The 55,654-nt window shown below is 68.9% G+C and carries 56 protein-coding genes and 2 tRNA genes (2 of these 58 running past the window's edge); 29 read left to right on the forward strand and 29 right to left on the reverse strand.

The window, feature by feature from the left end; all coding sequences use genetic code 11:
- From AC2DFQ_RS12050 to AC2DFQ_RS12085, 8 genes are all read right to left on the reverse strand, one after another.
- On the reverse strand, positions 1–733 hold the 5' portion of the coding sequence (locus AC2DFQ_RS12050; protein ID WP_484534062.1) for an NtaA/DmoA family FMN-dependent monooxygenase. It extends 629 nt beyond the left edge of the window; only the first 733 of its 1,362 coding nucleotides appear in the window; it begins with the start codon at positions 731–733; its stop codon lies off the left edge, out of view.
- A 106-nt stretch (positions 734–839) separates the two neighbouring features.
- Positions 840–1,436, reverse strand: coding sequence for a TetR/AcrR family transcriptional regulator (locus tag AC2DFQ_RS12055; protein WP_484534063.1), 597 nt, complete (start codon positions 1,434–1,436; stop codon positions 840–842).
- A gap of 36 nt (positions 1,437–1,472) precedes the next feature.
- Positions 1,473–2,858, reverse strand: a complete 1,386-nt coding sequence (locus AC2DFQ_RS12060) for an NtaA/DmoA family FMN-dependent monooxygenase (RefSeq protein ID WP_484534064.1) — start codon at positions 2,856–2,858, stop codon at positions 1,473–1,475.
- Positions 2,855–3,868 (reverse strand): adenosine deaminase, encoded by a 1,014-nt coding sequence (gene add / locus AC2DFQ_RS12065; RefSeq protein WP_484534065.1) that lies wholly within the window; start codon positions 3,866–3,868, stop codon positions 2,855–2,857. Before add ends, AC2DFQ_RS12060 begins: the two co-directional genes overlap by 4 nt.
- Before the next feature lie 89 nt (positions 3,869–3,957).
- Positions 3,958–5,013 (reverse strand): ABC transporter substrate-binding protein, encoded by a 1,056-nt coding sequence (locus AC2DFQ_RS12070; protein ID WP_484510679.1) that lies wholly within the window; start codon positions 5,011–5,013, stop codon positions 3,958–3,960.
- 92 nt (positions 5,014–5,105) lie between these two features.
- On the reverse strand, positions 5,106–5,861 hold the full coding sequence (locus AC2DFQ_RS12075) for an ABC transporter permease (protein WP_484510678.1): 756 nt from the start codon (positions 5,859–5,861) through the stop codon (positions 5,106–5,108).
- Positions 5,858–6,616, reverse strand: a complete 759-nt coding sequence (locus tag AC2DFQ_RS12080) for an ABC transporter permease (RefSeq protein ID WP_484510677.1) — start codon at positions 6,614–6,616, stop codon at positions 5,858–5,860. Before AC2DFQ_RS12080 ends, AC2DFQ_RS12075 begins: the two co-directional genes overlap by 4 nt.
- Positions 6,613–7,440: an ABC transporter ATP-binding protein gene (locus AC2DFQ_RS12085; RefSeq protein ID WP_484510676.1), complete on the reverse strand. Its 828-nt coding sequence runs from the start codon at positions 7,438–7,440 to the stop codon at positions 6,613–6,615. Before AC2DFQ_RS12085 ends, AC2DFQ_RS12080 begins: the two co-directional genes overlap by 4 nt.
- Positions 7,441–7,635: 195 nt before the next feature.
- Here AC2DFQ_RS12085 and AC2DFQ_RS12090 point away from each other — a divergent pair, with 195 nt between their 5' ends.
- Positions 7,636–8,880 (forward strand): MFS transporter, encoded by a 1,245-nt coding sequence (locus AC2DFQ_RS12090; protein WP_484534066.1) that lies wholly within the window; start codon positions 7,636–7,638, stop codon positions 8,878–8,880.
- A 5-nt stretch (positions 8,881–8,885) separates the two neighbouring features.
- Here the strand turns inward: AC2DFQ_RS12090 and AC2DFQ_RS12095 are convergent.
- From AC2DFQ_RS12095 to dnaA, 9 genes are all read right to left on the reverse strand, one after another.
- A tRNA-Ala gene (locus AC2DFQ_RS12095) sits at positions 8,886–8,958 on the reverse strand.
- Between the two features lie 11 nt (positions 8,959–8,969).
- Positions 8,970–9,043, reverse strand: a tRNA-Ile gene (locus AC2DFQ_RS12100).
- 69 nt (positions 9,044–9,112) lie between these two features.
- Positions 9,113–9,517: a DUF3566 domain-containing protein gene (locus AC2DFQ_RS12105; protein WP_484510674.1), complete on the reverse strand. Its 405-nt coding sequence runs from the start codon at positions 9,515–9,517 to the stop codon at positions 9,113–9,115.
- Positions 9,514–12,084: a DNA gyrase subunit A gene (gyrA, locus tag AC2DFQ_RS12110; protein WP_484510673.1), complete on the reverse strand. Its 2,571-nt coding sequence runs from the start codon at positions 12,082–12,084 to the stop codon at positions 9,514–9,516. The genes AC2DFQ_RS12105 and gyrA overlap by 4 nt, the downstream gene beginning before the upstream one ends.
- 34 nt (positions 12,085–12,118) lie before the next feature.
- Positions 12,119–14,155, reverse strand: a complete 2,037-nt coding sequence (gyrB, locus tag AC2DFQ_RS12115) for a DNA topoisomerase (ATP-hydrolyzing) subunit B (protein WP_484534067.1) — start codon at positions 14,153–14,155, stop codon at positions 12,119–12,121.
- A 124-nt stretch (positions 14,156–14,279) separates the two neighbouring features.
- Entirely contained in the window at positions 14,280–14,771 is a 492-nt protein-coding gene (locus AC2DFQ_RS12120; RefSeq protein WP_484510671.1) for a DciA family protein, read from the reverse strand.
- The gene (gene recF, locus AC2DFQ_RS12125; protein ID WP_484510670.1) at positions 14,764–15,921 is read right to left on the reverse strand and encodes a DNA replication/repair protein RecF; all 1,158 of its coding nucleotides are present in this window, start codon (positions 15,919–15,921) and stop codon (positions 14,764–14,766) included. The genes AC2DFQ_RS12120 and recF overlap by 8 nt, the downstream gene beginning before the upstream one ends.
- Before the next feature lie 336 nt (positions 15,922–16,257).
- Positions 16,258–17,409 (reverse strand): DNA polymerase III subunit beta, encoded by a 1,152-nt coding sequence (gene dnaN / locus AC2DFQ_RS12130; protein ID WP_484534068.1) that lies wholly within the window; start codon positions 17,407–17,409, stop codon positions 16,258–16,260.
- Between the two features lie 407 nt (positions 17,410–17,816).
- A complete protein-coding gene (gene dnaA / locus AC2DFQ_RS12135) occupies positions 17,817–19,232 on the reverse strand; it encodes a chromosomal replication initiator protein DnaA (RefSeq protein ID WP_484510668.1) in 1,416 nt (471 codons plus the stop codon).
- A gap of 300 nt (positions 19,233–19,532) precedes the next feature.
- Between dnaA and rpmH the strand changes: the two genes are divergently transcribed.
- From rpmH to AC2DFQ_RS12180, 9 genes are all read left to right on the forward strand, one after another.
- Positions 19,533–19,670: a 50S ribosomal protein L34 gene (gene rpmH / locus AC2DFQ_RS12140; protein ID WP_484510667.1), complete on the forward strand. Its 138-nt coding sequence runs from the start codon at positions 19,533–19,535 to the stop codon at positions 19,668–19,670.
- 9 nt (positions 19,671–19,679) lie between these two features.
- On the forward strand, positions 19,680–20,018 hold the full coding sequence (gene rnpA / locus AC2DFQ_RS12145) for a ribonuclease P protein component (protein ID WP_484510666.1): 339 nt from the start codon (positions 19,680–19,682) through the stop codon (positions 20,016–20,018).
- The gene (gene yidD, locus AC2DFQ_RS12150; protein ID WP_484510665.1) at positions 20,015–20,371 is read left to right on the forward strand and encodes a membrane protein insertion efficiency factor YidD; all 357 of its coding nucleotides are present in this window, start codon (positions 20,015–20,017) and stop codon (positions 20,369–20,371) included. Before rnpA ends, yidD begins: the two co-directional genes overlap by 4 nt.
- 4 nt (positions 20,372–20,375) lie before the next feature.
- Entirely contained in the window at positions 20,376–21,491 is a 1,116-nt protein-coding gene (gene yidC, locus AC2DFQ_RS12155) for a membrane protein insertase YidC (protein ID WP_484534069.1), read from the forward strand.
- 16 nt (positions 21,492–21,507) lie between these two features.
- The gene (locus tag AC2DFQ_RS12160) at positions 21,508–22,017 is read left to right on the forward strand and encodes a Jag family protein (protein ID WP_484510663.1); all 510 of its coding nucleotides are present in this window, start codon (positions 21,508–21,510) and stop codon (positions 22,015–22,017) included.
- A gap of 19 nt (positions 22,018–22,036) precedes the next feature.
- Positions 22,037–22,663 (forward strand): 16S rRNA (guanine(527)-N(7))-methyltransferase RsmG, encoded by a 627-nt coding sequence (gene rsmG / locus AC2DFQ_RS12165; RefSeq protein ID WP_484534070.1) that lies wholly within the window; start codon positions 22,037–22,039, stop codon positions 22,661–22,663.
- A gap of 1,726 nt (positions 22,664–24,389) precedes the next feature.
- Positions 24,390–25,304: a ParA family protein gene (locus tag AC2DFQ_RS12170; protein WP_484510661.1), complete on the forward strand. Its 915-nt coding sequence runs from the start codon at positions 24,390–24,392 to the stop codon at positions 25,302–25,304.
- Entirely contained in the window at positions 25,304–26,263 is a 960-nt protein-coding gene (locus tag AC2DFQ_RS12175) for a ParB/RepB/Spo0J family partition protein (RefSeq protein ID WP_484510660.1), read from the forward strand. The genes AC2DFQ_RS12170 and AC2DFQ_RS12175 overlap by 1 nt, the downstream gene beginning before the upstream one ends.
- 98 nt (positions 26,264–26,361) lie before the next feature.
- Positions 26,362–26,709, forward strand: a complete 348-nt coding sequence (locus tag AC2DFQ_RS12180; protein ID WP_484510659.1) for a tryptophan synthase subunit alpha — start codon at positions 26,362–26,364, stop codon at positions 26,707–26,709.
- 78 nt (positions 26,710–26,787) lie between these two features.
- Here the strand turns inward: AC2DFQ_RS12180 and trxA are convergent, their stop codons facing one another.
- The 4 genes from trxA to AC2DFQ_RS12200 form a co-directional block, all read right to left on the reverse strand.
- On the reverse strand, positions 26,788–27,111 hold the full coding sequence (gene trxA / locus AC2DFQ_RS12185) for a thioredoxin (protein ID WP_484510658.1): 324 nt from the start codon (positions 27,109–27,111) through the stop codon (positions 26,788–26,790).
- 64 nt (positions 27,112–27,175) lie between these two features.
- Positions 27,176–28,162 carry a thioredoxin-disulfide reductase gene (gene trxB, locus AC2DFQ_RS12190; protein WP_484534071.1) on the reverse strand — a complete coding sequence of 329 codons (987 nt, stop codon included), beginning with the start codon at positions 28,160–28,162 and terminating at the stop codon, positions 27,176–27,178.
- 73 nt (positions 28,163–28,235) lie between these two features.
- Positions 28,236–28,544 carry a hypothetical protein gene (locus AC2DFQ_RS12195; protein WP_484534072.1) on the reverse strand — a complete coding sequence of 103 codons (309 nt, stop codon included), beginning with the start codon at positions 28,542–28,544 and terminating at the stop codon, positions 28,236–28,238.
- Positions 28,541–30,706: a DUF6049 family protein gene (locus tag AC2DFQ_RS12200; protein WP_484534073.1), complete on the reverse strand. Its 2,166-nt coding sequence runs from the start codon at positions 30,704–30,706 to the stop codon at positions 28,541–28,543. Before AC2DFQ_RS12200 ends, AC2DFQ_RS12195 begins: the two co-directional genes overlap by 4 nt.
- A gap of 99 nt (positions 30,707–30,805) precedes the next feature.
- Between AC2DFQ_RS12200 and AC2DFQ_RS12205 the strand changes: the two genes are divergently transcribed.
- The 3 genes from AC2DFQ_RS12205 to AC2DFQ_RS12215 all read left to right on the forward strand — a co-directional run bounded on the left by AC2DFQ_RS12205 (position 30,806) and on the right by AC2DFQ_RS12215 (position 34,891).
- Complete coding sequence (locus tag AC2DFQ_RS12205; protein ID WP_484534074.1) at positions 30,806–32,326, forward strand: DUF7059 domain-containing protein; 1,521 nt, start codon at positions 30,806–30,808, stop codon at positions 32,324–32,326.
- Between the two features lie 33 nt (positions 32,327–32,359).
- Positions 32,360–33,787, forward strand: a complete 1,428-nt coding sequence (locus tag AC2DFQ_RS12210) for a CCA tRNA nucleotidyltransferase (protein ID WP_484534075.1) — start codon at positions 32,360–32,362, stop codon at positions 33,785–33,787.
- 432 nt (positions 33,788–34,219) lie between these two features.
- Positions 34,220–34,891, forward strand: a complete 672-nt coding sequence (locus tag AC2DFQ_RS12215) for an enoyl-CoA hydratase/isomerase family protein (protein WP_484534076.1) — start codon at positions 34,220–34,222, stop codon at positions 34,889–34,891.
- A gap of 22 nt (positions 34,892–34,913) precedes the next feature.
- On the opposite strand, the gene AC2DFQ_RS12220 is transcribed toward AC2DFQ_RS12215, so the two are convergent.
- Both AC2DFQ_RS12220 and AC2DFQ_RS12225 read right to left on the reverse strand, forming a co-directional pair.
- On the reverse strand, positions 34,914–36,047 hold the full coding sequence (locus AC2DFQ_RS12220) for a hypothetical protein (protein ID WP_484534077.1): 1,134 nt from the start codon (positions 36,045–36,047) through the stop codon (positions 34,914–34,916).
- Positions 36,044–36,808: a hypothetical protein gene (locus AC2DFQ_RS12225; RefSeq protein WP_484534078.1), complete on the reverse strand. Its 765-nt coding sequence runs from the start codon at positions 36,806–36,808 to the stop codon at positions 36,044–36,046. The genes AC2DFQ_RS12220 and AC2DFQ_RS12225 overlap by 4 nt, the downstream gene beginning before the upstream one ends.
- A 170-nt stretch (positions 36,809–36,978) precedes the next feature.
- Between AC2DFQ_RS12225 and AC2DFQ_RS12230 the strand changes: the two genes are divergently transcribed.
- The 6 genes from AC2DFQ_RS12230 (at position 36,979) to dnaB (ending at position 42,065) form a co-directional block, all read left to right on the forward strand.
- Positions 36,979–38,277 (forward strand): glycosyltransferase, encoded by a 1,299-nt coding sequence (locus AC2DFQ_RS12230; protein WP_484534079.1) that lies wholly within the window; start codon positions 36,979–36,981, stop codon positions 38,275–38,277.
- Between the two features lie 104 nt (positions 38,278–38,381).
- Complete coding sequence (gene rpsF / locus AC2DFQ_RS12235; protein WP_484510648.1) at positions 38,382–38,768, forward strand: 30S ribosomal protein S6; 387 nt, start codon at positions 38,382–38,384, stop codon at positions 38,766–38,768.
- Positions 38,768–39,301 (forward strand): single-stranded DNA-binding protein, encoded by a 534-nt coding sequence (locus AC2DFQ_RS12240; RefSeq protein ID WP_484510647.1) that lies wholly within the window; start codon positions 38,768–38,770, stop codon positions 39,299–39,301. The genes rpsF and AC2DFQ_RS12240 overlap by 1 nt, the downstream gene beginning before the upstream one ends.
- Positions 39,302–39,363: 62 nt before the next feature.
- Positions 39,364–39,618 (forward strand): 30S ribosomal protein S18, encoded by a 255-nt coding sequence (gene rpsR, locus AC2DFQ_RS12245; RefSeq protein WP_484510646.1) that lies wholly within the window; start codon positions 39,364–39,366, stop codon positions 39,616–39,618.
- 11 nt (positions 39,619–39,629) lie between these two features.
- On the forward strand, positions 39,630–40,082 hold the full coding sequence (gene rplI, locus AC2DFQ_RS12250; RefSeq protein WP_484534080.1) for a 50S ribosomal protein L9: 453 nt from the start codon (positions 39,630–39,632) through the stop codon (positions 40,080–40,082).
- 615 nt (positions 40,083–40,697) lie between these two features.
- Entirely contained in the window at positions 40,698–42,065 is a 1,368-nt protein-coding gene (dnaB, locus tag AC2DFQ_RS12255) for a replicative DNA helicase (protein ID WP_484510644.1), read from the forward strand.
- 176 nt (positions 42,066–42,241) lie between these two features.
- On the opposite strand, the gene AC2DFQ_RS12260 is transcribed toward dnaB, so the two are convergent.
- Together AC2DFQ_RS12260 and AC2DFQ_RS12265 are read right to left on the reverse strand one after the other, a co-directional pair.
- Positions 42,242–42,967: a response regulator gene (locus AC2DFQ_RS12260; protein WP_484510643.1), complete on the reverse strand. Its 726-nt coding sequence runs from the start codon at positions 42,965–42,967 to the stop codon at positions 42,242–42,244.
- Positions 42,964–44,217: a sensor histidine kinase gene (locus AC2DFQ_RS12265; protein WP_484510642.1), complete on the reverse strand. Its 1,254-nt coding sequence runs from the start codon at positions 44,215–44,217 to the stop codon at positions 42,964–42,966. Before AC2DFQ_RS12265 ends, AC2DFQ_RS12260 begins: the two co-directional genes overlap by 4 nt.
- Positions 44,218–44,342: 125 nt before the next feature.
- Here AC2DFQ_RS12265 and AC2DFQ_RS12270 point away from each other — a divergent pair, with 125 nt between their 5' ends.
- From AC2DFQ_RS12270 to AC2DFQ_RS12285, 4 genes are all read left to right on the forward strand, one after another.
- Entirely contained in the window at positions 44,343–45,326 is a 984-nt protein-coding gene (locus AC2DFQ_RS12270; protein WP_484510641.1) for a Bug family tripartite tricarboxylate transporter substrate binding protein, read from the forward strand.
- The gene (locus AC2DFQ_RS12275) at positions 45,323–45,976 is read left to right on the forward strand and encodes a tripartite tricarboxylate transporter TctB family protein (RefSeq protein ID WP_484534081.1); all 654 of its coding nucleotides are present in this window, start codon (positions 45,323–45,325) and stop codon (positions 45,974–45,976) included. The genes AC2DFQ_RS12270 and AC2DFQ_RS12275 overlap by 4 nt, the downstream gene beginning before the upstream one ends.
- Complete coding sequence (locus AC2DFQ_RS12280) at positions 45,976–47,523, forward strand: tripartite tricarboxylate transporter permease (RefSeq protein WP_484510639.1); 1,548 nt, start codon at positions 45,976–45,978, stop codon at positions 47,521–47,523. The genes AC2DFQ_RS12275 and AC2DFQ_RS12280 overlap by 1 nt, the downstream gene beginning before the upstream one ends.
- Before the next feature lie 127 nt (positions 47,524–47,650).
- Positions 47,651–48,211 carry a dihydrofolate reductase family protein gene (locus tag AC2DFQ_RS12285; RefSeq protein ID WP_484534082.1) on the forward strand — a complete coding sequence of 187 codons (561 nt, stop codon included), beginning with the start codon at positions 47,651–47,653 and terminating at the stop codon, positions 48,209–48,211.
- A gap of 14 nt (positions 48,212–48,225) precedes the next feature.
- On the opposite strand, the gene AC2DFQ_RS12290 is transcribed toward AC2DFQ_RS12285, so the two are convergent.
- Together AC2DFQ_RS12290 and AC2DFQ_RS12295 are read right to left on the reverse strand one after the other, a co-directional pair.
- Complete coding sequence (locus tag AC2DFQ_RS12290) at positions 48,226–49,155, reverse strand: SDR family oxidoreductase (protein ID WP_484534083.1); 930 nt, start codon at positions 49,153–49,155, stop codon at positions 48,226–48,228.
- A gap of 21 nt (positions 49,156–49,176) precedes the next feature.
- A complete protein-coding gene (locus AC2DFQ_RS12295; protein ID WP_484510636.1) occupies positions 49,177–49,938 on the reverse strand; it encodes an SDR family oxidoreductase in 762 nt (253 codons plus the stop codon).
- Between the two features lie 115 nt (positions 49,939–50,053).
- On the opposite strand from AC2DFQ_RS12295, the gene AC2DFQ_RS12300 reads away from it, so the two are divergent.
- On the forward strand, positions 50,054–50,962 hold the full coding sequence (locus tag AC2DFQ_RS12300; RefSeq protein WP_484534084.1) for a LysR family transcriptional regulator: 909 nt from the start codon (positions 50,054–50,056) through the stop codon (positions 50,960–50,962).
- Between the two features lie 24 nt (positions 50,963–50,986).
- On the opposite strand, the gene AC2DFQ_RS12305 is transcribed toward AC2DFQ_RS12300, so the two are convergent.
- Entirely contained in the window at positions 50,987–51,379 is a 393-nt protein-coding gene (locus AC2DFQ_RS12305; protein WP_484534085.1) for an ester cyclase, read from the reverse strand.
- A gap of 277 nt (positions 51,380–51,656) precedes the next feature.
- Positions 51,657–52,610, reverse strand: coding sequence for a GlxA family transcriptional regulator (locus tag AC2DFQ_RS12310; protein WP_484534086.1), 954 nt, complete (start codon positions 52,608–52,610; stop codon positions 51,657–51,659).
- Between the two features lie 117 nt (positions 52,611–52,727).
- On the opposite strand from AC2DFQ_RS12310, the gene AC2DFQ_RS12315 reads away from it, so the two are divergent.
- From AC2DFQ_RS12315 to AC2DFQ_RS12335, 5 genes are all read left to right on the forward strand, one after another.
- A complete protein-coding gene (locus AC2DFQ_RS12315) occupies positions 52,728–53,396 on the forward strand; it encodes a DJ-1/PfpI family protein (protein ID WP_484510632.1) in 669 nt (222 codons plus the stop codon).
- An 8-nt stretch (positions 53,397–53,404) separates the two neighbouring features.
- Positions 53,405–53,728 carry a hypothetical protein gene (locus tag AC2DFQ_RS12320; RefSeq protein WP_484534087.1) on the forward strand — a complete coding sequence of 108 codons (324 nt, stop codon included), beginning with the start codon at positions 53,405–53,407 and terminating at the stop codon, positions 53,726–53,728.
- Positions 53,729–53,793: 65 nt separating this feature from the next.
- Positions 53,794–54,420, forward strand: coding sequence for an acyl-CoA synthetase (locus AC2DFQ_RS12325; RefSeq protein WP_484534088.1), 627 nt, complete (start codon positions 53,794–53,796; stop codon positions 54,418–54,420).
- Positions 54,417–54,770 carry an amino acid transporter gene (locus AC2DFQ_RS12330; protein WP_484534089.1) on the forward strand — a complete coding sequence of 118 codons (354 nt, stop codon included), beginning with the start codon at positions 54,417–54,419 and terminating at the stop codon, positions 54,768–54,770. Before AC2DFQ_RS12325 ends, AC2DFQ_RS12330 begins: the two co-directional genes overlap by 4 nt.
- 247 nt (positions 54,771–55,017) lie before the next feature.
- Positions 55,018–55,654: the 5' portion of a glycoside hydrolase family 76 protein gene (locus AC2DFQ_RS12335; RefSeq protein WP_484534090.1), read on the forward strand. It continues 1,925 nt past the right edge of the window; the window shows 637 of its 2,562 coding nt (coding positions 1–637); it begins with the start codon at positions 55,018–55,020; the stop codon falls past the right edge of the window.

Genomic DNA, 55,654 nt, shown 5'->3' on the forward strand with positions numbered 1-55,654 from the left:
CTGCCGCCAGGAACACCCCTTCGGCATACCGGGCCGCCAGGTCGCGACCGGGTTCTGATGCTCCGGCCTGGAAGAGGGTGGGCGTGCGCTGCGGCCCGGGCGGCACGTTCAAGATCCCCTGGGCGGAGAAGTGCGGCCCGGAATGCTCGATCTCGCGGACCTTCGACGGGTCGGCATAGATGCCCGCCGCCCGGTCCAGGACCACGGCGTCATCGTCCCAGCATCCCTCCCACAGCCGCAGCGACAGTTCGACGTGGTCGGCGGCGATCTCGTACCGCAGGTCGTGATCGGTGAGCGGAATGCCGAACAGGCGCGCCGATGCGTTCTGTCCTGCCCCGGTGACGACGTTCCATCCGATCCGGCCGCGGGTGAGGTGGTCCAGGGTCGCCATCTTCCGGGCGACCATCGGCGGCATCTCCACGGTGGTGGACAGCGTCGTGACGAAACCCAGACGCTCGGTGACCGCGGCCATCGCGGGCAGGATGACGGTGGGGTCGGCCTTGGGGATCTGCACGCCGCTGCGAATGGCGGCGGCCGGGATCGCGTCGTTGACCACGGGATACCCGTAGTCGTCGGCGAAGAAGATGAAGTCCACTCCTGCCTCTTCCAGGCGGCGCGCCATCGTCAACCAGTGGTTCATGTCGAGGAAATCCGGCGAGGTGTTCTCCGGCAGCTTCCACCCGCCCATCAGTGCCGCGCACTGGAACATTCCGATCTTCCACGGCTCCGACATGAGCGCTCCCAAAAGTAGGTGAACCAACGATGAACTGAACAGTTCACACCCTAGGGAGGGTTTGTTTCCCCCGTGTCACACGCAGAAGAAAGAGCGGTGACCGCGGTCAGCCGCGCTGGCTCGCGACCGCGACGACCTGGAGGCGGTCGATCATGCCGCGCACCGCGAAGGAGTACGTCGCCGTCAGCTCCTCGGGGTCGGCCCCGGACAGGAGGAGGAGCTGGAGCCCGCGCCACAGCGCGACGACCTCAAGTCCGGCCAGTCTGCTCGCATCCGCGTCGTAGCCTTCCGACCGCATGATCGCGGAGACCTGATCCGACCACATGGAGCCTTGACGACCGAGGAAGACATCCCATTTTCCGGTCTCCCGCATCGCGATGCCGAAGCGTTGGAAGTAGAGGCGGAGCCACGGGTGGTTCGCCGGATCCGAGAGGTCGCGCCAGGCCTGCACGAGTCGTGCCTCGAGGTCCCCGGGCCGCGCCAGGCGGTCGAAGAGAGCGTGCAGCCGCGGGAACTGCTCGAAGGCACACGTCGACGCCTCATCCAGCAGCTCCTGCTTCGAGCCGAAGTAGTAGAGGAGCATCCGGTTGTTCGAACCGATCTTGCGGGCCAGCGCGCTGAGACTGAGGTCGATGAGCCCCTCGCGGAGGATGAGGTCGACGGTCAGCCCCAACAGTCGGTCTCGTTCCGAGGGCGCGTCCACGCGCCCCATCCTAAGGTGCGCCTCTCCGGGTGGGCCTCAGGTGCGGACCCGGCCGAGGACCGGGTGATCGACACCGAGCCGGTCGCCCGGGCGCCCGGTGAGCCGCTCCCGGAGGGAGTTGCCGGGGCGCCCCTCCCGAACGCGTCCTCGCTCGGCAAGGATCGGAATGACGAGTCGCCCGAAGTCCGCCAGATCGTGCGGGGGGAAGACCGGCTCGATGAGGAACCCGTCCAGGCCGGTCTGCGCGGCCAGCGCCTCGATGCCGTCGGCGACCTGCGTCGGGTCGCCGGTGAGGCGGAACCCACGGGTACCACGCCCGCGCAGTTCGTCGAGGATCTCCCGGACGGTGGGCGCATCCTCGCCGAGGAACCGCTCGATGTTGCTCGTGCCCATCTGCCCGACCAGCCCGCCCTCGTCGAGCACCTGCTGCAACGTCCGGTCGGGGTCGAGCGCGAGAAGGTCGATGCCGGTGTTCCCGGCGTAGAGGGTCGCCACCACGTCGTCACTCTGCATTCCGTCGAACTGCGTCTCGAGCGCGCGGGCCTCCTCCTCCGTCTCGGCGACGAAGACCGTGAGCCCGGCCATGAGGATGATCGACTCGGGCTCCCGCCCCGCCTCTGCCGTGAGACGACGGATGTCGGCGACGGCGGCAGCGGTCCGCGCCGGAGTGGTGCCCTGCACGAACACGCACTCCGCGTGGCCGGCGGCGAAGGCGCGTCCCGCCGGAGAGGTGCCGGCCTGGAAGAGCACGGGCGTCCGCTGCGGCGACGGCGGCGCGGCGAAATACCCGCGGGTGCGGTAGTGCGCGCCCTCGAAGACGATGCGGTGCACGCCGTCCCGGCGGGCGAACAAGCCGCTCTCACGATCGGCGACGAGAGCGTCGTCGTCCCAGCCCTCCTCCCAGAGGCGCGAGGCGAGCTCGACGTACTCCGCCGCCATCGCGTACCGGGTGTCGTGCGGAACGATCGCGTCGTGGCCGAACACCTCGGCGACGGCGTTCTGCGAGGCACCCGTGACGATGTTCCAGCCGATGCGCCCGCCGGTGAGGTGGTCGAGTGTGGTGAACCGCCGGGCGAGGGCGGCGGGGTGGTCTACGCCCGTCGTCTGGGTGACGACGAAGCCCAGGCGGTCGGTGTGCTGGGCGAGCAGGGGGAGGATGTAGTCGGGGTCGAGCCCGGAGAAGTTGATTCCCTTGGCCACCGACACGTCCGACAGGTCGCCGTCGATCACCGGGTATCCGTACCCGCCGGCGAAGAAGAGGAAGTCGAAGCCGGCGTCTTCGATCACGCGCGCCATCCGGATCCAGTGCTGCGGGTCGAGGTAGTCGATGCTGTCGCTGAGCGGATGCGGCCAGCTGTAGGTGCCACCCACCTGCGGGCCCATCACCTCGAAGACGCCGAAGCGCAGCGTCTTCCCGGTCATGCGAGCCACGCGTCGATGCGCGCCTTTGCCGCCGCCTTCACGTCGGCGGGAGCGCTCGTGGTCTCGATCGAGGTCCAGGCGCACGCGGCGAGCTGCTGGTCGGTCAACCCGAGGACGGTGCGGCACAGCTCGTACTCGGCGAGGATGTCGGGGCCGAAGATGATCGGGTCATCGGCGTTGATCGAGCACCGCACCCCCGCTTCCAGCAAACGCGGCAGCGGGTGGTTCCGGATGTCCTCCACGACGTCGAGCAGGTGGTTGGAGGTGGGGCACACGTCCAGGGGGATGCCGCGCTCAGCGAGCGCCGCCACGAGCGTCGGGTCTTCGATCGCCCGCACGCCGTGCTGGACCCTGGTCGCACCGAGCACGTCAATGGCCTCCCACACCGATTCCGGCCCGACCAGCTCACCGGCGTGCGGCGTCACGTGCAGGCCGGCCTCTCGCCCGATGGCGAACGCGTCGGCGAAGTCGGCGCACGGGAAACCGCGTTCGTCGGCGGCGAGTCCGAGAGACACCACGCCGCGACCGGCCATCTGCGCGGCAGCCTCGGCGACGACGATGGACCGGTCATAGCCTGCGGTGCGGTCGATCGTGGCCATCAGGCCGAACGAGATCCCGTAATGCTCCGCCGCCGCGCCGGCGAAGCCCGCCATCGCCTCCAGCGCCGCGACGTCGGAGCCGTAGAGCGGCGCGTAGAAGGTCGAACCGACTCCGAGCTCGACATAGACCACCCCCTGCGCCGCCTGATCCTGGAAGATCTGGTCGATGAGGAGACCGAGATGCTCGGCATCGCTCATCACGGTCAGGAGCGTGCGATACACCGTCGAGAACTCGGTGAACCCCGAGAAGATCGTCGTCTCCGGCACCGGGACATTCATGCGCGCCGCCAGCTCGATGAGAGTCGCCGGGCGCATGGCCGCCTCCATATGCAGGTGGAGGTGCCCTTTGGGAAGGGCGAGCAGGTCGCGGGTCGCGCCGGTCTCGGTCGGGCTGTCGGCGGTCATGGTCATGGCGCGGGCTCCTTGTCGGGGCAGTGGAGAGGAAGAGGGGAAGAGAGGTGGGGGGAAGAGGTGGGGGACGCGAGCGTCCCCCACCTCGTTCACTCGAGACTGGCGAGGGCCGCCTCGAGGTAGCTCATGTCGATGTACTCCTCCGGGTCCGGGATGCCGACGAATCCGGCGGCCTCCAAAGCGGGGTACATGGTGTCGCGCATGAGCTCGGCGTCCATCCAGAACAGCGGGTCGCCGTACTCCCCGACGACGAGGGGCTGCTGCAGCTCGTTCTCCCTCGTCTGCTGGACCAGGTCGAGGCCCAGGTCGGCGCCGTACTTCTCGACGGCGAGCGTCGCCCCGACGGCCGGGTCGTCACCGTTCTCCTCCCAGCCCCGCACGGACGCGCGCAGGAACTTCTCCATGAGGTCGCCGTTCTCCTCGACGTACGCGGAGTCGCCGAAGACGACGTTGCCGTACAGCGGCATCCCGAAATCGGCATAGAGGCTGACGACGTAATCGTCCTTGGACAGGCCGTACTGCTCCTCGAGCATGATCGGCTGGTTCGTCGCATACGCGGTGTACGCCACCCCCTGACCCTCGACGAGGGGCGCGATGTCGAACCCGACGGGGATGAACTCGTAGTCCGGCTCGAGGCCGGCGAGGGCGAAGATGGCGTCGTAGGTGATCTGCGTGCCCTCCTGCCCGAGCACGGTCTGCCCGACGAGGTCTTCGGCCGTCCGCACGGGGTGGTCCGCGAGGGAGACGATGGCCCCGGGGCTCTCCTGGAAGAGGGCGCCGATCGCCGTCCAGTCGTTACCCGCCTCGAAGCTCATCAGCCACGACTGCGTACCGGGGACGATCCCGAGGTCGGCGTCGCCGGCCGCCACGGTGGCCATGGTGGTCGGGGCGTTCGGGCCGCCGCCGATCCACTCGATCTCCAACCCCTCCTCCTCGTAGTAGCCCTTGTCGTCGGCGATCCAGAAGCCCGCCCACTCGACGTTGTTGATCCATCCCAGCGAGACACGGATGGTGGTGAGCTCCTCACCGTCCTCGCTGGTTCCGGCTCCGGCCGATCCGGCACAGCCGGCAAGGCCCAGCGCTGCCGTGAGGACGACCCCGACGACGGCTGCGCGTGCGCTCCGGCGTGTGGTGATGCGTGACATGGAACTCCTTTCAAGGGGTGGAACGACGGCTGCTCTCGGGTGAGGCGAGCCGCGCGCGAGGTCGCGCCCGGGGCGAGCGGGCACGAAGGTCTTCAGGTCACGCGGGCATCGACCCGGCGCTCCAGGACGCGCGCTAAGGCGAAGACGGTGACCGACACGATGGTCGCGACCACAGCCGTTCCCCACGCACGGTCCATCTCCATGTAGCTGCGGGCCTGGGAGAACAGGGCACCGAGTCCCTCGGTGCCCATCAGGAATTCGGCCAGCATGGCGGCGAGCACGGCGCTCGGGGCGGTGATCCGTACGGCGACCATGAGGCTGGGGAGCGCATGCAGCAGCCCGAGCCGCCCGAGCAGCTGCATCTTGTTCGCGCCGAGCACGCGGAACAGGTCGCGCCCGGCATCGGGGATCGACGCCAGGCCCGACAGGGTGAACACGAACGCGGGGAAGAAGCAGATGAGGGCGGTCGAGGTGAGCACTGCCGGGTCGCCGTATCCGACGATGCGGGCGATGATCGGGATCAGCGCGGTGATGGGCACGGAGCGGATGATGAGCGCCGTCGGGGTGACCACCCCGGACAGTGCCGCCGACCACCACACCGCGATGGCGCCGAAGAACCCGATGGCCGTGCCACCGACGAGCCCTCCCAGTGACATCAGAAGCGTGTAGCCCGTCGAGGGTGCGTACGCGTCGAAGTGGCCCACGATGTCGGCGATCACGCCCCACGGCCGCGGGGCGACGGTGGACGTGAAGCCGTTGAGCACGACCCACAGGTCCCACGCGATGAGAACCAGCGCGATCGGCCACAGGTGGAGGAGGCCCAGACCGAGCGAGCGCAGCCGGCTCATGCGAATCTCCTGACGGCCAAGCGTTGCAGGTACACGAAGACGAGGTAGGCCGCGAGCGACATGATCGTCGCCGCGAGGGCGGCGGACCACAGCAGAGCCATCTGGAAGTTCTGCATCGCACTGACCAGGAGGAGGCCCAGGCCCATGGGGGCGCCGAACCATTCGCCGATCGTGGCGCCGAGGATCGCGGCGGGGGCCGCGAGCGCGAGCCCGTCGAAGAACGCCGGCACGGCTCGGGGTACCTCCAGGCGTGCCAGTCGCTGCCAGCGGCTGGCACCGAAGACCGTGAAGACGTCCTGCTGTGCCGGTGGCACGTTCGCGAACCCCGACGTCATCGTGACGAACAGGACGAAGCCGACGCTCAGTGCGGCGATCACCATCGGAGTGTCGTCGCGACCGACGGTGGTGATGAGCAGCGGGGCGAGCGCGATGGTCGGCACGGCGTGAAGGATCGAGGCGAAGCGATCGAAACCCGACCGGAGGACCGGGATCACCAGGGCGAGGGCGGCACCGAGCACGGCCACCGTGACGCCGAGAAGGAAACCCTCCGCCGCGGCGGTGAGCGTCACGAGGCTGTTGCGCCACAACAGGCTCGCCCCGGCCGGCAGGCTCACGTACGCCAACACGTCGGTCAGCGGCGGCCACGCCCTGCCCAGCAGTCCGAACTGCCCGATCAGCTCTGCGCCCAGCACGAGGATGACCACGCCGCTGACGGCGTAGAGCACGCTCCGTGCGAGCGAAGGGGTCCTCGTCACGCGGCGGCTACGTTCGCGTCCAGCAGAGCGGTCAGCTCGTCCACGAGTTCATGGAAGTGCGGGCTCCGAGTGGTCGCGGCATCGCGGGGACGAGGGAAGTCGATGTTCTTCACCTCACGCACCTGTCCGGGGCGTCCGGTCATCACGAAGACGCGATCGGCCAGGATCAGGGCCTCGTCGACGTCATGCGTCACGAGAATCGTGGTGATCTGCTCCTCGCCCCAGATGCGTGCCAGTTCGGCATTCATGCGGCGGCGGGTGACGGCATCCAGCGCGCCGAACGGCTCGTCGAGCAGAAGGAGGTCGGGGCTGAGCGCCAGCGCACGCGCGATCGACACGCGTTGGCGCATGCCACCGGACAGCTGCTTGGGCCGCGCCTTCTCGAAGCCGGAGAGGCCGACGAGCTCGATGAGCCCATCCACGCGGGCATCGTCGACGGGGCGCCCGGCCACCTTGTACGGCAGGGCGATGTTGGCACGCACGGATGCCCACGGCAGCAGCGCGTGCTCTTGGAACGCGACCCCCAACCGGTGCTGGCGACTCAGCTGCTGCGGATCGGCGCCGAAGATCTCGACCTCGCCGCTGGTCGGAGTGTCCAGCCCCGCGGCCAGGCGCAGCACGGTCGATTTCCCGCACCCGGAGGGGCCGATGATGGCGACGAACTCGCCTTCCTTCACCTCGATGTCGATGGCGGCGAGCGCATGAACCGTACGCTTACGGCTGAGGCGGAAGACCTTGTCCGCCGCGCGGATGGAGACCGCCGTCCGCGCGGGGGTGGTGGACGGCGAAACCTCTACGCCTGCGGTGATCGCTGCGATGGACATCCGGGCTCCGTTTCGGTCGAGAGAACTCGTCCAGATCCCGGGGTACGGGTGGAGCGGATCGATGCCCGGGAAGTGAACCGATTAGTTCACATCGTAGGGACGGCCTGTTTCGTCCGGGTGTCGCGCCGATGCGGCGTCTGTTACACGTGGGAGAACGAAACCGGCGGAGCAACGATCCGCGGCAGACTGGCCGGTATGACGAGCCCTTCCTACCCGGTGGTGTCCGTGCTGCGGACCCGGCATACCGGGTATCTGCTGTTCACCTCCCTCCTCGGGCGGCTCCCCGGCGCGATGGCGGCTCTCGCGATCGTGCAGCTCGTCCGTTCGACGAGCGGGGATTTCGCTTTTGCCGGCCTGATCACGGCCGTCTACGTCGTCGCAGGCGCCGTCGGACAGCCGCTTCTCGGCAGGCTCATCGACCGGTTCGGCCAGGTCGCGGTCCTCGCCGTCAGCGGCATCCTGAGCTTTCTGGCGTTCACCGGGATGGCCTTGACGCTCGACCCGGCGCCGGTCGCGGCGGTTGTGCTTGCGGCGGCCGCGGGAATCTTCACCCCGCCGCTCGAGCCGGCGCTTCGTGCACTGTGGCCGCGGCTGGTGAGCCCCGGTCCCCCGCTGAAAGCAGCCTTCAGCTTGGACGCCGGCGCCCAGGAGATCATCTTCATCATCGGCCCCCTGCTGACCGTCGCCGGTATCGCCGTCTTCGGCCCGACCGGCAACCTGCTGTTCGCCGGCGGGCTCGGCCTGATCGGTGCCCTCGCCTTCATCATCAACCCCGCCCCACGAGCTGCCTCGATGAAGCGGCGCGGCGACGTCGCCGCACACAGCGGCGTCCCATCGCCCATCCTCATGCCCGCCGTTGCCCGGGTGGCGGCATTCACGTTCGGCATCGGCGTTCCCGTCGGAGCGCTCACGATCATTGCGACCGCCTCCGAGGAGGCTCGAGCCGAGGCCGGACTGGCCGGGTGGATTCTCGCCGTGAACGCCGCCGGCGCTCTGATCGGCGCAACCGTCGTCGGCATCCGACCGCTCGGCTCCACGCCCGAGCGTCTGCTCACCCTGTGCGGCATCGTTCTTGCTGCCGGATATCTCCCGCTCGCCGTCAGCGCGCTTCCGACGTGGGCCTACGTCGTCGCCGCGGGAATCTCGGGGCTGATGCTCCCTCCGACGCTGGGTCAGGTCTTCGAACGCATCTCGCAGCTCAGCCCGTCTGCTGCTCTCACCGAGGCGAACGCCTGGGTCGTCAGTGCCATGACTCTCGGAGTCGGCGCCGGTACGCTCGTGGCCGGCGTGATCGTCGGCGCGTCCGGCACATCGGCGGTGATGTGGATCGTTCTCGGTGCATCCGCGCTCACGGCGCTGCTGTCGCTGATCGCCCTGCCGAGCAGATCATCCTCGCTCGTCTCAGGAGACGCAGAACGCCTTGCATCCCGGGGTTTGTAGCGGAGTGGAGCCTAGCGGATTCGAACCGCTGACATCCTGCTTGCAAAGCAGGCGCTCTACCAACTGAGCTAAGGCCCCGGGACTGAGGGTGGGGCTACCAGGACTTGAACCTGGGACCTCTTCATTATCAGTGAAGCGCTCTAACCGCCTGAGCTATAGCCCCGAATCGTGACTGACGACATGTCGTCAACCTCGAAGACTTTACCGGATCACCCGGTGAAATCCGAATCGGTCAGTTCGAGGTGAATCCGACGAGAAGTCCGCCGGTCACCTTCACCGCGAGGTTGTAGATCCCCGCCACGACCGCGCCGAGCACGGTCACCACGACGAGGTTCAGGATGGCGACGATCGCGGCGAACGCCATCACCTGCGGCAGGCCGACGAACTCCCTGATCGACACGCCGCCGTCGGAGAAGCTCGTGAAGAACTCGTCGACGCGCTCGATGAGTCCCGTGGTCTGCACGACCATGAAGATCAGGAAGAACGACACCACCGTCACGATCGCCATGGCCACCGCGGCCAGGAAGGAGAGCTTGAGCGCCGACCAGAAGTCGATGTAGACCAGGCGCAGACGCACCTGCTTGGCACCGGTCTTATGGGTCGACTTCTTGGCGAGCTTGTCGGCTACCGTGCTCATGCGTCAGTACTCTCCTCGGGGCTGTCGGAGGCGGCGGATGCGGCCGCTTCGGGTGCGGCATCATCGGCGGCGAGAGCCTCCGGCGTTTCTGTCAGGCTCCGCTCGCTATTGCGGGCGATCGCGATGATGCGGTCGTCCTCTCCTGCTCGAGCGAACACGACCCCCATGGTGTCGCGACCCTTGGCAGGCACCTCGGCCACGGAGGAGCGTACCACCTTGCCGCTGGCAAGAACCACCAGGACCTCGTCCTCCTCGGAGACCATGAGACCGCCCGCGAGATCGCCGCGATCATCGCTCAGACGCGCGACTTTGATGCCCAGTCCGCCACGGCTCTGCCCGCGGTACTGGTCGACCGCCGTGCGCTTGGCGTACCCGCCCTCGGTCACGACGAAGACGTATCCGCCCTCACCCACGACCGATGCCGACAGGAGGCTGTCGTCGGCGCGGAAGGACATCCCCTTCACGCCTTCGGTGGAGCGGCCCATCGGGCGGAGGGAATCATCGGATGCGGTGAACCGCAGCGACATCCCGTGCCGGCTGATGAGCATGATCTCGTCACCGTCGTCGACGAGGAGGGCGCTGACGAGCTCGTCGCCTTCGCGCAGCTTGATCGCGATCACACCGCCCTGGCGGTTGGTGTCGTACTCCACGAGGCGCGTCTTCTTCACCAGACCGCCCCGCGTGGCGAGGGTGAGGTAGGTGGCCACCCCGTAGTCGCGGATGTCGAGGATCTGCGCGATCTCCTCGTCCGGCTGCAGGGCGAGGAGGTTGGCGACGTGCTGGCCCTTGGCATCCCGGCCGGCCTCGGGAACCTCGTAGGCCTTGGCACGGTAGACCCTGCCCTTGTTCGTGAAGAACAGGAGCCAGTGATGCGTGGTCGTGACGAAGAAGTGCTCCACCACGTCATCGGCGCGGAGCTGGGCGCCCTTGACGCCACGACCCCCACGGTGCTGAGAGCGGTAGTTGTCGCTGCGGGTGCGTTTGATGTACCCGTCCCGCGTGACCGTGACGACCATCTCCTCCTCGGGGATGAGGTCTTCCACGCTCATATCGCCGTCGTAGCCGGCGAGGATCTCCGTGCGGCGGTCATCGCCGAACTTGTCGACGATGACGGTGAGCTCATCGCGGATGATCCGCCGCTGGCGCGTCGGATCGCCGAGGATGTCGTTGTAGTCCGCGATGCGCGCCTCGAGGTCGGCGGCCTCGTCCATGATCTTCTGGCGCTCGAGGGCGGCGAGGCGCCGCAGCTGCATGTCGAGGATCGCCAGCGCCTGGACGTCGTCGATCTCCAGCAGGGTCTGCAGGCCGGCGTTGGCCTCCTGCACCGTGGGCGAGCGGCGGATGAGGGCGATGACCTCGTCGAGCGCATCGAGCGCCTTGAGGTAACCGCGCAGGATGTGCATGCGCTCTTCGGCCTTGCGGAGGCGATAGCGCGTGCGGCGGACGATGACCTCGACCTGGTGCTCGATCCACAGCGAGATGAACCCGTCGAGCGGGAGCGTCCGCGGCACGCCGTCGACGATCGCGAGCATGTTCGCGCCGAAGTTCTCCTGCAGCTGCGTGTGCTTGTACAGGTTGTTCAGCACGACCTTGGCCACAGCATCCCGCTTGAGCACGATCACGAGGCGCTGCCCGGTGCGGCCGGAGGACTCGTCGCGGATGTCGGCGATCCCGGTGATCTTGCCCTCGCGGGCGAGGTCGCTGATCTTCACCGCGACGTTGTCGGGGTTGACCTGGTACGGCAGCTCGGTGATGACCAGGCACGTCCGTCCCTGGACCTCCTCGACGTTGACGACCGCGCGCATCGTGATGGAGCCGCGCCCGGTGCGGTAGGCGTCCTTGATACCGCGGGTGCCGAGGATCTGCGCGTGTGTGGGGAAGTCGGGCCCGGGGATGCGGGCGGTCAGAGCCTCGAACAGCTCCTCGCGCGTCGCATCCGGGTGATCGAGAGCCCACACCGCGCCCGAGGCCACCTCACGGAGATTGTGGGGCGGGATGTTGGTGGCCATTCCCACCGCGATGCCCACCGAGCCGTTGACCAGGAGGTTCGGGAAACGCGAAGGCAGCACGACCGGCTCCTGCGTCTGCCCGTCGTAGTTGTCCTGGAAGTCGACGGTCTCCTCTTCGATGTCGCGCACCATCTCGAGCGCGAGCGGAGCCATCTTCGTCTCGGTGTAGCGCGGGGCAGCAGCGCCCTGGTTGCCGGGCGAGCCGAAGTTCCCCTGCCCGAGCGCGAGCGGGTAGCGCAGCGACCACGGCTGCACGAGGCGCACGAGGGCGTCGTAGATCGGCGCGTCACCGTGCGGGTGGTAGTGCCCCATGACCTCGCCGACGACGCGGGCGCACTTGGAGAACGACTTGTCGGGACGGAAGCCGCCGTCGTACATGCCGTAGATCACGCGGCGGTGGACGGGCTTCAGGCCGTCGCGCACATCGGGCAGCGCGCGCCCGACGATCACGCTCATCGCGTAGTCGAGGTAACTGCGCTGCATCTCCAGCTGCAGGTCGACTTGGTCGATCTTGCCGTGCTCGTGGGCCGGTGTGGCGGGGCGTTCTTCGTCAGCCATGTCTTCTCAGTTCTTCGTAAGGTCGGCGGCGAGCTCAGATGTCGAGGAAGCGCACGTCTTTCGCGTTGCGCTGGATGAATCCACGACGGGATTCGACGTCTTCACCCATGAGCACCGAGAAGATCTCATCGGCCGAGGCCGCATCATCGATCGTCACCTGGCGGAGGGTGCGGGTCTGGGGGTCCATCGTGGTCTCCCACAGCTCGTGATCGTTCATCTCACCGAGACCCTTGTACCGCTGGATGGCGTTGTCCTTCGGGATGCGCTTGCCCTCGGCCTGCCCGGCGACCAGCAGCGCGTCGCGCTCACGGTCGCTGTACGCGTACTCGTGGGCGTGATTGGACCACTTGATGCGGTACAGCGGCGGCTGGGCGAGGTAGACGTACCCGGCCTCGATGAGCCCGCGCATGTAGCGGAACAGCAGCGTGAGCAGCAGCGTCGTGATGTGCTGGCCGTCGACGTCGGCATCGGCCATCAGCACGATCTTGTGGTAGCGCGCCTTGCTGATGTCGAAGTCTTCGCCGATGCCCGTGCCGAAGGCCTGGATCATCGCCTGGACCTCTTTGTTGCCGAGGGCGCGGTCCAGCCGCGCGCGCTCGACGTTGAGGATCTTGCCGCGCAGCGCCAGGATCGCCTGCGTGTGCGGGTCGCGTCCCTGCACGGCCGAGCCGCCCGCCGAGTCACCCTCGACGAGGAAGATCTCGCTGATCGAGGGGTCTTTGCTCGTGCAGTCCTTGAGCTTGTCGGGCATGGCCGCCGACTCGAACACGCTCTTGCGTCGTGCGGTCTCGCGGGCCTTGCGGGCCGCGAGACGGGCGTTGGCCGCGTCGATCGCCTTGCGGATGATGTTCTTCGCCTGCGCCGGGTTGCGGCCGAACCAGTCGCCGAGCTGGTCTCCCACCACCTTCTGCACGAAAGCCTTCGCCTCGGTGTTGCCGAGCTTGGTCTTGGTCTGGCCCTCGAACTGCGGCTCGGAGAGCTTCACCGAGATCACGGCCGTGAGGCCCTCGCGGACATCCTCGCCCGTGAGGTTGTCGTCCTTCTCCTTCAGGAGGTTGTTGGCGCGCGCGTAGCGGTTGACCAGTGTGGTCAGCGCCGCGCGGAAGCCCTCCTCGTGCGTGCCACCCTCATGCGTGTTGATCGTGTTCGCGAACGTGAAGACGTTCTCGGTGTAACTCGTCGTCCACTGCATCGCCATCTCGAGCGCGATCTTGCGATCGGTGTCTTCGGTCTCGAAGTCGATGATCACGTCGTTGACGACATCGGAGCGACGGACCTTGTTCAAGTACTCGACGTAGTCGACGAGCCCGCGCTCGTAGAGGAACGTGTCATGCGGGTGGTGCGGGATCTCCTCGCCGGTTTCGCCGGCTTCGACGGAAATCGACTGCGGGCGCTCGTCGCGCAGCTCGATGCGCAGTCCCTTGTTGAGGAACGCCATCTGCTGGAAGCGGGTGCGCAGCGTCTCGTAATCGAAGTGGACGGTGTCGAAGATCGACTCGTCCGGCCAGAAGGTGATGGTCGTGCCGGTGACATCGCTCGGCTCGGCCTTCTCCAGGGGGGCCTGCGGGACACCGCCGTCGCGGTACGACTGCCGCCACACGAATCCCTGGCGCCGCACCTCCACGTCCAGGCGGGACGACAGCGCGTTGACGACGGAGGAGCCGACACCGTGGAGCCCGCCGGAGACCGCGTATCCGCCGCCGCCGAACTTCCCACCGGCGTGCAGCACGGTGAGGACGACTTCCACGGTGGACTTCCGCTCAGTGCGGTGCATGTCCACCGGGATGCCGCGGCCGTTGTCGACCACGCGCACGGCGCCGTCGGGCAGGATCGTCACCGTGATGGTGTCGCAGTACCCCGCGAGCGCCTCATCCACGGAGTTGTCGACGATCTCGTAGACGAGGTGGTGCAGACCGCGCTCACCGGTGGAGCCGATGTACATGCCGGGGCGCTTGCGCACCGCTTCCAGGCCCTCGAGCACCTGGATGTCGTCGGCCCCGTAGTCGTTCTGAACCTTGTCGGATGAGGATGCGGCTTCCTCGGGAACGCTCTCGGGGTTCACGGACGTCATAGGTTTCGCGTGCTCCACATGTGGTCGGGAAGGTGTTCTCCCAGTCTACCAACCAGAGGGCGTCTCAGATGCGTGTACGCCGCTGTGGCGCGATGAAATCTCTCGATCCAACCCTGAACGTGGGTCAGCCGTAGGTATCGCGCGGACCACGGCCTGGAATGGCTCTGGGACCCCATTTCCAGGAGGGAACGTCCGGCCCGATGAAGCGGATCGCATCGACCCCGGCCTCTGGGAAGCGGCGCATGATCTCGGAGAGCACCTGCGCGCGCATGAACTGGAGCTGCTTCGCCCATGCCGTCGAGTCCGCCTGCACCGTGAGGAGGCCGACATCCAGGGCCACGGGACGAGTGTGCCGCGCGGTCTCCTCACCGGCCACCTCCGCCCACGTGCGCGAGATGTCGGCGCGCGCGAGCTGAGGCTCCCATCCGGCATCCCGGGTCAGTGAGTCCAGGACGTCGCCGACGCCGTGCGGGTCTCGGCCCCGCATGAACGGCTGGCTCTCGTCGACCACCGACCGCGTCACGCGGCGCCGGCGATACTTCGATGGTTCCAGTCCGCGGAGACGCAGATATGTCGCGAGGGTCTCCGGCACCTCCGCCCCGACGGGCTCAGGCATCGACGTCCGCCAGGATGCGGCCGGCTTCTACGCGCACGATGCGCGCGCGCAGTCCGTCGGGAACGTCCTCCTCGACCGCCGAGGTGACGATGACCTGCTCGTAGCCGGCGGCGAGATCGGCCAGGCGTGCCCGCCTCCCCGCGTCGAGTTCGGCGAACACGTCGTCGAGGATGAGGACGGGGTCACCGAGCTGGGATTCGGCGCGCAGCAGCTCGGCCGAAGCCAGTCGGAGCGCGAGCGCCACCGACCAGGACTCGCCGTGCGATGCGTACCCCTTCACCGGCAGACCGCGCACCCGCAGGATCAGGTCGTCGCGGTGCGGGCCCACGAGGGTGAGCCCGCGTTCGAGTTCGGCCGAGCGCCGGGCCGCCAGGGCCGCGCGGAACTGCTCGGCGATCGACCCGGCGTCGGCGGCATCCGCGGCGTCCGAGTCGTCCTCCTCCGGATCGCCGCCCCGCACCGACAGAGCCCAATCCAGACGCGGCTCATGATCGGCCCCCGCGATCGCGGCATACGCGGCGGCCACGGGTGCGGAAAGATCTGCCGCGAGAGCCAGCCGCGCGCGGATGACCTCGGTACCGAGGGTGACGAGCTTGTCGTCCCACACGTCCAGGGTCGAGAGGGCATCGCCGCGCAGTCCGCGGGCGCGCGCCGACTTCAGCAGCGCGGTGCGCTGGCGGAGCACCCGGTCGTAATCGGCGAGGACCCCCGCGAGCCGGGGCGTGCGCTGGATGAGCAGCGCATCGGCGAACCGCCGCCGCCCCGACGGGTCGCCACGGACGATCTGCAGATCCTCGGGAGCGAACAGCACCACCTGCGCGTACCGCGGGAGCTCCGCCGTGCGAACAGGAGCGCCGTTGACCCGGGCTTTGTTCGACCCCGTGCGGTTCAGCTGCAGCTCCAGGAGCACCCGCCGCTCGCCGTGGGTGAGGCGCGCACGCACGATCGCCGCATCCGCCCCGTCGCGCACCATCGGGGCGTCCGCGGAGACCCGGTGCGACCCGAGCGTCGCGAAATAGGCGAGGGCCTCGACGAGATTCGTCTTGCCCTGCCCATTCCGGCCGACGAAGACGTTGGGTCCGGGATGCAGCGACACATCGGCGACCGCGTAATTACGGAAGTCGACGAGCCCGAGCTGCTCCACGATCATGCGACCACCCTAAGTCCGACCAGCGACGTCTTACCTGTGTCCATCCGTTCCCGGAGCTCGCCCCGGAAGCGGGTTGGGGGCTCGTCCCCCGGGCTCCGGGGTGTCCGGTTGTGAAGGACAGTCCCCTCTGCGGGCGCTTCGCGGCCGCATTCACCCCCACCCCCGGATGCCAACCTCCCCGACGGGACACCCCTGCGCCCTCTCGCACGGGACCCGATGCCAGTCTTCCCGACGGGACACCCCTACGCCCGTGCGGGTCCGTGCAGGGATCCACTCCCCGCCAGGCCCCCGGAGCGAGTTCGAACCGGAGCGACCCGGAACCAGACTCTGCGGAAGTCAGCGGAGGAGGAGGTTGGGCTGCAGGAGGTACTTGAACGACTCCGCGCCGCCCTTGTCGACGGAGGTCTGCGGCGTGATCAGCACAGGGCTGAGCTTGTTGGCGTTCTCGCTGGAGGTGAAGGTCACCCGCGCGAACTCGCTCTTGACCGCGCCGAGCGATTCCAGCAGGTACTGCGGGTTCAGCCCGAGAGTGACGTCCTCGCCGACGAGGGTCGCATCGACGGACTCTGTCGCCCGCGCCTGCTCGGTGCCCGACGCATCCATCGAGACGCCGTCGGCGGCGAAGGTGAATCGCAGCGGCGCCGAACGATCGAGCACGAGCGCGACGCGACGGACGGCCTCGGCGAGGTCCGCGGTGTTCACGACGGCGTGGTGCTCGGTCTGCGCCGGGAACAGCCGGCGCACCGGGGGGAAGTTGCCCTTGATCAGCAGCGACGTGACGGTCTTGTTCCCCGCCGTGAATGCGATGATCTCGCGGTCACCGGATCCGGAGAAGGCGATCGCGATGTCGCCGCCGTGCGCGAAGGTCTTGCCGACCTCCTGCAGGGTGCGGGCGGGAACCAGCGCGGTGATCGGCTCGTCGCCGGCGGCCGACCCGCCATCCCACGGGATCTCCCGGAGGGCCACACGATAACGGTCGGTCGCGACCAGGCTGAGCGTCGTACCGGTGACCTCGAGCTGCACGCCGGTGAGGACGGGTGTCACATCGTCGCGGGAGGCGGCGAAGGCGACCTGCGAGATCGCTGTGGCGAAGTCCTCGGCGGGAACGAGGCCCGACTGACCGCTCACCTCGGGGATCGCAGGATATTCCTGAACGGGCATCGAGGCCAGGGTGAAGCGGGCGGACCCGCAGGCGAGCAGGATGCCGCCGTCGTCATCGACGACGATCTGAATCGGTGCGTTCGGCAGTCGGCTGGCGATCTCCGACAGGAGGCGGCCGTGGACCAGGATGGTGCCCGGCTCGTCGACGGTGGCCTCGATCGTCGTGCGGGCCGAGGCTTCGTAGTCGAATGCCGCGAGAGACAGACCTGCTTCGGATGCCTCGATCAGCACCCCGGCGAGGATCGGCTGCGGGTTCCGCTGCGGGAGGAGCTTGACGACGAATGACACGGCTTCGCTGAACACATCGCGATTGACGTGAAACTTCACGGGTGCTCCCTCGGAGTCGGGTCTGGCGTACCCATGCTAGTGCCCGCGCCGCGTCGGGCCGGAAGCCCCGCTCCCGCCGGTAAAGGTGATCGGATGTGTTTCTCCAAAGGTTTTCTCTTCATCTTGTTAACAGCTGTGGAAACTGTGGATAACTCGTGCGATCCCAATGGCGGGATGGGAACTACACCGGTGTGAGATGTGGGATGGCTGCGGAGCGAGCTCTGACAACTCCCCCCAGCAGGGCGGCGGCGGGCGCGGTCCTCCACAGGGTGGAGCGAAACTTTCACATGACCGCAGGCGTGTCGTCCACGGTTATCCACAGGTTATCCACACTGTGCAGAACTGCATGATGAGGGCACCGCCCGGCTCTGTCAAGAACGCGGACGGACCGGGCGAGTCGCGCCGAATCAGCGCGAGCGGCCGAGCTGCGTGGTGATCTCGGAGACCTGGTTGTAGATGGAGCGGCGCTCTTTCATGAGCTCGCTGATCTTCTTATAGGCGTACATCACCGTGGTGTGATCGCGGTTGCCGAAGAGCTGCCCGATCTTGGGGAGCGACAGGCTCGTGCGTTCGCGGCACAGGTACATCGCGATCTGTCGCGCCGTGGCCACGGCCTGTGACCGACTGGAACCGTAGAGGTCGTCGACCGACAGCTTGAAGTACTGGGCGGTGGCGCTGATGATGTCGGTCGGCGACACGATGTTCGCGTCATCCTGATCGACGATGTCTCGCAGGACGGTCTGAGCCAGCGACATGTCGAGGTTCGACCGATTGAGGCTGGCGAATGCCGAGACGCGGATGAGGGCGCCCTCGAGTTCGCGGATGTTGGACGACACCACCGTCGCGATGTACTCCAGAACCTCGTCCGGGATCTGCAGGCGCTCGCTCTGCGCTTTCTTCCGGAGGATCGCGATGCGGGTCTCCAGGTCGGGTGCCTGCACGTCGGTGATGAGACCCCACTCGAAGCGGCTCCGCATCCGATCTTCGAAGCCCGTCAGGTGTTTGGGTGGTACATCGCTGGTGATCACGACCTGCTTGTCGTGGTCATGCAGCGTATTGAACGTGTGGAAGAACGCCTCCTGCGTCTCGGCGCGTCCTTGCAGGAACTGGATGTCATCGATGAGGAGGATGTCGACGTCCCGATACCGCGCCTGGAATGCCGAGCCCCGGTTATTCACGATCGAATTGATGAAGTCGTTCGTGAACTCTTCGCTGGAGACATACCGGACGCGGATTCCCGCGTACATGCTGACGGCATAGTCGCCGATCGCGTGGAGGAGGTGCGTCTTTCCCAGGCCCGAGTTCCCGTAGATGAACAGCGGGTTGTACGCCTTGGCTGGTGCTTCGGCGACGGCGACCGCTGCCGCGTGGGCGAAGCGGTTCGACTGCCCGATGACGAAATTGTCGAACGTGTACTTCGGGTTCAGTCGCGTGTCGCTCCGTGACGCCGGGGACGCGGCTTCACCCGCGTCGTCGGGGGCTGGTCGGGAGACCTGGGCCGGTGGTGGGGCGGTTTGCACCGACATGGGAGCGGTCAGATGCGCATCGATCAGTTCCGGGTTCACGGCCACTCGGAACGAGGTGGCCGGTTCCGGAGCATCCACCTTGGTGAGCGCCTCCATGAGGGGAAGCCGGAGGCGCTTGTTGATCTGCGCTGCGGTGAGGTCGTTGGGTACGTCCAGGTACAGCACGCCGGCGTAGACACCGCTGGGAACCACGAGGTTGAGGAAGCCCAGGAGCTGAGGCGTGACGCGCTCGTCTTCGAGGAGGCGCTCCAGCACGGCCGGCCAGATGGGGACGTCGGTGACATCGGACTGTGACATGGTCCCCCTGAGGTGGTCGGTGCGCCGAATCGGCGGGATACGAGGTACCGAGCCTGTGGATAACTACCCAGACACGCTAGCCAGCGACCGTTCCGAGAGCAAACTTCACTGTAGATCCGGCCGCGTGTCACCGCCACCTGCGTCGGCGGGGGTGGGGATAATGTGCGCTTTCACGCCGACTGGTTTGAGTTATGTCGCCGACGGACGTAGCCTTAGTCGGTTGACTTGTGCCTTCTCGGCAGTCCCGATCCCGCATCGTCCCCGGTGAGCCCCCGGGGAAAACATCTCCGGAGTGACCTCATGACCAAGCGTACGTTCCAGCCGAACAACCGTCGCCGCGCCAAGAAGCACGGCTTCCGTGCCCGCATGCGCACCCGCGCAGGTCGCGGCATCCTCTCCGCTCGTCGCTCCAAGGGGCGCACCGAGCTGTCCGCCTGACCCGCAGCGGTGCTCGCCAGACCGAACCGAATCACCCGCGGATCGGATTACAAGGCCATCGTCCGGCGGGGTCATCGCTGTGCCGCCGCGCACACCGTGACCTATGTCGGTCGTTCCGGTGACTCCGCGGTCGCCCGGTTCGGGTTCATCGTCAGCAAGCAGGTCGGGTCGGCCGTGGTGCGCAATACGGTGCGCCGCCGGCTGAAGGCGGTCTGCGCCGAGGCGCTGCCTGGCGTCCGCTCGGATGTGGACGTGGTGATCCGGGCCCTGCCCAGCGCCGCCACCGCCGATTTCGCTTCTCTCCGCGACGAGGTCGTGCGGTGCCTGGAGCGGAAGGCCGTCGCGTGAGCACCTCCACCCTCCCGGTCGCTTTCGTCGGCTCAGGCACGCTCACCCCGGCGGGGGTCTGGGCATCCGTCCCTCTGGTGCCTCGCAACGTCGGTCTCGCGCTGCTGCACGGCTACCGCGCAACGATCTCCCATGCATACGGCGATGTGTGCAAGTACTATCCCTCATGTTCGGCATACGCGGTCGGCGCCGTCCAGCAGCACGGACTGCTCAAAGGCACGGCTCTGGCAGCAGCGCGCCTCGCGCGGTGTCACCCCTGGGCTCAGGGCGGCATCGACGACGTGAAGCCGCACCGCGCCTTCCGCTACGAGCTCACTCGGCACGGTTTCGTCGTGCCCCCTGGAAAGGACTGAATCCGTGGGATTCGACCTGATTGGAACCATTCTCTGGCCGCTGAAGTGGCTGGTCGAGCTCGTGCTCGTCGGGTGGCACTCCCTCTTCACCTTCATCGGGCTTCCACCGGCGGATGGCATCACGTGGGTGCTGTCGATCATCGGGCTCGTGATCGTGCTGCGGTCGGCGCTCATCCCGCTCTTCGTGCGGCAGATCAAGAGCCAGCGGAAAATGATGGAAATTGCCCCTGAACTGCGGAAAGTTCAGGAAAAGTACCGCGGCAAGAAGGACCAGCTCTCGCGGGAGGCCATGAGTCGCGAGACCATGGCGCTGTATAAGAAGCACGGCACCACACCGGTGTCGAGCTGTCTGCCCCTGCTCGTGCAGATGCCCATCTTCTTCGCGCTGTTCAGCGTGCTCAACGACGTGCAGAAGATCGCCGCCAATCCGGAGTTCTCCGGCGTGGGCCTGCTCAACAACGAGCTGACCCAGGAGTTCTACGACGCCCAGCTGTTCGGGGTCGCGTCCCTTCACGCGACCCTGATCGATGCGTTCGAGACCCAGAACGGTGTGGCCATCGCCATCCTGGTGGTCCTGGTCGTGCTGATGATCGTGTCGCAGTTCTTCACCCAGCTGCAGATCATCTCGAAGAACCTCTCCCCCGAGGCGAAGACCGGCCAGGCGTACCAGATGCAGAAGGTGATGCTCTACATCCTTCCGCTGGCGTTCATCTTCTCGGGTGTCTTCTTCCCTCTCGGCGTCGTCATCTACTGGTTCGTCAGCAACCTGTGGACGATGGTCCAGCAGTTCGTGGTGATTCGCGAAATGCCCACTCCCGGATCCGATGCCGCCAAGGCACGCGAAGAGCGCCTTGCCCGCAAGGGGAAGGCCATCGACTCCAGCGGCAAGGTCATCTCGATGGAGAAGTACCAGGCCGAGCAGCAGCGGCTCTTCGAAGAGGCCGAGCGAGCCCGCGCCGCCGCACGCAAGCGCCAGCAGCCCGTCAGCAAGCAGCGGGCGAAGAAGCAGCAGGGCCCGGCCAAGCGTCCCGGATCGGGCAGTGGCGGCTCCCCGGCGCCCGGCGCGCGCGATACCCCCGGCTCCTCCCCCGGAACGCCTGACTCTCCGACCGCCTCCTGATGTCCGAAGGACGACCATGACTTCCGAATCCACCGACGTCGCACCCGCCTCCGCAGCGCCCGTCACCGACGAGCAGCTGGTCCAGGAAGGCGATATTGCCGCGGACTACCTCGAAGAGCTCCTCGATATCGCCGACCTCGACGGTGATCTGGCGCTGGATGTGCGCGGTGGACGTGCGTATGTCTCGGTGGAGGCCGAGTCATCCGGGTCTCTCGCTCGGTTGTCCGACCCCGAGACCGTGCAGGCCCTGCAGGAACTCACGCGTCTTGCCGTCCAGAACCGGACCGGACGCTTCTCCCGCCTCATCCTTGACATCGCCGGTTCGCGCGACACCCGTCAGCGCGAGCTCGAGCAGCTTGTCGAGCGTGCCCTGGAGCGCCTGGAAGGCGGCGCGTCGCAGGCATCCCTCCCGCCGATGTCGAGTTACGAGCGGAAGTTGATCCACGACATCGCCGCCGACCGTGGGCTGGTGTCCGAGTCGTACGGCGAAGGCGCCGACCGCCACACGGTGCTGCGCCGCGCGTGACGTTCCACGTGAAACATCGATGACCGATCTCGAGCCGGAGCCGGCTGCCGCGGCGGTCATCTTCGGAGACCGGATCGAGTTGGCGCGCGCCTTCACCGAGGCGCTGGGCGCACACGGCGAGGAACGCGGCCTGATCGGCCCACTGGAGGTGGGGCGCCTGTGGTCGCGCCACATTCTCAATAGCGCGGTGGTCGCTCCGCTGTTCACCGGCCGGGTGGGGGATGTCGGATCAGGGGCTGGGCTTCCCGGCCTCGTCCTGGCGATCGCGCGCCCCGACGTGGAATGGCTGCTCATCGAGCCGATGGAACGCCGTACCGCGTGGCTGACCGAGCAGGTGGATGCGCTGGGCCTGGAGAATGTGGAAGTCGTTCGCTCTCGGAGCGAGGATTGGCCCGGCGCGGGCTCGCTCGACATGGTGACGGCACGAGCGGTCAGCGCACTGCGCACCCTGATCCCGTGGACCGCTCCCCTCGTGCGGGACGGCGGGCAGCTCATCCTGCTCAAGGGAGCGAATGTGGCGGCTGAGGTGGAGGCGGCCCGCAAACAGATTCGCGCTCATCGCCTGTCGGACGTACGCGTGGAGACCGTTGGTGGGGGGCTCTTGGATGAGCCGACCCGCGTCTTCCGAGCCGTCGTGCGCGGCTGACGCGATTATCCCCGTTCCGGCCGCTCCCGGGCTGCAGGATGTGAGACCCCGCGGGTGCGGATGGGTCGGTGAGGCGGTGCAGCGCAAAAATCACTGCCGAATCCACTGCCTGGCGCGATTACCCACGTGCCGGCACGCTCAGGCGGTGCCAGGGCGTGCGCGGGGACCGGAGCAGTGCTCGTCACCGCGGGGCGGCGCCGGCGCGGCTGACGCACACCGGGTTCTGGCGTCGCGCGGACGGCTGGCCTACTACCGCTGGCTTAGGGACGCGGGTGCAGTGGCCGTCCGCTCGGAGGGCCGCCGTGGATACGCGCATTCACACACACGCGCGCTCGTGAACCGCTCCCCCGGGGATGTTTCACGTGAAACACATAGAGGGGCGGTTCCTCCATGGCGGGGCGCGTTCAGCATCCGTCCGGGTGAGCAGGGTCGCCGCGCCTGCGGCTGTCTGCGACGATGGAGCTGCCGGTTGCCGAACGCGCTCACACGATGCCCGTGCGCCCGTGCAGAAGCGCGCAGGAACCCGCGGGGCCCGATTCGGTGGGACATAGGCGCGTGCGGCGGTGGTGTGGCGAAGGCGGGTGCCGCGGACCACTTTGGGACGCTCGCCGTCGCGCGCTCGGCGACCGCCAGATGTTTCACGTGAAACATCTGTCACCAGGGGCCACGCCGGGGCGCGGCTGTGTGCGGGTGCTCGCGCACTTATCCACCCCATGTTTCACGTGAAACATCGGACCCCCCGGGAATGGCGAGGTGATGGCGTAGCGTGTGAGCAGCATGAGGGTGGCCTCTCGCGGTGCTCCACCCGCTTGCGCGGCGTGACCGGCGGCCTTTCGTGAGGGCACGCGGCGGATGCCGGCGGCGGTACTCGGCCGACGAGCCGCGGGCCCGTCCGGGCCCTGGCGTTATGTGGGCAACGGTCAGGAGCGGAGTCGGATCCGCGGGAAAGCGGTGCCCCAGCGCGGGTGACCCTCGCGCCGCGGCGACGCACCCGCCGCGGCCGCGCACCATCGAGTTCGGCCCTATCGAGGAGCGCGGGGGGCCACAGCCACTCAGTGGGACGGGCGTGATCAGGAATCATGATGACGCCCGAGAGGGCGGCGCTCGGGAAGCCACCGACACGGGGCCGGCCCACGGACAAGGCGCCCCGGAGCAGGGGACGGAGGTCGACGTGAGCACTGGCGTCGCGCGCGCCAGTGGCCAGGCGAGCCCTCGCTCACACGGGCGCCTGCCCGTTGGCGCCCGGCGCACGCCGCACGTCAATTGGGCTGAGCAGCGGGCGTGCCGGCACGATGTTTCACGTGAAACATAGGTGGTTCACGCGTGTCGTGCACTTTGGCTGCCGTGCGTGCGGGGCACGCACGGACTTCCCTGGGGGTGCAGAGAGAACCGCCTACCGAGACGCACCTCTGCTGGAGCGCCCAGGCCGCGCGCCCCGATAATGTTTCACGTGAAACATCCGACTTACCCGCGCGCTCCGGTGGTGCGCGGCGAACGCCATGGCGGTGCTTGCGCCATACCGAAGACATAGCGTGACCACCGACCCGCCGTGCGCTCCTGCGCCGTGCCCTGGTGGATAAGGGCGGAAGAGGTGTAACAGACGCCCGATTTCCTCCTGTGGGAGCGTGAATGCCGCGAGTAGGGCGGCCGTGGCGCGGTCGGGAGGGACGGATGCCCCGGGTAGACTGAACCGTCCGGAACCGAGTGCCAAGGGAGAGCGTTTCACGTGAAACAATCCGACGACTCGGGGTCCGGTGTGACGTTCGACTCCCCGATCGCGCGCGAGTTGGCGGATCTCTCCGCCCGACGCCGTGCCCTGGAGGATGTGGCCGTCGATCTCCCTACGAGTACCAGGGTGTTCACGGTGTCCAACCAGAAGGGCGGGGTGGGGAAGACCACGACCGCGGTGAACCTGGCTGCCGCGTTGGCCGCCGTCGGTGCGCGGGTCCTGGTCATCGACCTCGATCCACAGGGGAACGCTTCCACCGCCCTGGGTGTTCCGCACACTGCGGATACGCCGAGCGTCTACGACGTGCTCATCGACGAATTCCCCCTCGCTGACATCGTTCAGCAGAGCCCGGAATCCCCCAATCTCTTCTGCGCGCCCAGCACGATCCACCTCGCGGGCGCCGAGATCGAGCTCGTGTCCCAGGTGGCGCGTGAGCACCGCCTGCGTACGGCGCTCGATGACTATCTCGCGGTAGACGAGAACCGCATGGACTTCGTGATCATCGATTGCCCGCCTTCGCTCGGGCTGCTGACGATCAACGCCTTCACCGCGGCGAGCGAGGTGCTGATTCCCATCCAGTGCGAGTACTACGCGCTCGAGGGCCTCAGCCAGCTGCTCGGCAGCGTGCGCATGATTCAGCGCCACCTGAACACCGAGCTGCACGTCTCCACGATCGTTCTCACCATGTACGACGGACGCACTCGGCTGGCGCAGCAGGTGGCGGAGGAGGTGCGCACGCACTTCCCGGACGAGGTCCTGCGAACCGTGATCCCGCGCTCGGTCCGTGTGTCCGAGGCGCCCAGCTTCGGGCAGACGGTGATCGCGTACGACGGTCAGTCCGCTGGGGCGGTGGCCTACCGTGAGGCGGCGGTCGAGATCATCCAACGAGGCACGAAGAAGAAGGGCTCCTGATGGTGAAGAGGACTGGACTAGGACGGGGGATCGGTGCACTGATCCCCACGGCGGAGCCGTCGGAGGCGCGTCCGGTCGACGTTTTCTTTCCGGGTGCCCCGGCCGAATCGGCCACACCGGCGGATGCGGCGCCGGCCGACGACCTCGTCGCCGTACCCGGCGCGCGCCTGGTGCACATCAGCCCGCACGCGGTGGTGCCGAACCCTCGCCAGCCGCGCACGATCTTCGACGCGGATGACCTGGCGGAGCTTGTTCACAGTGTCCGGGAGTTCGGCGTGCTGCAGCCGATCGTCGTCCGTGACGTGGGGGAGGGCCGATACGAACTCATCATGGGTGAGCGCCGCACGCGCGCCGCGCGTGAGGCGGGTCTCGACGTGATCCCGGCGGTCGTGCGTGACACGGCGGACGAACACCTTCTGCGCGACGCCCTGCTGGAGAACCTCCACCGGTCGGAGCTGAACCCTCTGGAGGAGGCGTCCGCGTACCAGCAGCTGCTCGAGGACTTCGGGATCACGCAGGAGGAACTCGCCTCACGGATCGGCCGCTCCCGCCCGCAGATCAGCAACACCATCCGCCTCCTCCGCCTGCCCGTCCCGGTGCAGCAGCGGGTGGCGGCAGGCGTGTTGAGCGCGGGGCACGCCCGGGCCATCCTGTCGCTCGACGACGAGTCGGCGATGCGCAAACTCGCGGACAAGATCGTGAACGAAGACCTCTCGGTGCGGGCCGCCGAGGCCGTCGCGAAGAGCTCCCAGGGGGGCGCCCGGCGCGGGGCTGCGCCGAAGGCCGGATCGCGCCGCGGGCATCTGGATGAGGTTGCCGAACGGCTCGGCGATCGCCTGAACACCCGCGTCCGGGTGTCGCTATCGGCGAGAAAAGGCCAGGTCGTGATAGATTTCGCGACGGTCCAGGATTTGAACCGCATTCTCGCTGAGCTGGGCGAAGACGGGTTCGGGGGCTGACCCGGAGGCGTATTCCGTTTCGGGCATATCCGGGTTCCCCCCTCCGCGGGATGGCGCGCGGGGCCCGCGGCGGCGGCGGTCGGTCGTACGCTGGAGGTATGGCAACTCATGACGACCGGCCACGCCGGAGGGCGAGCCTGGAGCTGCTGCGTGCAGAGGCGGCCGACGAATTATCGGTCCTGGTTCACGAACGCCTGCTCGATGGCGAAGACCCGTGGGAGTTCATGGAGGATCTCCCCACGGTGGACGAGCTCGTCGTGCTGACGTTGCGCGCCGAGAACATCGCGGAGAACGGTGGGGTCAGGCCCAACCGCGCGCGCCACTATCGGGTGCTTCGGCAGATCGCCATCGAATACCCGCCGCTCACCCGTGCCGTCTGGCGGCTCCTGGGCGAGGAGGAGACGCACCGGCGCTGGGACGCGACCGTGCGGCTCGACGCCTCGTAGGGCGAGTCCGCGGGGGTCGTTCCGGATCGCAGAAAACCCCGCCGACCGTGGGTCGACGGGGTTTCGTGGCTCGGTGTGTCAGCCGATGAAATCGGCGAGGTCCTTCTCGAGAGCGAACTTCGGCTTGGCGCCGATGATGGTGGTCTTGACCTCGCCGCCCTGGAAGACCTTCATCGCCGGAATCGACGTGATCTGGTACTTCATGGCGAGGTCGGGGTTCTCATCCACGTTGAGCTTGAGAACGGTGATCTTGTCCGGGTTCTCGGCCGCGATCTCGTCCAGGATGGGGGACACCATCCGGCAGGGACCGCACCACACAGCCCAGAAATCCACCAGCACGGGACCGTCGGCCTGCAGCACGTCCTGCTCGAAGGTCGCGGAGGTCGTGGCCTTTGCGCTCATTGTCATCTCCTTGTTCGGGTAAAACTGTCGCCGGCTACAACGCCGGTGGCGGCGGGATTGTTCCTCAAGCCGCCGCTGCGCCCGGGAGACCGACGATCTGGTCCTCGCTCGCCGCAGGCTGTCCGGCCTGGCCACGCGCGGCGAGGTAATGCTCGACGTCCAGGGCTGCCACGGTTCCCGTGCCGGCGGCGGTGATGGCCTGGCGGTAGGTGTGGTCGATGACGTCACCCGCGGCGAACACCCCGGGAAGCGACGTGCGCGAGGACCGCCCGTCCACCCAGATCGTGCCCTCGGCCGTGAGGTCGAGCTTTCCGTGGACGAGGTGCGTGCGGGGGTCGTTGCCGATCGCCACGAACAGGCCGTCCAGCGGCAGTTGACGCGTCGAACCGTCGACCGTCGAGCGCAGCACGATGCCGTTGACCGCTTCGTCGCCCAGGATGTCGGCGACCTCGGCGTTCCAGACGAACTCGATCTTCTCGTTGGCGAAGGCCCGCTCCTGCATGATCTTCGAAGCGCGCAGCGTGTCCTTGCGGTGGATGATGTACACCTTCGACGCGAACTTCGTCAGGAAGGTCGCCTCCTCCATCGCAGAGTCTCCGCCGCCGACGACTGCGATCGTGCGGTCGCGGAAGAAGAATCCGTCGCAGGTGGCGCACCACGACACCCCGCGGCCGGACAGGCGCTCCTCGCCGGCGAGACCGAGCTTGCGGTAGGCCGAGCCGGTGGCGTAGATGACGGATGCGGCGGTGTGCACCGTACCGCTTCCCAGCGTGACGGTCTTCACGTCGCCGTCGAGGTCGAGCGACACGACGTCGTCGTACACCACCTCCGCGCCGAAGCGCTCGGCCTGCGCCTGCATCCGGGTCATGAGGTCGGGACCTTGAATACCCTCGGGGAACCCGGGGAAGTTCTCCACGTCCGTGGTGTTCATGAGCTCACCGCCGGCCTCGACCGAGCTCGCGATGACCAGCGGCTCCAGGTTCGCTCGGGCAGCGTAAATGGCCGCGGTGTAACCAGCGGGGCCCGATCCGATGATGATGACGTGACGCACGTGCGTCGCCCCCTTCGTAGTTTCCTCGGCTTTCAACCCATCGTAGCCCGCGGATATTCCCCGGCTCGGGGGCTCAGCGGCGGGGCAGGAAACGCGAGAGCATCCGTACCGCGGGGGTCAGCTCGGGGGTACGGAACAGCGCGAGGACGCCGAGATAGACGGCGAGCACGACGCTGCCGATGATCGCTGCACCGAGTGCACCGAGCAGCTTGTCCGAGGTCGTCCAGCCCTCCGCGCCGCCGAGGAGGAGGTACGCGCCCCATCCCGCCGCGGCAGCGGGGAGCGTGGCGAGGACGAAGCGCCCGAGCGAGGCCAGCCAGCTCGCCGTGCCGATGCCACCGAGGCGGCGGTGCAGCAGGCTGGCGCGCCCGAGGTTGCTCACTCGGTCACCCCCGGCGGGGGCGTGTCCGTGCGGACCTCCGGCTCCAGGGTGGCCGCGGCCTGTTCACGCGCGCGGGCGCGGCGCCGCAGCACGGTGCGCACGATCCCGAGCCCGAAGAACAACACCATGAGAGACACGAGGATCACCAGGCCGATGGTCTCCCATTCGGCGCGCACCTCGACCTCTGAGCTCTGCACGGTGCCGATGGGGACGCCGGTGGGGCTGTACAGCTGCATCGTGACGGTGACGGTGCCGCTTCCGACGCGCGCCTGAACGGGGATGGTGACGCGCGTGTTGCTCGCCGCGGACGCGAGCACCGGTGTGCGTTCGGTGACGATGAGGCGAGCGTCGTTCGGCTGGGCGACGAGCTCCAGGTTCACCGGATAGGGCAGGTCGTTGCGCACCCACGGGCCGAAATTCGCGTCGTAGCTGATGAGATTGAGCACGCTGGAGGGGAGGATCCCCACCGCATCCAGCGTTTCGCGCGTGCGTTCGCGGTGACGGGCGAACGCGGCGGATGCCGCCTCCGCATCCGCGCGCCATCCGACCGACAGCAGCTGCAGGATCTCGGCACGTTGGCGGCCGGTGAGGAGCGCGGGGTCGTCCAGGATGGTCGCGAAGCTGGCCACCTCGGTCTCCTCGGCGAGCAGCTGCATGACGTTCCCGACCGCCGCCGCATCGGCGGGGATCTCCCGCACGCTCACCTCGACGGGCTCGGCCGCGGCCAGTTCCGCCAATCCGAGGGGGGCGACCCCCGGCGTCGGGGTCGCGGCACTGATCGCGGCCCGGAGGCTCAGGCGCTCGCGATCGGTGCCGCGGTCCACCGTGACCAGCAGCGGCTGACCCCCGCTCTCCCGGGCCGCGAACGAGAGGTAGGCGGTGGCCTCAGCCAGTGGTGCGCCCCGTCGCGAGGGCTCCGGCTCGTCGGCGGCACGGTCCAGCGCTGCCGACACGGCGGAGTCGTACACGAGGAGCTGAGACCCGGCGGCTGTGGCGCGAGCGCGGGCGGTGCGGTTGCCCTCGCCGGTGGACGTGGTCGATGAGGGCACCAGAGTCAGGGGAGGCGCCCCGGCCACGGTCGTCGCCCCGAGCGCGGCCACCACATCGGAGCCGGCCGTGTCGCCTGCGGGCCAGAAGACGCCCGCGTGGGCGTGCGGTCCGATCGCGGTCAATTGCGTGAGGTCGGGAAGCTGCGGTTCGTCCTGAGTCTCCGCCCCCGGGGTGGGGGTCGCCGTCGGTGTTTCCGGCGCCGCGATGTCTTGCGCCGAGACGTAGGACACCAGCGACGTCGGCTGCAGGGGGGCGGGAAGTCCCGCCTGCATCTGCGGCGTCACATCCGCGTCGCCGAACTGCAGCGCGAACCGTTGGTTGGGCAGCGCCTCCAGGCGGGCGAGCCATTCGATCGCCGTCGGTGGGGCGGCCGTTCCCCGCGCGCGGATGGCCGCGGGCACCGCCGGGTCGATCGCCAGGATCGCGGCCGTCCCCTCCACCGCATCCAGCTGGGCGGTGAGCGCTCCGTCGATCGCGGTGAGGGCGGTCAGCTCCTCGATGCTCACGAGCCCCGCGGTGCCCGGTGGGGCGGTGATGGGGACGACGATGCCGACGGATGCGGTCACCGCGTCGTCGGGCACGACCAGGACGCTCGTCGAGACGAGTGTGTCCCCATCGACGACGGCCCTCGCCTGCAGCGGGTAGACGCCGGGACCGAGCGTGGCCAGAGCAGGGTGTTCGGGTGCCACGACGATGGTGGAGGTCGTATCGGCCCCGGATGCGAGCGGGGAGACCGGTGCCGACCCCACGACGGGGAGGGCGGAGGACGGTGCGCTGGAGAGCCATGCTCCCAGCGCGCTGCGGTCGGGGAGTGGGCCGGGGCCGAGTTCAAGGGTCACCTCGGTGGCGGCGAGGGAGTCGGGCGTGCCGTTGTCCATCGTCACCGACACGGCGAGCGCCTCGCCGCCGCGCACGATCCCGTTCGCCGCCGGTGACAGTGTCAGCTCCACCTCGCCGCTGAGAACCGGGCCCGTCGGTGACGGCGTGGGGGTGGCGGCGTGCGCGGAAGCGCCTCCTGTGACAGCGAGCACCACCGCCGCACCGGTCGCGAACAGGCGTCGCGTCAGACGGTGACGCGGCGCACGGGCCGGGGCGGGAGATGTTCGGATCATGAGGCTCCGGCGCGGGCAACAGGGCGACCGCACCGCAGCGATTCTATGGGCGTCGGCTCCGAGCTCCCCGTGCGCCCCGCGGGACGATTGAATGGAGGGATGTTGCCGCATCCCGATCCCGTGCTCGCCGCGGCGCTCGCCGCCGACCTCCGAGCGGGCGGGTACACCTCGGATGCGCTCCGGGCCGCATGGACGGCGGAGGCGGATGGAGCGATCCCGCGCGGCCTGCGCGGACCCGCACTGCGCGCACTCGGAGAGCGGACCGACCCGCTGGCGGTGGTCGCGCGCCTCCTGGCTCTGGCCGTGCCTCAGCCGGTGGCGCACGTAGACCGGGCCCTCCCGCAGACCCGCGCCGCCGGACTGGTTCGGCTCGGACTCGCCGAGATCGACGGCGACACGGTGACGGCGGCGGCGATGGTGCGTCCGCAGGGCTTCGTCGACGAGCGCGGCGAGGGTGAGTGGTGGATCGCGAGCGATCTCGACGAGGCGGCGCTGGGCGGACCGCTCCCCGAGGATCACGTGCTGGGCGTGGGCGGCGCATCCCTTACCCTGGCCCGTCTGCAGCTGCCGGATGCGGCAGGCACGTGTCTCGACCTCGGCACGGGATGCGGCATCCAGGCGCTGCGGATGCGGCGGGGCGGCGCGGAGCGGGTCGTCGCGACCGACGTCTCCGAGCGGGCGCTGCGGTTCACGGAGCTGAACGCGCACCTCAACGGGGTGGACGGCATCCAGACGCGGTCGGGGAGCCTGTTCGACCCGGTGGCCGACGAACGGTTCGTCCGCATCGTCACGAACCCGCCGTTCGTCATCACGCCGCGGGCGGTGGGAGTGCCCGCGTACGAGTACCGCGACGGCGGCCGCGTGGGCGACGGGCTGGTCGCGGAGGTGGTCACCGGTGTGGGCGCGCACCTGGCTCCCGGCGGCGTCGCGCAGCTGCTGGGAAACTGGGAGAGCCACGGCGGCGAGGAGGGTCTCGATCGCGTGCGGGCGTGGGTGGCCGCATCCGGTGTTCCGCTGGACGCCTGGGTCGTCGAACGCGAACGCCTCGACCCGCTCGCCTACGCCGAGCTGTGGGTCCGGGACGGGGGCACCGTTTCCGGCACGCCGCAGTACGCGGAGCTCATCGACGCGTGGCTCGATGATTTCTCGGCGCGCGGAGTGACGGAGATCGGGTTCGGGTACGTGCTGCTGCACCGCCCCGCGTCGGGCGGGGCCTCGCTCGCGCGCTACGAGCGCGTGGAGGGCGGGTCGGCGCCGTCGGGCGAGCACCTGGCGGCTTCTCTCGCCGCTCACGTCCGGTTGGCGGCCCTCGGCGACGACGGGCTCGCCGCATCGCGGTTCACCGTCGCCCCCGACGTGACCGAAGCGCGCCACCACCGGCCCGGCGAAGAGGCCGCGACGGTGATCGAGTTGCGCCAGGGTGGCGGTTTCGCGCGGTCGCTGCCGGTCGACCCGGCCCTGGCCGCGGTCGTCGGTGCCAGCGACGGCGACCTCGAACTCGGCCGGCTCGTCGACGCGGTCGCGCAGCTGATGGAGGTGGATGCGGCAGCACTACGGGCAGACCTGTTCCCCCGGGTGCGCGAGCTGGTGTTCACCGGCTTCCTCCGTTTCGCCGACTGATCGCGGCGGTTCCCGCCCGGTTAGGCTCGACGCATGCTGAACATGGCCGAGGGTGTCGCGCGCCTGGACGCGTTGGCCGACTCCGCCGTCGTCTCCCGTCTCGGACGCGCCTTCGCCGACGCCGGACACGAACTCGCCGTCGTCGGCGGGCCCGTGCGCGACGCGCTCCTCGGGCGCGAGACGCACGACCTCGACTTCACCACCGACGCGCGTCCTGACGACATCCTCCGGATCGTCACGCCCATCTCGAGCGCGCGCTGGGACGTGGGGCGCGATTTCGGAACGATCGGCGCCCGCGTCTCGGGCGAGCAGGTGGAGATCACGACCTACCGCGCCGACAGCTACGACGGTGTGACCCGCAAGCCCACCGTCGCGTTCGGCGAGACGCTGGAAGAAGACCTGGTGCGACGCGACTTCACCGTCAACGCGATGGCGCTGCGGGTGCCGGGCAAGACGCTGGTGGATCCGACCGGCGGCGTGGAGGATCTGATCGGACGGCGTCTGCGCACGCCCACCGAGCCGGAGGTGAGCTTCGGCGACGACCCCCTCCGGATGCTGCGCGCCGCGCGCTTCTCGTCCCAACTCGGCTTCGAGGTCGACCCGGCGACGCTCGCCGCGATGGCCGAGCTCGGTTCGACGCTCTCGATCGTCAGCGCCGAGCGCATCCAGTCGGAGCTGGTGCGGATGCTGGCCACCGATGACCCCGTACCGGGCCTGCGGATCCTCGTCGACACGGGCCTGATGGACCTCTTCCTGCCCGAAGTGCCCGCGCTTCGGCTCGAGGTGGACGAGCACCATCACCACAAGGACGTCTACGAGCACTCCCTGACCGTGCTGCGACAGACGATCGAGCTCGAACACGCGCGGTATCCCGGTGCGGCCCCCGACGTGCCGCTGCGGCTGGCGGCTCTCCTCCACGACATCGGGAAGCCGGCGACGCGCCGCCTGGAGCCCGGTGGGACGGTGACCTTCCATCACCACGACGTCAAGGGCGCCCGTCTCGCGCGCAAGCGACTGCAGGCCCTGCGCTTCGACTCCGACACGATCCGGTCGGTCACCACGCTCATCGAGCTGCACCTCCGCTTCTTCGGGTACGCCGAGGGGGCGTGGACCGACTCCGCCGTCCGCCGGTACGTGCGCGACGCCGGCGACGAACTCGAACGACTCCACATCATCACCCGGGCCGATGTCACCACGCGCAACCGGCGCAAAGCCGCGCGCCTGGCCGGCGCATACGACGACATCGAGGCGCGTATCGCCGCCCTGCGCGAACAGGAGCAGATCGACTCGGTGCGCCCCGAGCTGGATGGCAACCGCATCCAGGAGGTGCTCGGCATCCCCCCCGGCCGCGACGTGGGCGAGGCGTACCGGTTCCTGCTCGACCTGCGTCTGGACGAGGGCCCTCTCGGCGAGGAGGAGGCCGAGCGGCGCCTCCGCACGTGGTGGGCCGCCCGCGCCTGACCCTCGCCCCGGCCGCGCGGCGTGGCGCCGCTCGAACGTCGGAGGATCGCACGTTGGTCGGAGCATCCGCGGCGAATCGTCCGACGGCGCCGCGATCCTCCGACCGTGGCATCGGGCGCGGCGCGGGCGTGGCGCCGCTCGAACGTCGGAGGATCGCACGTTGGTCGGAGCATCCGCGGAGATTCGTCCGACGGCGCCGCGATCCTCCGACCGTGGCATCGGGCGCGGCGCGGTCGGGGCGACACTCGACGTCGGAGGATCGCACGTTGGTCGGAGCATCCGCGGAGAATCGTCCGACGGCGCCGCGATCCTCCGACCCCCGCATCGGGCGCCGTCCTCATGACGGGGCGGCGGGGCCGCGCGGCGGCGGAGTGGGTGGCCGCCGATTCGATACCGTGCTTGCATCGCCGTCTCCCAGGAAGGGGCGCTCCCGTGAGCATCTCGACGATCACCATCGTGAACCCGGCCGGCACGGGGAACCTCCTGAACCCGGAGGTTCTCGCCGACCTGACCGAGCAGTTGAGGGCCGCGGACGCCGATCCGGAGGTGACCGGCATCATCCTCACTGGCGCCGGGGAGGTCTTCTGCAGCGGTCTGGACCTCCCCGCGATCCAGGCCGGCGGTGACCCGGTGGAATTCGCCACCGCGCTCGCCGCCCTGTTGAAGTACCTGCCGACCCTCGGCACTCCGGTCGTCGCGGCCGTCAACGGCGATGCCGTCGCGTCCGGGGCATCCATCGTCGCGGCCGTGGACTACGCCGTGGCGGTTCCGGATGCGGTGATCGGAACGCGCGAGGTATCCCTGGGCATCTGGCCGATGGTGGCGCAGGTGCCGTTGATCCAACGGCTGGGGGCGAGGGCGGCCATGGAGAACGTGGGGTCGGGCGAGCCGTTCTCCGCGGAGCGCGCGCGGGAGGTCGGCCTGCTCAACGCGATCGCCGAACCCGGTGCGCTTTTCGCGGCGGCGGAGGAGTGGCTCGGCAAAGCCGCTCGCGCGGGGGCCATCGCGCGCGTCGGGCGGCCCGCCTTCTACCGCTTCGCCGAGATGGGGTACGCAGAGGCGCTGGATGCGTCCGTCGAGCTCTTCGCGGACATGAACCGCTGACCTTCCCTGACGTTGCCGCCGGTCAGTTGCCGAGAACGCCGAACACCGCGGTGAGCAGCCACCATCCGACGCCGAGCACCAGGAAGACCACGGTCACCCACGAGAAGCTCCGTTTGAGCCGCCGCCCCTGCGGCGCGACGCCCGGAGGCGGCGGGGTGAGCGGCGGTGGCTCCGCCGCGGTGGCTCCGGGAATGCCCGAGGCCACCGCATCCGTCGCCGGGATGCCGGTCGCCGCGAGCCGATCGTCGCGCCAGCGCGCCCACTGGGCGAGCTTGTCCAGCAGCGCGGCGACGACGGTGAACAGCCACGCCCACGTCGCCGGGTCGAGGGTGGACAGGTCGCGCTTGGCGTAGAGGAAGAGCCAGTCATCGACGATCTCGACATCCAGCGCGGCGGCATTGTCGATGAAGCGGGCCATGATGTCGGGCGTGAACAGGTACAGCGCGTCGCGCTCGTAGTCGGCGGGGCAGTAGAGCGAGAAGTATTTGTCGAAGTCACCCTCGAGGCTCAGCCGTTGGTCGCGGTCGAAGGCGGCGGGCAGGTTGGATGCACCGAACAGGCCGTTGTTGCCGACCGCATCCAACACGATGTGCGGGAGAGGCACGTCGAGCTTCACCGCCACATAGCCCCACTTGTGGGTCGTGCGGTTCTTTCCCGACCCCGTGGTGAACCGGTAGTTCGCGAACTCCACGAATCGCGGCTGGGCACCGCGCACGAGGTCACTGGCCTCGCGCGAGTTACCGAGGTGGAAGATCATGCCGGGCAGCGCCGGTGCCGCGATGACGGGGGTGAAGGCCATCCCGTTCGCCCGCGCGAACCGGTCGAGACGGTACCACCGGACGGCGCTACCGCCGCGGACCAGGGCCACCACGACGATCACGACGATCACGGCGATGAACAGGAAGGGGACGACCGAGACGAGCCCGAACACGCCGCCTCCGGATGAGCTCAGCGCCGACGCCACCGCGCCGAAGACCGCGCCGAACACGACGAGCATGAACACGACGACGATCGAGCCGATCACGATCCCGGCCACGGAGGACCCCGAGACCTTCCCCTGCGCGCGCAGCTCGCGCACGAAGGCCTTCGCCGCGGCACGGTCGACAGGTTCGGTGAGCGGCTGCGCGTCGAACGTGATCGGGGTGGGGGTGCTCATCGGTTCACCTCGGCGGCGTTCCCCGAGAGGCTGGTGTCCGCGCGGATCGCCCGGCCCTCGATCGCCGGGTCGCTGCAGAGCGCGCGGACGAGGTCGGGGCTCCCGCCAACGGTCGTGGAGTCGTCGTCCACCTCGGTGACGAGCACCCAGGCGCGGTCGGCGGGCCAGATCAGGCTCGGCGACGCGGTCCATTCCGGGCGGTCCTCGGCCCAGGGCACGCGCGAGGCCCATCCCGGATCGGCGAGCTCGCCGAGCGAGCCGCGGAAGAGGACGTGGTCGCGATCGGGCAGCTCCAGCCGGGGGCCACGGGAGATGTCGTCCGAGAGCAGTCCGGGCTGCCACACCGGCTTGCGGAAGACGTTGTTGAACGGGTCGTGGATGCTGCGCTCAAGCATCGCGCGGTGGTGATTCATGACAGCGGGGTCATCGTCGTCGGAGGTGGCGAGGGCGATCCTGGCGGGGGCCGAGGCGAAGGATCCGACCAGCCCGCCCCACCCCTCCCAGACGGCGATGTACACGTCATCCGCGGTGCGGGTGTGCTGCGCGAGGTGCCTCGTGACCGCGCTGAGTTTCGCCGCATCCAGGCGACCCTCCTGCGCCGCGTCCTCGTCGCCCTCGGCCGGCCCGCTCGCGGCGTTGGAGATGCGCGCGTACGCCGGGAACCCACGCGGGACGAAGTGGTGCAGGGGGTTGCGCCGGTCCTCGGGATCGAGCCGCTCACGGATCCACGTGCCGGCGGTGACGTCGTCGGTCCACTCCATGCAGGTCACGCTACCGACCGATGGCGGCATACGTGTGCGTCCGGGGGGCGAGAGGGCGTGCTGCCCCGTGATTCTCAGCGGTTTAGTCGATTCTCAGCATTTTGTCGTTGACTCCGCCGAGGGGAGCAACAACACTCTGACGGGTCACCCAACCGTTGTGAGGATCCCCCATGTCCACGTACCTCATCACCTGCACGCCCGCCCACGGTCACATCGCGCCGCTGCTGGCGGTCGCGCGCCACCTTGCGGCCGCCGGCGAGCGCGTGCTCTTTCTCACCAGCCCCCGCTACGCGGAACGCGTGAACGAATCCGGTGCGCACTTCGTGCCGCTGCCGGCGGCGGCCGATGTGGACCTGGATGACCCCGGTCCGGCCTTCCCCGAGCGGGCCGGGTTGCGCGGGCCGGCGGCGATCCGCTTCGACATGCTCAACCTGTTTCTCGCCCCCGGCCGCGCGCAGTACGAGGCGGTGCGCTCGATCCTCGCCGCAGAGCCGGTGGACGCGATCCTCACCGAACCGATCTTCATCGGCGTGGTGCTCCTGGCAGAGCTTCCGGCTTCCGAGCGCCCGCCCATCATCGCGCTCGGCATCTTCCCCCTCAGCTCGAAGAGCCGGGACACGGCTCCCTTCGGGCTGGGCATCGCGCCGATGCGAGGTGTACTCGGGCGCGTCCGCAACGCCGCCCTCACCGTCGTCGCCGAGAAGGGCGTCTTCGCCCCGGTCACCCGGGCGGCGAACGCCCTGGCGTCAGAGGTCATCGGGCACCCCCTCAGCCGGTTCTTCCTCGACTGGACCCGCGGTGCGGATGCGCTGGCCCAGTTCACCGTCGCCGGCTTCGAGTATCCGCGGTCGGACCTGTCGGACAACGTCACGTTCGTGGGCCCGCTCCGGCCCTCCTCCCCCCACGTGGACCTGCCCGAATGGTGGGGCGACCTGGACACCACGCGACCCGTCGTCCACGTCACGCAGGGCACCGCCGCGAACGCCGACACCTCTCAGCTGCTCGAGCCCACCTTCGCCGCGCTCGCCGACGAGGACGTCCTCGTCGTGGCCAGCACCGGCGGCCGCCCGGTGGACGGGCTGCGCGATCTCCCCGCCAATGCGCGGGTGGCCACCTACCTGCCCTACGACCAGCTGCTGCCGCGCGTGGACGTGCTCGTCACGAACGGTGGTTACGGAGGCGTGCATCAGGCGCTCGCCGCCGGTATCCCGCTCGTGGTGGCCGGACAGACCGAGGACAAGATCGAAGTCTCGGCCCGCGTCGGATGGAGTGGCGCCGGGATCAACCTCAGATCGAGCCGGCCGAAGCCCGACAGCGTGAGGGCAGCGGTCCGCACCGTGCTCTCCGATGACCGCTACCGCAGTCGCGCACGGGCACTCGCGGCGGAGATCGCGCAGGCACCGGGGCTCGCCGGGCTCGACCGCATCCTGGCCGACGTGCAGCGCGCGCGAGCATCGGATACACTGTGAAGGTTGTCCGGCGACGCCACTCGCGCGCACGCGGACGACATGCACACACCCTCCTGCTTCCGGGAAATGCCCGGCAGCCGTTCTAGTCCGAAGGAGGTGGGTTAGTGACGCACCAGTACGAACTCATGGTCATTTTCGATCCCGAGCTCGACGAGCGCCAGGTTGCACCCAACCTGGACAGGTTCCTCAAGGTCATCACGACCGACGGGGGCACCATCGACAACGTCGACATCTGGGGCCGCCGCCGTCTCGCGTATGAGATTCAGAAGAAGACCGAGGGCATCTACGCCGTCGTCAACTTCACGGCCACCAGCGAGGCCACGCAGGAGCTCGACCGTCAGCTCAAGCTGAACGAGCAGATCATGCGCACCAAGGTCCTCCGTGCCGAGGAAGCCATCGCTCTGGTCGCTTCCGAAGCGGTGCGCAAGGAGGCCAAGGCCGCTCGCAAGGCCGCGGCCGCCGAGACCCGGACGGCTAAGAAGGACGCCTGATGGCCGGCGAAACCGTCATCACCGTCGTGGGCAACCTCACGGCCGACCCCGAACTGCGCTACACGCAGAACGGGCTTCCGGTGGCGAACTTCACCATCGCGTCGACTCCGCGCACGTTCGACCGCCAGGCGAACGAGTGGAAAGACGGCGAGGCGCTGTTCCTCCGGGCATCCGTGTGGCGGGACTTCGCCGAGCACGTGGCGGGTTCGCTCACAAAGGGCGCGCGGGTCATCGCGACCGGTCGCCTCAAGCAGCGCTCCTACCAGGACCGCGAGGGCGCCCAGCGCACCTCGATCGAGCTGGAGGTCGATGAGATCGGCCCCTCGCTGCGTTACGCCACCGCACAGGTGACGCGCGCGGCCAGCTCCGGTGCAGGCGGAGGTGGCGGCGGCGGTCAGCAGCGTCAGCAGGTCGCGGATGAGCCGTGGTCGACGCCCGGTTCGACCGGCGGTGCCGCAGGTGCCGCTGGTGCCGCAGGCGGGGCCGACGCCTGGTCCGCCCCCGGTAACTACGGGGACGACACCCCGTTCTGATTCACGCTGGATGCCGCGCTCTCTGAGCTGCAGCATCCGCGTTTCATACGAAAGAAGGAAGCATGGCTGGAAAGTCGAGCGGCGACCGCCGCAAGCCGCGGAAGGGTGGCAAGCCCACCGCTCCCGCGAAGCCGACTCGTGTGGGTGTCATTGATTACAAGGACATCCCCACCCTCCGCAAGTTCATTTCGGAGCGCGGGAAGATCCGCGCCCGCCGTATCACCGGTGTCTCGGTGCAGGAGCAGCGTCTCATCGCTCGCGCGATCAAGAACGCGCGTGAGATGGCGCTCCTGCCCTACGCCGGCGCCGGCCGCTAAGGGGCACCCGCATGGCAAAGCTGATTCTCACGAATGAGGTCGCCGGGCTCGGAAGCGCCGGCGACGTGATCGAGGTCAAGAACGGGTACGCCCGCAACTACCTCATCCCCCAGGGCTTCGCGGTGGCGTGGTCGCGTGGTGGCGAGAAGCAGGTCGCGTCCATTCGCGCGGCCCGCGAGTCTCGCGCGATCCACGACCACGAAGAAGCCGTGGCGCTGAAGAACACGCTCGAGTCCAACAAGGTCAAGCTGACGGTGAAGGCCGGCGCCGAAGGGCGTCTGTTCGGCTCCGTCAAGACCGGCGACGTGGCTGACGCGGTCAAGGCCGCCGGCTTCGGCGACCTGGACAAGCGCAAGATCCACATCACCTCGCCCATCAAGGCGGTCGGTGAGCACGAGGCGACGATTCGTCTGCGTGATGACGTCACCGCCGTGATCACCCTTCAGGTGGTCGCTGCGAAGTAACGCACGCACACCGGATGCCGCGGACCCCGTTTCGGGTCCGCGGCATCCGTCGTTGTGCGGCGCGCTCAGGGCGCCGGTCTGCGTCCGCGCGGCCGATGCCGCCGCGCAGTGAGCCCCGTGGCAGGGACGGTACGCCGTTCGCTCCCGTGGGCCTCAAGCGCACTTGACAATTTCCGGATCCGTCGATACTCGACCCGTGGTTATCCCCGGATTTGTACACAACCCAGGTCGCCGGCGAAGCAACCTTCAAGTCTCACTTCAACCACATCCGCGAAGAATCGCTGTGGAGATATAAACCCCTGGTACGAGGCACAATATTTCTTATCTCGGCAGCGGTTGTCCGCCGTTGTCCACAGGTGTTGTACACAGGTGTGTCGGCGTTTCGCGCATTTCCTCCACAGAGTTATCCACAGGCCGGTTTGCGCCAGCCGGAGGCCGTCCATAGCGTGGGTCCCGCTCATCAAGACGAACCGCTGAGGGTCGCGCGAGGGGCGTGTCGGGGGTTCGTGTTCCTATGGGAACGCGGGATGACACGCGCCCGGACGACCGGTGATCGCAGCGGCGTTCCGCCGTGCCCCGGTGGGGACGAGCCTTACCCGAAGGAATGGAGAGCGCGTGTCGATTGCCGACATCTCGGAACAGCGCCTCGGCGGAGCTCGCCAGGCCGAACGCACGCCGCCGCACGATCTGCCCGCCGAGCAGAGCGCCCTCGGAGGCATGCTCCTGTCCAAGGATGCGGTCGCCGACGTCATCGAGACCCTGCGTGGCGGCGACTTCTACATCCCCAAGCACGAGCTCATCTTCGAAGCGATCCTCTCCCTGTACTCGCACGGCGAGCCCACCGACGTCGTGGCCGTCACCGACGAGCTCATCAAGACCGGCGAGCTGCAGCGCGCCGGCGGGGCCGACTACCTCCACACCCTCACCTCCATCGTCCCGACGGCAGCCAACGCCGGGTACTACGCCTCCATCGTCGCGGAGCGCGCTCTCCTCCGGCGCCTCGTGGAGGCCGGCACCCGCATCGTGCAGATGGGCTATTCGGGTCAGGGAGACGCGCTCGACCTGGTCAACAACGCGCAGGCGGAGATCTACAACGTCTCCGGTGCGGAGACCGCCGAGGACTACGTCCCGCTGACGACCGCCGTCGACGCCGCCGTCAACGAGATCGAGGCCGCGCGCGGTCGCGACGGACAGATGACCGGCATCCCGACCGGGTTCTCGGGCATGGATCAGCTGACCAACGGCCTGCACCCCGGCCAGATGATCATCATCGCGGCCCGTCCCGCGATGGGTAAGTCCACCCTCGCCCTGGACTTCGCCCGGGCGGCGGCGATCAAGCACAACCAGCCGACGATCTTCTTCTCGCTCGAAATGGGCCGCAGTGAGATCGCGATGCGTCTCCTCAGCGCCGAGGGGGCCATCCCGCTGCAGAGCATGCGCAAGGGAACACTGGACTCGCGCGACTGGACGACCATCGCGGCCACCCGCGGGCGGATCAACGACGCACCGCTGTACATCGACGACAGCCCCAACATGACGCTCGTCGAGATTCGCGCGAAGTGCCGTCGTCTCAAGCAGCGCGAGGGGCTGAAGATGGTCGTCATCGACTACCTGCAGCTCATGACCAGCGGCAAGCGGGTCGAGTCGCGTCAGCAGGAGGTCAGCGAGTTCTCGCGTGCGCTGAAGCTCCTGGCGAAAGAACTGCAGTGCCCCGTGATCGCGCTGTCGCAGTTGAACCGTGGACCGGAGCAGCGTGCCGACAAGAAGCCGGCCCTATCCGACCTCCGTGAGTCGGGCTCGATCGAACAGGATGCCGACATGGTCGTGCTGCTGCACCGCGAGGCCGCCTACGAGAAGGACAGCCCGCGGGCCGGCGAGGCCGACCTCATCGTCGCCAAGCACCGTAACGGCCCCACCGACACGATCACGGTCGCCTTCCAGGGTCACTACTCGCGCTTCATCGACATGGCCCCCTCAATGTGATGCCGCTGTAAGTTCTCGGGGAAGATGGCGGATCCTGAGGTGATGTGGCGGGCATATGGCGGTTCCGCCATGCGGATGCCCCGCGCTGGCCCGCTTCCCGGGCGCGATGAGGCCTCCGGCGAGGAGGAATCCGCCGTTTCGCATGGTCCTGAGTTCGAAAGCGCTGCCCTCGGGAGCTAGTCGAGCCTCGCCGTCGTGGTCACGCGGCGGTAGAGCACCTCGGGGCGGCCCCGCGCTCCGAAGCGATGCGAGACGGTGACGTGGCCCCTGTCGGTGAGGAAGCCGAGATAGCGGCGCACCGTGGCCCGCGACGCTCCCGATGCCGCGGCGACATCGTTCGCGGTCGCCGGGATCGTGGGGTGCAGTGCCTCGAGGACGGCGCGCAGGGTCGGTTCGGCGACGCCCTTCGGCAGGTTCGCGAGCGCCGGCGGGCCGGTCGCGGAATCGGCGCGGAGCGGAGAGACGAGCCGGTCGATCTCGCCCTGGGCGAGCCCGATGGGCGCCTCGGCGGGGCGCTGGGTGCGCTCGCGACGGTAGTCGGTCAGGCGTGAGACGAACGCGTCCTTCGTGAACGGTTTCACGAGGTACCCGACGACGTGGGCGGCGAGAGCCTGGCGAACGGTGAAGCCGTCACGAGCCGAGCTGATCACCATGACGTCCACGCCCCACTCCCGCACGAGGCGGAGCCGGTGCAGCACCTCGATGCCGCTGAAGTCCGGGAGGTTCATGTCGAGCAGGACGAGGTCCACGCTCGCGTCCGCCGCGAGCTGAGCTCCCTGGGCCCCGGTGCGCACGGCAGCGATCAGCTCGAAGCCGGGAACCTCTCGCAGGTACGCACTGTGCAGCCGGAGGACCGCCGGGTCGTCGTCGACGAGCAGGGTGCGGATGCCGCCGGCCGTCATCGCACGAGCCCTCGCGCGGCGGCCGGCATCTCCACCGTGAACCGCGCCCCGCCCTGCGGCGAGCGACCGACGGTGATGGTGCCGCGGCGGCGGACGACCTCCCGGCGCACGATGTCGAGGCCGACGCCGCGGGCATCGGCGCCGCCCTTCGTCGAGACGCCGCGCTCGAAGATGCGGTCGACCAGATCGGGCGCGATGCCCGGACCGTCATCGCTCACGTCGACGTGCACCTCGCTGCCGTCTGCGACCACGAGCACCCGCACGACCCTCCGGGCGGCCTCGATCGCGTTGCGGCAGAGATTGCCGACGACGAGGAGATCGGCGTCGTCGAGAACGCCGGGACCGAGCGTCGTCAGGGGATCGATCTCCAGGCGCCCGCCGCGTACGGCGAATCCGGCGGCACAGGAGTCCAGGAGCGCGCGCACGGCGGGATCGGTGACGGAAGCCGCTGCATCGCTCGCCGTCGTGAGGGGAACGAGACGGTCTACGTACTCGAGGGTCGCCTCGGTCTCTCCCTCCGACACGAGGCCGCGGATGACGTGGAGGCGCGTGCGGAACTCGTGGGTCTGATCGCGCAGCGCCTCCGCGATCTGGCGCTGGGTGTCGGCCTCGCGCGCACGCTCTTCGAGACGGCGGATGCTGCGGCGCAGCGCTCCCGTCAGCAGGGCGCTGACGAGGCATCCGATCACCACCGATCCCAGCACCCACGGAAGCAGGCCCCCGACGGCGGCGCTGACGTCGCCGGCGATCTCGCTCTCGAGGATCCCGACCGAGGCGGAGCCGACGACGGCGTCGCCGTCGCGGACCGGAACCTTGGCGCGGAGGGTCGCGCCCAGGGTGCCGGTCTCGGTGCCGAGGAACGTCTCACCGGCGAGCACGTCGGAGGCGTCCGTCGACACCGGGCGACCGCGTTCGCTCGAGGTCGGGTGCGTCAGCCGCACCCCGTCGGCGTCGGTGATGACGACGTAGTCGACGCCCGACGCGTCCTCGAGGATGTCGGCCAGCGGCTGCAGCTCGGCCATCGCCGCCGCCCGGTTCAGCTGCACGCCGCTGCGAACCTGCTCGAGCGCCGCGAGGCTCTGCGAGACGTCGAGGACGCGCTCGGCTGTCGCCACGCGGATGCTGCGCTCCTGCACCGAAAGCGCCACCAGTGTGGTGACCGCGACGCACGCGAGAACGACGATGCACTGCATCACGAGGACCAGCAGCATCCGGGTCTTCGTCGTCGGCACCGGCGTGTTCGAGGTCATCGGTGACTCCTCTGCGGCGTGAGCATCAATGAGCGAAACTCCGCCCGGAGGTGATGCGGTCCTCCCGCGGTGCGAGTCTACTCGGGAGGTCTGCAGCGACGACGTGGCAGGCACAGGAGGTGAAGATGCGTCGACGCATCGTCGGAACGATCGTGGGGGTCCTCGCCGGTGCCCTCTTCCTGGGGGCGGCCGTGCACGCCGGCGCCACCGGCGGCGGCGCCGCCAGCCCACGCACGAAGATCACCCTGGTGGCGCCGGCCGCCCCCGGCGGCGGTTGGGACGCCTTCGCTCGAGAGAGCCAGCAGGTCATGCGCGCCGAAGGCATCGCGGGGGGAGTCCAGGTCGTCAACGTCCCGGGCGCTTCGGGCACGATCGGGCTCGGGCAGGTCGCCGAGATGAGCGACCGCCACGACCTCATGATGGTCACCGGCGGGGTCATGGTCGGCGGGATCATCATCAACAACTCGCAGGTCACGCTCGAAGACGTCGTTCCCGTCGCACGGCTCGCCGACGACTTCAACGTGCTCGTGGTGCCGGCCGATTCGCCCTTCCAGACGCTCGACGACTTCACCGCCGCCTTGGCCGCCGATCCCGGGGGCACGGCGATCGCCGGCGGATCGCTCGGCGGTATCGACCACCTCCTCGCGGGACTGCTGGCACGGGCCGTGGGCACCGATCCCTCCGCGGTGAACTACCTCGCCTACCCGGGCGGCGGGGAGGTCGTGACCTCTGTGCTCTCGCACACCGCCGCGGCCGGCCTGTCCGGCTACAACGAGTTCCGCGACCAGATCGAGTCGGGGAGCATGCGCGCCCTCGGCACGTCCGCCCCCGAACCGGTCGAGGGTATCGACCTCCCCACCTTCCGCGAGAGCGGCGTCGACGTGTCGATGTCGAACTGGCGCGGATTCGTCGCTCCGCCCGATATCGACGAGGAGACCCGCGACGAGCTGATCGCGATGGCGACGGAGCTGCGCGAGACCGCCGCTTGGCGCGAAGTGCTCGACCGCAACGGCTGGGTCGACAGCTTCATGACCGGCGATGACTTCGGCGCGTTCATCACCGACGAGACACGCCGCACCGAGCAGATCGTGGAGGAGCTGGGACTATGACGATCAACGAACCACCGCCACTGACGACCGGGGCGCTGCGCGTGCAGCGCATGCCTCGGTGGTACACCGGACGCAGCGAACTCATCGTGGTGGCGGGCGTATTCGCACTGGCGACCTGGATGCTCGTCGGTACCGTGACGATGGAGGTGCCTCAGGGCACGGCCTTCCCCGGCCCGCAGTTCTTCCCGACGCTCGTGGTGATCTTCCTCTACGGCGCCGGCGTCGCCCTCGCGATCGAGGTGCTGCGCTCGCCGCAGCGGCAGCACGTCGCTGACGACCCGGTCGAGATGTCCGACGAGCTGCTGCGCGACCTCGGCGGTATCGACGAGACGAGCGAGATCCGGGTGGTCTCGCCCGAGGACTACGCCGGCGCTCCGACGGATGCTGCGGGCGACGCCGCGTCCGGATCCGACCGCAAGACGGTGCTCCTCACCATCGCCGTCTTCGTCGTGTTCATCCTGGTGCTCTCGTTCGTCGGATGGCTGATCTCGGCGGCGGCGCTCTTCTGGGCGATCGCGTGGGCATTCGGCAGCAAGCGCCCTCTCATGGATATCGGGATCGCGGTGATCCTCTCGTCGATCACGCAGCTCGCCTTCGGCGCGGGTCTCGGACTGTCTCTGCCCGCAGGCTTCTTGGGGGGGATTCTCTGATGGATCAGCTCGGACAGCTCATGGCGGGCTTCGCGGTCGCCTTCACGCCGCAGAACCTCCTCTTCCTCGTCATCGGCGCCGTGCTCGGCACCGCCGTGGGCGTGCTCCCCGGCCTCGGCTCGGCCATGGCGGTGGCACTGCTGCTGCCCGTGACCTTCAGCCTCGACCCCACGGGCGCGTTCATCATGTTCGCGAGCATCTACTTCGGCGGCCTATTCGGCGACTCGACCTCCGGCATCCTCCTGAACACGCCGGGGAACTCCTCGGCCATCGCCACGACGTTCGAAGGCCATCGAATGGCGAAGGACGGTCGCGCGGCGAAAGCCCTGGGCACCGCGGCCATCGGCGCCTTCATCGGCGGCACCATCGCCTGCATCCTCGTCGTGTTCTTCGCACCCGCGATCGTGCAGCTGGCGACGATCTTCGGACCCGCCGAGTACTTCGCCCTCGCCGTCTTCGCCTTCGTCGCCATCTCGGCCGTCGTGGCCGATTCCATCGTCCGCGGCCTCGTGTCGCTCGGGCTGGGGTTCGCGCTCGCCCTCGTCGGCATCGACGGCATGTCGGGGGCCGAGCGCTTTACCGCCGACAGCCCCGTCCTGTTCGACGGCATCTCGATCATCGTCATCACCGTCGGACTCCTCGCTGTCGGCGAGGTGCTGCACGTCGGGTCGTACATCCGGCGCTCGGGCGGGCCCGGTGCCGTCGTCAGGCCGCAGGGCTCTCCGCTGCTCAGCGCGAGGGAATGGCGCATGGCCCTCCCCGCCTTCCTGCGCGGAACCGCCTTCGGCATCCCGTTCGGGGCGATACCCGTCGGCGGTGCCGAGGTGCCGACCTTTCTCGCCTACGGCACGGAGAAGCGCCTGGCGAAGCGCCGCAACGACACGGACTTCGGGACCCGTGGCGCGATCCAGGGCGTCGCCGGGCCCGAGGCCGCGGGCAATGCGACGGCGGGGTCGGCGATGGGTGCCCTGCTCGGGCTGGGCATTCCGACCTCCGCGACGGCGGCGATGATGATCGCCGCCTTCCAGCAGTACGGCATGCAGCCCGGCCCGCTTCTGTTCGAGCGCAGCGGCGACCTGGTCTGGCCGCTGCTGGCCAGCCTGTTCCTCGGGCTCATCATTCTGCTCATCATCAATCTGCCCTTCGCGGCGCTCTGGGCGAAGCTCCTTCTCATTCCGCGCCACTACCTGTACGCCGGCATCTCGGTCGTCGCGATGCTCGGCATCTACGCGATCGCCTCGCGCGTGATCGATCTCTGGATGGCGCTGGGCATCGGTGTCGTCGGCCTCGTCATGCGGCGGTTCTCGCTTCCCCTGGCACCGGTCCTGATCGCCGCGATTCTCGGGCCTCTCGCCGAGACGCAGCTCCGCCGGGCGCTCGCGGTGTCAGAGGGCGACCCGACGGTGCTCGTGTCGTCTCCGATCACGGTGGTGCTCTACGTGGCGTTGGCGATCACCGTGGCGGTGACCGTGTTCCAGCACGCACGCCACTCGGTCAGCCGACGCAAGGCGGCGCAGGAGGAGCGACCGACCGTCTCGGCCCGCTGATGCCCGTGCCCGGGCGCGCGCCCTCGGATCGAAGGAGGCTCAAAATCACCGCCAGGTGCAGGGGAATCGCGGGATTCTGCGCCAGTCCAACCGGGAACTACGGCTGGCGCCGTACGGTAGGTGCGAGATGAGACCTCTTCGATACTCGATCAACGTCACGCTCGACGGGTGCTGCCATCACGAGGCGGGGCTCGCGCCTGACGAGGAGTCGATGCGCTACTGGACCGCCGAGATGGCACGGGCCGATGCCCTGCTGTTCGGCCGCGTGACCTACGAGATGATGGAGTCGGCGTGGCGGAAGCCCGCCACGGGCGCTTGGCCCGACTGGATGGATGCCTGGGAGGTCCCGTTCGCCGAGACCATCGACCGGGCGAAGAAGCACGTCGTGTCGAGCACGCTGAGCGCCCCCGATTGGAATGCCGAGCTGGTGCGAGGCGACGTGGGGCACGCGGTTCGGCAGCTCAAAGAGGAGCCGGGCGAGGGCCTGTGGGTGGGCGGAGTGACGCTCCCCCTGGCGCTGGCAGATCTGGGACTGATCGACGAGTACGAGTTCCTCGTGCAGCCGGTGGTTGCCGGACATGGGCCGACGTTGCTCGCCGGTCTGCGCGAGCGTATCCAGCTCGAACTCGTGGATCGCCATGAGTTCCGGTCAGGTGCGGTCGCCCTGCGGTACCGGCCACGCGAGTAACGGCTCGCTCTGGCTCAGGTGGCGTCGTTCTCGCTTCCGGTCGAGGGTTGGAGAAGTTCGGGGAACCCGATGCGGTGGTAGAACTCCCGGCGGATGCGGTCGCCGACCGCGTAGACGACGGCGGCGCCGTCGTCGGCGGGGTCGATGGTGACGCGGAAGGGTCGTCGGCCCTTGGGGAGGTCGACGACGCGCGCGATCTCCCGCGCGATCTCCGCGGGGTCGGCGTCGGCGGGTGACAAGTCCCGGAGCCGGTCGCTGACCTCGTCCATCAACCCGCCGTACTCCCGGTCGTATTCGGCGACCGTCCCCGCATCCGACGGGTGTCCCGCATGCGCGAAGTGGTTCGTTCCCGTCGTATACGAGCCGGGGACGATGATGAACGTGTCGATCCCGAATCGCGACAGCTCGGCCGCGTAGGAGACCGCGAGAGAATCCTCCGCGGCCTTCGCGGCGAAGTACGGCGCGAGGTACGGGGGCGTTCCCCCTCGTGCGCTCGAGGATCCCACCCACACCAGCAGGCCGTCCCGCTGGGCCCGCAGGTGGGGCAGCACTGCCCTGTTGACCCGCTGCGTCGAGAGCACGTTCACATCGAAGATCGCCTCCACGTCCTCCGGGGTGAACGCCTCCGTCGGGCCCAGCACCATGTGCCCGGCGTTGTGGACCACCACATCGATGCGGCCGCTGCCGGTGATGATCGCGGCCACGGCGGCATCGACGCTGTCCTGGTCGCTGACATCCATCTCGACGGGCTGGATGCTTCCACCGCTCGCGCTGCGGGAGCCGTCTGACTGCGCCTCCCGGGCCGCGTCGGCGTTGTGACCGCCGATATCGCGCATTCCTGCCCACACCGTGTGGCCGGCATCCGCCAGAGTGCGGGCCGTCATGGCGCCGAAGCCACTGGATGCTCCGGTGACGACGATGACCTGGGAGGAGTTCTCCGGCATTGTTCGTTCGCTTCCGGTGGGTCAGTTGATCGGGGAGATCATGCCGCCGTTGACGAAGACGGTCTGCGCGGTGACCCACCTCGACGCGGGGTCGGCGAGGAAGCGCATGACCGGGACGACGTCCTCCGGAGTGCCCAGTTCGCCGGTGATCGTCTGCCCCGCCAGCCAGGCCAGGGTCTCGTCGTTCTCGGCGCCGTACAGGAAGCTGGTCTTCTGCGGCCCGGGGGCGATGCTGTTGACCGTGACGCCCCGCGGCCCGATCTCCTTGGCGAACGCCTTCGTGAAGTGCTCGACGGGGCTCTTGCTGCCGGCGTAGGCGGAATAGGTCGGGGCGGTCACCGCCACCTGAGTGGTGACGAGGTTGATGATGCGACCGTTGTCCGCCATCTTCGAGAAGGCCTCGGACATGAGGAAGAACGGGATCTTCGCGTTGATCGCGAAGGACTGGTCGAACTCGTCTTCCGTCGTCTCGGCCAGCGGCTTCCTGACGATGATCCCCGAGGTGTTCACCAGGATGTCCCAGCGACCGAACCGCTCGATCGTGGCATCGACGAGGGCCGTGATGTTCTCGTTGCGCGTGAGGTCGCCTTGGAAGGACTCCGCGTCGATCCCCCGCTCCCTGAGCGCGGCCACGGTCTGTTCTGCTTCCTCGGCTCGCCGGGCGCTGTTGTAGTGGACCATCACGTGGGCCCCGTCGGACGCGAGAGCCTCGGCGAACAACCTGCCCAGGTTGGCGGTTCCCCCGGTGACGATGGCGACCTTGCCCTGCTGTATTGCCGACATGACGGTTCCCTTCGCTGCGACCGTTTACGAGTCAGCCTTCATCGCACCCCCGCGTCCCACCAGCGACAGATCGGAATGGCACCCATTCCGGGGTGGAATGGAGGATGATGCGGTGATGCTCGATGTCTCTCCGCGAGTACTCCGGACGTTCGTCGTGGTTGCTGAGACGGGGTCGTTCTCGACCGCGGCACAGCGGCTGGGGTTCACGCAACCCGCCGTGTCGAAGCAGATCCGTGCGCTGGAGTCCGCTGTCGGCGCGCCGTTGTTCCGGCGACTGCCTCGAGGCGTCGAGGCCACGGCCGCGGGGCGCGTCCTCCTGGCGCGGGCGAACATCATCCTCGACCAGTGGGAAGCGGCCGCCCTGGAAGTGGCGGGAGCGACGGAGACGCTCTCGGGCAGAGTGCGAGTCGGCGCGTTCCCGATCGCCGCCTCGGCCCTCCTCCCGCGCACCATCCGCGCACTGCAGCGCGATCACCCGGCCATCGAACTCGACCTGTCCATCGCCTCCACCCCGGCCCAGCTGCGTCGCCTGCGCGCGGGCACTCTTCATGTCGCGGTTCTGGCCACCGGTTCCGGGCTGCCCGACTACGACCTTTCCGGCCTCAGGACCGAGCCGGTCGCCGGACCGCAACTCCTCGTCGCCGTCCCCGAGCACCACCGCTTTCCTCCGGGCGAGCGCACACCGGTGGCAGAGCTCGCGGACGAGCAGTGGATCGCGGGGAAAGGCGCTGCCGGCGATCCGCAGCTCGGCGCGTGGCCCACCCTCAGCAGCCCGACCGTCTCCTTCTCCATCCAGGAATGGGCGGCGCGACTCGGCTTCGTCGCGGCGGGCCTGGGGATCACCACGATCCCCGGTTTCGCGAAGGCCTCCGTCCCGGAGGGCGTACGCACCGTTCACATCGACGACCCCCGTTGGCTCGACAGGCAGGAAGTCATCGCGACTCCGATCGAGCGACCCCGGGCAGTCGCGGCGGTCGTCGACGCCCTACTGCACCAGGCGACGCGACTGGTCACCGGTGACTGAGCGACCGGGTGGCGTCCGCCGGCGCTACGCGCGCAACTGCGTCAGCAACTCGAGATGGTCGGCGCTCCCGGCGAACTCCGCGATCCGCCCGTTGTGGAGGCGATAGATCGCGAACTCGGCGACGTTGGGGTGCCGCCGCGTCGGTGCAATGCCACGGAAGGTACCGAGGTGGGTGCCGCTTCCCCGCATGTGGGCGGCCAGCCGGTCCTCCTCCACGACCACCTGGATGCGGCGCCACCGCCAGTCCGGGAATGCGGCGAACAGATCGGCCAGGTCCTCGATCCACGCGTCGGCGCCTCCCGGCAGATGTGCGCGCCTCACGGAGGGATCCAGGAACGACCGGATCGCGTCGAGGTCGTGGCGGTTGCAGGCGTCCAGATACTCCGCGTACCACTCGCGCATCTCCCACGGCTCCATCCGACTATTCTCGGCGCCCCCGGACCCAGCGGCGCGGGGAGGCGCCTCTCCGCACCGTTCAAAATTCAGGAGACACGCCGCAGGGCGAGCCCCCCGGAGGCGGGATCGGCCCGTTTCTCCTGAGTTTTGAACAGCATCGGGCGACACAGACCCAGGGAGGGGGACGGCACGGCAAGACCCGTGCCGATCTCCGGGGCGGCGGACGTGAGCGGGCACCCTGCGGCCCGCCGCGGATCGATGCCGCCCGCCGGCGGTTTCACGTGCAACGACGGCGTGGTCAGCGGGACCGGCGGTCGGGACGGAAGGTCTTCCGGTAGGCGCCCGGTGTGACGCCGACGGCCTGACCGAACAGCGCCCGGAAGCTGCTCGGCGAGGCGAATCCGACCTGGGCCGCGATGCGCTCCACGGTGTGGTCGGTGGTCTCCAGCAGCTCCTGCCCGTGGCGGATCCGCACCCCGGCGAGCCACTGGATCGGACTCTGCCCCACCTCGGCGTCGAAGCGACGGGTGAGGGTCCGGATGCTGCATCCGGCGGCCTGCGCGATGTCGGCCAGGGTCAACGGCCGGTGGGCCTGCTCCTCGATCCACGCCAGCACGCGTTCGAGCGTTGCGGTCTGCGACGTCGGGCGGTTGCGGAGGATGTACTGGGCCTGGCCGCCGGTGCGCTGCAGCGGCGCAACCGCGAGGCGCGCCGCATCCGCGGCGACCGCGACGCCGTAGTCGGCCTCCACGATGTGCAGGCACAGGTCGAGGCCGGCAGAGGCGCCGGCGGAGGTGAGGACGGAACCGTTGTCGGTGTAGAGCACGTCAGCGTCCACCCGCGCGCGCGGGTACCGGCGAGCAAGCTCCGCGGCGGCGAGCCAGTGGGTCGTCACGTCGCGGCCGTCCAGGAGACCCGCTTCGCCGAGACTGAACGCGCCCACGCAGATGGATGCCACGCGCGAACCTCGCTCGACGGCGGCTTGCAGGGCGGCCAGCACCGGCGTCGCGGTCGCGCGGTGGGGGTCGTTGCGGCCGGGCACCAGGATGATGTCGGCGCGCTCGAGGGCCGCCATCCCCTCGTCGACGGCGATGCGCATGGGCCCCGCGGCCACCGTCGGGGAGGGCCCCGCCACGACGATCCGGTAGCCGGGTCGGCCGTCGGGGAGGCGTACCCGGCCGAAGATCTCCACGGGAGTGGCCAGATCGAAGGCGATCGCATCGTCCAGGGCCAGCACGGCGACGGTATGCATGCGCGCCAGCATAGGCGCTACGCCCGATGTCGGCCCGGGGAAGGGGTGGCCGATATCCGGAGGTTTATGGCCGGAAGGACACTGGGGCGCCGTCCGCACCCGCCGGAGGATGGGGGCATGGTCCTCCCGCGTTTCCAGTTCGTCCTGTACGACGGCTTCGATCCCCTCGACGTCATCGCCCCTTTCGAAGTCGTCACGGCGGGCGTGGACGCCCTCGGCGGCGGGTTCGACTTGGAGCTGGTCACCGCGGAGGGTCCGCGCATCGTGACGTCGGGAACGCCCGGCATCACCCTGGCGGCCACCGGCACGCTGGATCCTGCCGCCCGGGGGTTCGTCGTGGTGCCGGGGGCCTCGGGCGTCGTCGACGGCGACCCCGACCAGGGCGTCGACACCGTCCCCGTGCTGCTGGCACGCTTCGCGGCGAGCGAGGCGGCGCCCCTCCTGGCGCAGTGCCTCGCGTCGCCGCAGCTCACGGTGGCGACCGTCTGCGGCGGGTCTCTCGCGATGGCCATGGCGGGGCTCCTCGAGGGGCGGACGGCGACGACGCACGTCCTCGGCATCGACCTGCTGGATGCTGCGGGCGTCTCCGCGGTTCGGGCCCGCGTCGTGGACGATGGTGATCTCGTCAGCGCCGGCGGCGTCACGTCGGGCCTCGACCTCGGTCTCTACCTGCTCGAGCGCGAGTTCGGCCCGCAGATCGCCCGCGCGGTGGAGGTGCTGTTCGAGTACGAGCGGCGGGGAACGACCTGGAAGGCGACCGGCGCCGTGCCGGCCGCGGCAGCCTGAGGAGCATCATGACGTCCATCGCCGGCAGCTGGCGGCTGCGCATGAAGACACCGATCGGCACGATCGAGGCCGACTACCGATTCACCGAGACCGCGGACGGCATCCTCGGCACGGCCACCGGCGCCGGCGAGGAGGTCGCCCTCGAGAACGTCGCCGCCGTCGCCGCGCCCGACGGGGAGCGCGTGACCTGGACGCAGCGCATCACGAAGCCGCTGCGCCTCAACCTCGCCTACGACGTCACCGTCGAGGGAGACGTCCTGTCCGGCTCGTCACAGGCCGGGCGTCTTCCCCGCACCGCCGTGACGGGGCGGCGATCGTCCGAATCGACCTGAACAGGCGCTCAGGCGGGCACGACTTAGACTGGAAGCATCCTTCCTCCGCCTTCCCGGGACGTGTCGTGACCGTTTCACCATCCGCCCGCGCCTTCGAGGTGCGGCACCTGCAGATCGCCCGCGCGCTGTTCGCCGCGCTGGCGGCGATCATGGTCACCTTCTCCCCCGACCACTCCGCCGCCGTGGGCCTGTCGGTCTTCAGCGGCTTCGCGATCGCCACGGGGCTGGTGTTCGCCCTGTCGGCGTGGATGGTGTTCCCCGTGGGCCGACGCGGACCGGCGATCCTGATGGCGACGCTCAACGTGGCCGCCGGCATGGTGGCCGGCATCGGGCCGTGGCGCACCACCGAAATGCTCTTCGTCATCGTGATCGCGTGGGCGGTGGCGACCGGCGCGGCCGAGATCGTGACCGGCGCTCGCTCGCGCAGAGACGGCCAGGGCGCGCGCGACACGCTGACCGTCGGCATCCTCACGGCCGCCCTGGCGGTCGCCGTCGCGCTCGTCCCCACCGGCTACGCCCTCGATTACTACATCGCGGAGGCGGGTCAGTCCTTCACCCTCACCGGCACGGTCATCGCGGTGGGCATCTTCGGCGGGTACGCCGCGATCGTCGCGGTCTACCTCGGCATCGCCGGGTTCTCGCCTCGCCGCGAGCCGGTTGCGGCTCCCTCGTCCGAGGAGGTCGGCATATGACCGACAAGCCCACCCGCCGCGACCTGATGCGCCCCGTGCAGCTGCTCGGGCTCGCCTTCGTCTGCGCCCTCTTCGCCGGCGTCGTCACGCTCGTCTCGATGGGGTTCTTCCAGGCCGGCGCGGAGGACAAGGCGCAACGCGCCCTGGTGCTCGCCGCGATCGCCGCCGGCATCGCGTTCATCGCGGTGCTCGTGATCGTCGCGCTGCTTCTCCTGGCGGTCGACCCCGCGCAGGTGGGCAAGACCCTCGACCGTCCGCTGCTCCTTCCCCAGGATGACCCGGATGCTGCGGCTGAACCGCCGACGGACGACCCCCACCGGCGCGAGGGCGGCACACCCCCCGCCTCCTGAGTCCTCGCGACCTCCGCCGGATCTCCGGCACGGGCGATGAGCACATCATCGGACCCGCGCTCACCCCGAACGGGGCGATCATCTCCCCGCGCCGCACCTACCAGGCGCTCTGGTGGGGGCCGCATCGGTGCCGGGTCACCCAATGAGTATAGAAATTCCCACTGGACGTATATAAATATGTTCGTTAATGTGAGGGCGTCCGGCGCGCATCGACGCCACGGACCCATTCACATCGACGGAGATACGGATGACGCAGCGTGCGGCCCTCGGAATGCTGGCGACAGCGACTCTTGCTCTCAGCATCGGCATCGCGGCGCCGGCGGCAGCCTCGACGGCGGATGACGCCGATCAGGCGTTCGACGCGTTCGTGGACGCGTTCTGGGATCCGGCGAAGAACTACTTCTTCACCAACAGCGACCATGTGATCGACCCCGCGCACGCGTTCGGACCCGAGGACGGGCTCTACACCGACTTCTGGTGGGAGGCGCAGCTGTGGGAAACGGTGATGGACGCCTATCAGCGCACCGGTGACGCCGAGCATCGACAGATGATCGACGACGTCTACGACGGATTCGTCGCGTACCACCCCGACTTCGAGAACAACTTCAACGACGACATCGGATGGTGGGCTCAGGGTGCCATCCGTGCGTACGCCCTCACCGGGGACTGCCGCTACCTCGAGCGGTCGACGCAGCTCTTCGACGGCATCTGGGCGGAGTGGGACGCCACCTACGGCGGCGGGATCTGGTGGCGGAAGGATCCGCGCGACCAGAAGAACGTCGCCACGAACGCACCGGCATCGATCACCGCGACGCGGCTCTATCAGGCCACCGGCGACGCCGGATACCTCGACAAGGCCGTGCAGCTGTTCGACTGGGTCGACA

The organism is Microbacterium sp. Z11_20 (assembly GCF_057197605.1).

What these genes read in the sequence shown, in the direction of transcription:
- AC2DFQ_RS12075 (WP_484510678.1), bottom strand. Translation starts at nt 5,861, where the DNA reads ATGAGCCGGCTGCGCTCGCTCGGTCTGGGCCTCCTCCACCTGTGGCCG.
- recF (WP_484510670.1), bottom strand. Translation starts at nt 15,921, where the DNA reads ATGATCGTGGAGCAGCTCGGGCTCGTCGACTTCCGTAATTACGCGGTC.
- AC2DFQ_RS12240 (WP_484510647.1), top strand. Translation starts at nt 38,768, where the DNA reads ATGGCCGGCGAAACCGTCATCACCGTCGTGGGCAACCTCACGGCCGAC.
- AC2DFQ_RS12260 (WP_484510643.1), bottom strand. Translation starts at nt 42,967, where the DNA reads ATGACGGCCGGCGGCATCCGCACCCTGCTCGTCGACGACGACCCGGCG.
- AC2DFQ_RS12180 (WP_484510659.1), top strand. Translation starts at nt 26,362, where the DNA reads ATGGCAACTCATGACGACCGGCCACGCCGGAGGGCGAGCCTGGAGCTG.
- rpsR (WP_484510646.1), top strand. Translation starts at nt 39,364, where the DNA reads ATGGCTGGAAAGTCGAGCGGCGACCGCCGCAAGCCGCGGAAGGGTGGC.
- AC2DFQ_RS12085 (WP_484510676.1), bottom strand. Translation starts at nt 7,440, where the DNA reads ATGTCCATCGCAGCGATCACCGCAGGCGTAGAGGTTTCGCCGTCCACC.
- AC2DFQ_RS12295 (WP_484510636.1), bottom strand. Translation starts at nt 49,938, where the DNA reads ATGTCGGCAATACAGCAGGGCAAGGTCGCCATCGTCACCGGGGGAACC.
- AC2DFQ_RS12330 (WP_484534089.1), top strand. Translation starts at nt 54,417, where the DNA reads ATGACCGACAAGCCCACCCGCCGCGACCTGATGCGCCCCGTGCAGCTG.
- AC2DFQ_RS12160 (WP_484510663.1), top strand. Translation starts at nt 21,508, where the DNA reads ATGACTTCCGAATCCACCGACGTCGCACCCGCCTCCGCAGCGCCCGTC.
- AC2DFQ_RS12220 (WP_484534077.1), bottom strand. Translation starts at nt 36,047, where the DNA reads ATGAGCACCCCCACCCCGATCACGTTCGACGCGCAGCCGCTCACCGAA.
- AC2DFQ_RS12230 (WP_484534079.1), top strand. Translation starts at nt 36,979, where the DNA reads ATGTCCACGTACCTCATCACCTGCACGCCCGCCCACGGTCACATCGCG.
- AC2DFQ_RS12275 (WP_484534081.1), top strand. Translation starts at nt 45,323, where the DNA reads ATGACGATCAACGAACCACCGCCACTGACGACCGGGGCGCTGCGCGTG.
- AC2DFQ_RS12270 (WP_484510641.1), top strand. Translation starts at nt 44,343, where the DNA reads ATGCGTCGACGCATCGTCGGAACGATCGTGGGGGTCCTCGCCGGTGCC.
- AC2DFQ_RS12090 (WP_484534066.1), top strand. Translation starts at nt 7,636, where the DNA reads ATGACGAGCCCTTCCTACCCGGTGGTGTCCGTGCTGCGGACCCGGCAT.
- add (WP_484534065.1), bottom strand. Translation starts at nt 3,868, where the DNA reads ATGACCATGACCGCCGACAGCCCGACCGAGACCGGCGCGACCCGCGAC.
- gyrB (WP_484534067.1), bottom strand. Translation starts at nt 14,155, where the DNA reads ATGACGTCCGTGAACCCCGAGAGCGTTCCCGAGGAAGCCGCATCCTCA.
- rplI (WP_484534080.1), top strand. Translation starts at nt 39,630, where the DNA reads ATGGCAAAGCTGATTCTCACGAATGAGGTCGCCGGGCTCGGAAGCGCC.
- AC2DFQ_RS12105 (WP_484510674.1), bottom strand. Translation starts at nt 9,517, where the DNA reads ATGAGCACGGTAGCCGACAAGCTCGCCAAGAAGTCGACCCATAAGACC.
- AC2DFQ_RS12060 (WP_484534064.1), bottom strand. Translation starts at nt 2,858, where the DNA reads ATGACCGGGAAGACGCTGCGCTTCGGCGTCTTCGAGGTGATGGGCCCG.
- AC2DFQ_RS12200 (WP_484534073.1), bottom strand. Translation starts at nt 30,706, where the DNA reads ATGATCCGAACATCTCCCGCCCCGGCCCGTGCGCCGCGTCACCGTCTG.
- AC2DFQ_RS12300 (WP_484534084.1), top strand. Translation starts at nt 50,054, where the DNA reads ATGCTCGATGTCTCTCCGCGAGTACTCCGGACGTTCGTCGTGGTTGCT.
- AC2DFQ_RS12120 (WP_484510671.1), bottom strand. Translation starts at nt 14,771, where the DNA reads ATGCCTGAGCCCGTCGGGGCGGAGGTGCCGGAGACCCTCGCGACATAT.
- AC2DFQ_RS12285 (WP_484534082.1), top strand. Translation starts at nt 47,651, where the DNA reads ATGAGACCTCTTCGATACTCGATCAACGTCACGCTCGACGGGTGCTGC.
- AC2DFQ_RS12315 (WP_484510632.1), top strand. Translation starts at nt 52,728, where the DNA reads ATGGTCCTCCCGCGTTTCCAGTTCGTCCTGTACGACGGCTTCGATCCC.
- AC2DFQ_RS12175 (WP_484510660.1), top strand. Translation starts at nt 25,304, where the DNA reads ATGGTGAAGAGGACTGGACTAGGACGGGGGATCGGTGCACTGATCCCC.
- AC2DFQ_RS12205 (WP_484534074.1), top strand. Translation starts at nt 30,806, where the DNA reads ATGTTGCCGCATCCCGATCCCGTGCTCGCCGCGGCGCTCGCCGCCGAC.
- AC2DFQ_RS12310 (WP_484534086.1), bottom strand. Translation starts at nt 52,610, where the DNA reads ATGCATACCGTCGCCGTGCTGGCCCTGGACGATGCGATCGCCTTCGAT.
- AC2DFQ_RS12320 (WP_484534087.1), top strand. Translation starts at nt 53,405, where the DNA reads ATGACGTCCATCGCCGGCAGCTGGCGGCTGCGCATGAAGACACCGATC.
- AC2DFQ_RS12210 (WP_484534075.1), top strand. Translation starts at nt 32,360, where the DNA reads ATGCTGAACATGGCCGAGGGTGTCGCGCGCCTGGACGCGTTGGCCGAC.
- trxA (WP_484510658.1), bottom strand. Translation starts at nt 27,111, where the DNA reads ATGAGCGCAAAGGCCACGACCTCCGCGACCTTCGAGCAGGACGTGCTG.
- AC2DFQ_RS12225 (WP_484534078.1), bottom strand. Translation starts at nt 36,808, where the DNA reads ATGGAGTGGACCGACGACGTCACCGCCGGCACGTGGATCCGTGAGCGG.
- gyrA (WP_484510673.1), bottom strand. Translation starts at nt 12,084, where the DNA reads ATGGCTGACGAAGAACGCCCCGCCACACCGGCCCACGAGCACGGCAAG.
- AC2DFQ_RS12290 (WP_484534083.1), bottom strand. Translation starts at nt 49,155, where the DNA reads ATGCCGGAGAACTCCTCCCAGGTCATCGTCGTCACCGGAGCATCCAGT.
- AC2DFQ_RS12265 (WP_484510642.1), bottom strand. Translation starts at nt 44,217, where the DNA reads ATGACCTCGAACACGCCGGTGCCGACGACGAAGACCCGGATGCTGCTG.
- AC2DFQ_RS12280 (WP_484510639.1), top strand. Translation starts at nt 45,976, where the DNA reads ATGGATCAGCTCGGACAGCTCATGGCGGGCTTCGCGGTCGCCTTCACG.
- rsmG (WP_484534070.1), top strand. Translation starts at nt 22,037, where the DNA reads ATGACCGATCTCGAGCCGGAGCCGGCTGCCGCGGCGGTCATCTTCGGA.
- AC2DFQ_RS12305 (WP_484534085.1), bottom strand. Translation starts at nt 51,379, where the DNA reads ATGGAGCCGTGGGAGATGCGCGAGTGGTACGCGGAGTATCTGGACGCC.
- dnaA (WP_484510668.1), bottom strand. Translation starts at nt 19,232, where the DNA reads ATGTCACAGTCCGATGTCACCGACGTCCCCATCTGGCCGGCCGTGCTG.
- AC2DFQ_RS12070 (WP_484510679.1), bottom strand. Translation starts at nt 5,013, where the DNA reads ATGTCACGCATCACCACACGCCGGAGCGCACGCGCAGCCGTCGTCGGG.
- rpmH (WP_484510667.1), top strand. Translation starts at nt 19,533, where the DNA reads ATGACCAAGCGTACGTTCCAGCCGAACAACCGTCGCCGCGCCAAGAAG.